This is a genomic window from Variovorax sp. LG9.2 (assembly GCF_035018885.1).
GTDB lineage: Bacteria > Pseudomonadota > Gammaproteobacteria > Burkholderiales > Burkholderiaceae_C > Variovorax.
Window position 1 is genome coordinate 1 of the sequence record NZ_JASJXB010000034.1, and the last position, 49,558, is coordinate 49,558.

The 49,558-nt window shown below is 62.1% G+C and carries 47 protein-coding genes and 4 pseudogenes; 28 read left to right on the top strand and 23 right to left on the bottom strand.

Going from position 1 to position 49,558, the window contains the following annotated elements; translation table 11 throughout:
- Positions 1–88: 88 nt before the first annotated feature.
- Positions 89–541: pseudogene (locus QN413_RS23175) on the bottom strand (IS21 family transposase); the annotation flags it as partial.
- 195 nt (positions 542–736) lie between these two features.
- On the opposite strand from QN413_RS23175, the gene QN413_RS23180 reads away from it, so the two are divergent.
- Positions 737–1,486: a DUF4396 domain-containing protein gene (locus tag QN413_RS23180; protein ID WP_323498995.1), complete on the top strand. Its 750-nt coding sequence runs from the start codon at positions 737–739 to the stop codon at positions 1,484–1,486.
- A 430-nt stretch (positions 1,487–1,916) separates the two neighbouring features.
- Here the strand turns inward: QN413_RS23180 and coxB are convergent, their stop codons facing one another.
- The 7 genes from coxB to QN413_RS23215 form a co-directional block, all read right to left on the bottom strand.
- On the bottom strand, positions 1,917–2,894 hold the full coding sequence (gene coxB / locus QN413_RS23185) for a cytochrome c oxidase subunit II (protein ID WP_323498950.1): 978 nt from the start codon (positions 2,892–2,894) through the stop codon (positions 1,917–1,919).
- Between the two features lie 30 nt (positions 2,895–2,924).
- Complete coding sequence (locus tag QN413_RS23190; RefSeq protein ID WP_323498953.1) at positions 2,925–4,307, bottom strand: cytochrome c; 1,383 nt, start codon at positions 4,305–4,307, stop codon at positions 2,925–2,927.
- Complete coding sequence (locus QN413_RS23195) at positions 4,304–5,161, bottom strand: cytochrome c oxidase assembly protein (protein WP_323498954.1); 858 nt, start codon at positions 5,159–5,161, stop codon at positions 4,304–4,306. Before QN413_RS23195 ends, QN413_RS23190 begins: the two co-directional genes overlap by 4 nt.
- On the bottom strand, positions 5,158–5,604 hold the full coding sequence (locus tag QN413_RS23200) for a hypothetical protein (RefSeq protein ID WP_323498955.1): 447 nt from the start codon (positions 5,602–5,604) through the stop codon (positions 5,158–5,160). Before QN413_RS23200 ends, QN413_RS23195 begins: the two co-directional genes overlap by 4 nt.
- A 25-nt stretch (positions 5,605–5,629) precedes the next feature.
- Positions 5,630–6,229: a cytochrome c oxidase subunit 3 gene (locus QN413_RS23205; protein WP_323498956.1), complete on the bottom strand. Its 600-nt coding sequence runs from the start codon at positions 6,227–6,229 to the stop codon at positions 5,630–5,632.
- On the bottom strand, positions 6,222–8,207 hold the full coding sequence (ctaD, locus tag QN413_RS23210; RefSeq protein ID WP_323498957.1) for a cytochrome c oxidase subunit I: 1,986 nt from the start codon (positions 8,205–8,207) through the stop codon (positions 6,222–6,224). Before ctaD ends, QN413_RS23205 begins: the two co-directional genes overlap by 8 nt.
- 110 nt (positions 8,208–8,317) lie before the next feature.
- On the bottom strand, positions 8,318–8,671 hold the full coding sequence (locus QN413_RS23215) for a hypothetical protein (protein ID WP_323498958.1): 354 nt from the start codon (positions 8,669–8,671) through the stop codon (positions 8,318–8,320).
- Between the two features lie 197 nt (positions 8,672–8,868).
- On the opposite strand from QN413_RS23215, the pseudogene QN413_RS23220 reads away from it, so the two are divergent.
- From QN413_RS23220 to QN413_RS23235, 4 genes and pseudogenes are all read left to right on the top strand, one after another.
- A pseudogene (locus tag QN413_RS23220) lies at positions 8,869–9,631 on the top strand (IS5 family transposase); the annotation flags it as partial.
- Between the two features lie 928 nt (positions 9,632–10,559).
- Positions 10,560–11,243 (top strand): gluconate 2-dehydrogenase subunit 3 family protein, encoded by a 684-nt coding sequence (locus QN413_RS23225; protein WP_323498959.1) that lies wholly within the window; start codon positions 10,560–10,562, stop codon positions 11,241–11,243.
- Positions 11,244–11,247: 4 nt separating this feature from the next.
- Positions 11,248–13,014 carry a GMC family oxidoreductase gene (locus QN413_RS23230; RefSeq protein WP_323498960.1) on the top strand — a complete coding sequence of 589 codons (1,767 nt, stop codon included), beginning with the start codon at positions 11,248–11,250 and terminating at the stop codon, positions 13,012–13,014.
- 11 nt (positions 13,015–13,025) lie between these two features.
- Positions 13,026–14,438: a cytochrome c gene (locus QN413_RS23235; protein ID WP_323498961.1), complete on the top strand. Its 1,413-nt coding sequence runs from the start codon at positions 13,026–13,028 to the stop codon at positions 14,436–14,438.
- An 806-nt stretch (positions 14,439–15,244) separates the two neighbouring features.
- Here the strand turns inward: QN413_RS23235 and QN413_RS23240 are convergent.
- Positions 15,245–15,673, bottom strand: coding sequence for an oleate hydratase (locus QN413_RS23240; RefSeq protein ID WP_323498962.1), 429 nt, complete (start codon positions 15,671–15,673; stop codon positions 15,245–15,247).
- 244 nt (positions 15,674–15,917) lie between these two features.
- Here QN413_RS23240 and QN413_RS23245 point away from each other — a divergent pair, with 244 nt between their 5' ends.
- The 3 genes and pseudogenes from QN413_RS23245 to QN413_RS23255 all read left to right on the top strand — a co-directional run bounded on the left by QN413_RS23245 (position 15,918) and on the right by QN413_RS23255 (position 18,279).
- Complete coding sequence (locus tag QN413_RS23245; protein ID WP_323498963.1) at positions 15,918–16,751, top strand: PRC-barrel domain-containing protein; 834 nt, start codon at positions 15,918–15,920, stop codon at positions 16,749–16,751.
- Positions 16,752–16,883: 132 nt separating this feature from the next.
- A pseudogene (locus QN413_RS23250) lies at positions 16,884–17,168 on the top strand (Crp/Fnr family transcriptional regulator); the annotation flags it as partial.
- Between the two features lie 772 nt (positions 17,169–17,940).
- Positions 17,941–18,279, top strand: a complete 339-nt coding sequence (locus QN413_RS23255; protein ID WP_323498964.1) for a hypothetical protein — start codon at positions 17,941–17,943, stop codon at positions 18,277–18,279.
- 615 nt (positions 18,280–18,894) lie between these two features.
- Here the strand turns inward: QN413_RS23255 and QN413_RS23260 are convergent.
- From QN413_RS23260 to QN413_RS23275, 4 genes are all read right to left on the bottom strand, one after another.
- Positions 18,895–20,211, bottom strand: coding sequence for a sorbosone dehydrogenase family protein (locus tag QN413_RS23260; protein WP_323498996.1), 1,317 nt, complete (start codon positions 20,209–20,211; stop codon positions 18,895–18,897).
- A complete protein-coding gene (locus tag QN413_RS23265; RefSeq protein ID WP_323498965.1) occupies positions 20,204–20,590 on the bottom strand; it encodes a DUF2231 domain-containing protein in 387 nt (128 codons plus the stop codon). Before QN413_RS23265 ends, QN413_RS23260 begins: the two co-directional genes overlap by 8 nt.
- 700 nt (positions 20,591–21,290) lie before the next feature.
- Positions 21,291–21,722, bottom strand: a complete 432-nt coding sequence (locus tag QN413_RS27415; protein ID WP_416352234.1) for a GH39 family glycosyl hydrolase — start codon at positions 21,720–21,722, stop codon at positions 21,291–21,293.
- Positions 21,723–21,743: 21 nt separating this feature from the next.
- Positions 21,744–23,135 (bottom strand): sugar porter family MFS transporter, encoded by a 1,392-nt coding sequence (locus QN413_RS23275; RefSeq protein ID WP_323498968.1) that lies wholly within the window; start codon positions 23,133–23,135, stop codon positions 21,744–21,746.
- Between the two features lie 1,140 nt (positions 23,136–24,275).
- On the opposite strand from QN413_RS23275, the gene QN413_RS23280 reads away from it, so the two are divergent.
- The 4 genes from QN413_RS23280 to QN413_RS23295 all read left to right on the top strand — a co-directional run bounded on the left by QN413_RS23280 (position 24,276) and on the right by QN413_RS23295 (position 25,612).
- Entirely contained in the window at positions 24,276–24,509 is a 234-nt protein-coding gene (locus QN413_RS23280; protein WP_323498969.1) for a hypothetical protein, read from the top strand.
- Between the two features lie 31 nt (positions 24,510–24,540).
- On the top strand, positions 24,541–24,729 hold the full coding sequence (locus QN413_RS23285; RefSeq protein WP_323498970.1) for a hypothetical protein: 189 nt from the start codon (positions 24,541–24,543) through the stop codon (positions 24,727–24,729).
- The gene (locus QN413_RS23290) at positions 24,671–24,922 is read left to right on the top strand and encodes an ABC transporter permease (protein WP_323498971.1); all 252 of its coding nucleotides are present in this window, start codon (positions 24,671–24,673) and stop codon (positions 24,920–24,922) included. The genes QN413_RS23285 and QN413_RS23290 overlap by 59 nt, the downstream gene beginning before the upstream one ends.
- A 525-nt stretch (positions 24,923–25,447) precedes the next feature.
- Entirely contained in the window at positions 25,448–25,612 is a 165-nt protein-coding gene (locus QN413_RS23295; RefSeq protein ID WP_323498972.1) for a hypothetical protein, read from the top strand.
- 177 nt (positions 25,613–25,789) lie between these two features.
- Here the strand turns inward: QN413_RS23295 and istB are convergent, their stop codons facing one another.
- From istB to QN413_RS23320, 5 genes and pseudogenes are all read right to left on the bottom strand, one after another.
- Positions 25,790–26,599: an IS21-like element helper ATPase IstB gene (gene istB / locus QN413_RS23300; RefSeq protein ID WP_323498973.1), complete on the bottom strand. Its 810-nt coding sequence runs from the start codon at positions 26,597–26,599 to the stop codon at positions 25,790–25,792.
- Positions 26,592–26,930, bottom strand: coding sequence for a hypothetical protein (locus QN413_RS23305; protein WP_323498974.1), 339 nt, complete (start codon positions 26,928–26,930; stop codon positions 26,592–26,594). The genes istB and QN413_RS23305 overlap by 8 nt, the downstream gene beginning before the upstream one ends.
- A 20-nt stretch (positions 26,931–26,950) precedes the next feature.
- Positions 26,951–27,937 (bottom strand): IS21 family transposase, encoded by a 987-nt coding sequence (gene istA / locus QN413_RS23310; protein ID WP_323498997.1) that lies wholly within the window; start codon positions 27,935–27,937, stop codon positions 26,951–26,953.
- Positions 27,938–28,056: 119 nt separating this feature from the next.
- Positions 28,057–28,131: pseudogene (locus QN413_RS23315) on the bottom strand (hypothetical protein); the annotation flags it as partial.
- 246 nt (positions 28,132–28,377) lie between these two features.
- Positions 28,378–28,587 (bottom strand): hypothetical protein, encoded by a 210-nt coding sequence (locus QN413_RS23320; RefSeq protein ID WP_323498975.1) that lies wholly within the window; start codon positions 28,585–28,587, stop codon positions 28,378–28,380.
- A gap of 221 nt (positions 28,588–28,808) precedes the next feature.
- On the opposite strand from QN413_RS23320, the gene QN413_RS23325 reads away from it, so the two are divergent.
- The 4 genes from QN413_RS23325 to QN413_RS23340 all read left to right on the top strand — a co-directional run bounded on the left by QN413_RS23325 (position 28,809) and on the right by QN413_RS23340 (position 33,115).
- A complete protein-coding gene (locus QN413_RS23325) occupies positions 28,809–28,940 on the top strand; it encodes a hypothetical protein (protein ID WP_323498976.1) in 132 nt (43 codons plus the stop codon).
- Positions 28,941–29,411: 471 nt separating this feature from the next.
- Positions 29,412–29,939, top strand: coding sequence for a hypothetical protein (locus QN413_RS23330; protein ID WP_323498977.1), 528 nt, complete (start codon positions 29,412–29,414; stop codon positions 29,937–29,939).
- 1,594 nt (positions 29,940–31,533) lie between these two features.
- Positions 31,534–32,184, top strand: a complete 651-nt coding sequence (locus tag QN413_RS23335) for a BON domain-containing protein (RefSeq protein WP_323498978.1) — start codon at positions 31,534–31,536, stop codon at positions 32,182–32,184.
- A gap of 259 nt (positions 32,185–32,443) precedes the next feature.
- Positions 32,444–33,115, top strand: coding sequence for a PRC-barrel domain-containing protein (locus QN413_RS23340; protein WP_323498979.1), 672 nt, complete (start codon positions 32,444–32,446; stop codon positions 33,113–33,115).
- 86 nt (positions 33,116–33,201) lie between these two features.
- Here the strand turns inward: QN413_RS23340 and QN413_RS23345 are convergent, their stop codons facing one another.
- Positions 33,202–34,065: an oxidoreductase gene (locus QN413_RS23345; protein WP_323498980.1), complete on the bottom strand. Its 864-nt coding sequence runs from the start codon at positions 34,063–34,065 to the stop codon at positions 33,202–33,204.
- A gap of 218 nt (positions 34,066–34,283) precedes the next feature.
- Here QN413_RS23345 and QN413_RS23350 point away from each other — a divergent pair, with 218 nt between their 5' ends.
- Complete coding sequence (locus QN413_RS23350) at positions 34,284–35,405, top strand: cation diffusion facilitator family transporter (protein ID WP_323498981.1); 1,122 nt, start codon at positions 34,284–34,286, stop codon at positions 35,403–35,405.
- Positions 35,402–37,771, top strand: coding sequence for an HAD-IC family P-type ATPase (locus tag QN413_RS23355; protein ID WP_323498982.1), 2,370 nt, complete (start codon positions 35,402–35,404; stop codon positions 37,769–37,771). The genes QN413_RS23350 and QN413_RS23355 overlap by 4 nt, the downstream gene beginning before the upstream one ends.
- Positions 37,772–37,961: 190 nt before the next feature.
- Here QN413_RS23355 and QN413_RS23360 read toward each other — a convergent pair whose 3' ends face one another.
- Positions 37,962–38,159 carry a hypothetical protein gene (locus tag QN413_RS23360; protein ID WP_323498983.1) on the bottom strand — a complete coding sequence of 66 codons (198 nt, stop codon included), beginning with the start codon at positions 38,157–38,159 and terminating at the stop codon, positions 37,962–37,964.
- Between QN413_RS23360 and QN413_RS27420 the strand changes: the two genes are divergently transcribed.
- The 7 genes from QN413_RS27420 (at position 38,100) to QN413_RS23380 (ending at position 43,756) form a co-directional block, all read left to right on the top strand.
- Positions 38,100–38,282 (top strand): TraR/DksA family transcriptional regulator, encoded by a 183-nt coding sequence (locus QN413_RS27420; protein WP_416352238.1) that lies wholly within the window; start codon positions 38,100–38,102, stop codon positions 38,280–38,282. The two genes, QN413_RS23360 and QN413_RS27420, sit on opposite strands and share 60 nt — an antisense overlap.
- Positions 38,279–38,659, top strand: coding sequence for a hypothetical protein (locus QN413_RS23365; RefSeq protein WP_323498984.1), 381 nt, complete (start codon positions 38,279–38,281; stop codon positions 38,657–38,659). The genes QN413_RS27420 and QN413_RS23365 overlap by 4 nt, the downstream gene beginning before the upstream one ends.
- Positions 38,660–39,011: 352 nt before the next feature.
- Entirely contained in the window at positions 39,012–40,163 is a 1,152-nt protein-coding gene (locus QN413_RS23370) for an alkene reductase (RefSeq protein WP_323498985.1), read from the top strand.
- 575 nt (positions 40,164–40,738) lie between these two features.
- Entirely contained in the window at positions 40,739–41,875 is a 1,137-nt protein-coding gene (locus QN413_RS27425; protein WP_416352235.1) for an HAD-IC family P-type ATPase, read from the top strand.
- Positions 41,876–41,887: 12 nt separating this feature from the next.
- Positions 41,888–42,412, top strand: a complete 525-nt coding sequence (locus QN413_RS27430) for a hypothetical protein (protein WP_416352236.1) — start codon at positions 41,888–41,890, stop codon at positions 42,410–42,412.
- A gap of 76 nt (positions 42,413–42,488) precedes the next feature.
- Complete coding sequence (locus QN413_RS27435) at positions 42,489–43,022, top strand: cation transporting ATPase C-terminal domain-containing protein (RefSeq protein WP_416352237.1); 534 nt, start codon at positions 42,489–42,491, stop codon at positions 43,020–43,022.
- 383 nt (positions 43,023–43,405) lie between these two features.
- On the top strand, positions 43,406–43,756 hold the full coding sequence (locus QN413_RS23380; protein ID WP_323498986.1) for a hypothetical protein: 351 nt from the start codon (positions 43,406–43,408) through the stop codon (positions 43,754–43,756).
- A gap of 43 nt (positions 43,757–43,799) precedes the next feature.
- On the opposite strand, the gene QN413_RS23385 is transcribed toward QN413_RS23380, so the two are convergent.
- On the bottom strand, positions 43,800–44,462 hold the full coding sequence (locus QN413_RS23385) for a hypothetical protein (RefSeq protein WP_323498988.1): 663 nt from the start codon (positions 44,460–44,462) through the stop codon (positions 43,800–43,802).
- 901 nt (positions 44,463–45,363) lie between these two features.
- Here QN413_RS23385 and QN413_RS23390 point away from each other — a divergent pair.
- From QN413_RS23390 to QN413_RS23400, 3 genes are read left to right on the top strand one after another with little or no spacing between them, the layout of a single operon-like run.
- Positions 45,364–46,152 carry a PRC-barrel domain-containing protein gene (locus QN413_RS23390; RefSeq protein ID WP_323498989.1) on the top strand — a complete coding sequence of 263 codons (789 nt, stop codon included), beginning with the start codon at positions 45,364–45,366 and terminating at the stop codon, positions 46,150–46,152.
- Positions 46,153–46,185: 33 nt separating this feature from the next.
- On the top strand, positions 46,186–46,839 hold the full coding sequence (locus tag QN413_RS23395) for a BON domain-containing protein (RefSeq protein ID WP_323498990.1): 654 nt from the start codon (positions 46,186–46,188) through the stop codon (positions 46,837–46,839).
- A complete protein-coding gene (locus QN413_RS23400; protein WP_323498992.1) occupies positions 46,840–47,256 on the top strand; it encodes a hypothetical protein in 417 nt (138 codons plus the stop codon).
- 273 nt (positions 47,257–47,529) lie between these two features.
- Here the strand turns inward: QN413_RS23400 and QN413_RS23405 are convergent, their stop codons facing one another.
- Both QN413_RS23405 and QN413_RS23410 read right to left on the bottom strand, forming a co-directional pair.
- The gene (locus QN413_RS23405) at positions 47,530–48,165 is read right to left on the bottom strand and encodes a hypothetical protein (protein WP_323498993.1); all 636 of its coding nucleotides are present in this window, start codon (positions 48,163–48,165) and stop codon (positions 47,530–47,532) included.
- Between the two features lie 510 nt (positions 48,166–48,675).
- Positions 48,676–49,167, bottom strand: a complete 492-nt coding sequence (locus tag QN413_RS23410) for a 5' nucleotidase, NT5C type (protein WP_323498994.1) — start codon at positions 49,165–49,167, stop codon at positions 48,676–48,678.
- Between the last annotated feature and the right edge of the window lie 391 nt (positions 49,168–49,558).

A 49,558-nucleotide genomic window follows, 5' to 3' on the forward strand; every position in this document is an offset into this window, starting at 1 on the left:
CCTGTCGGGCTACGCCCGACAGGCTCCCGACCATGCTGAACTTCTCACCTTGATTGACGCGCTCCTCTCATCCAGATTGACGCTAGACAGTGCGCTCACCGCCAATGACGGCCCAGTCCTCGCTCCAGTCGAACTGGAACGCTTCGCCGGCGCCGAAGAGCAGCGGCACGAACGTGCCCCTGCCGGTGGTCTGCTGGACGATCTGCAACTCGGCCTTCCAGCTGCGCGCAAACGCTGCAACGCGGTTGTACGAGCCGCTGTAGCCGAGCACTGCCAAATCGGCATGCATCTGCTTGAACGTGCGCCGCTGCTTGCGCGACTTGGCCGCTTCACTCTTCAGCCAGGATCGGAGCTTCTCGGCGAAGACATCGATCTTGCTCGGGCTGATGCGCTTCGCGTAGCTGGGCGCCGCCTCGCCCTCGCGAAGGTACTTGCGGACGGTGTTGCGAGACAGCCCGGTACGCCGGGCTACCTCGCGGATGGACAGTTGCTCGCGCAAGGCCCAACGTCTGATGACACTTAGTGTCGCCACGTCAATCACTCCTGTGCTCCTGCCGCTAAAAGCAGCAGGTTAGGGTTCTTACGTGGGTCGGTTTTTAGATGGAAATTACCCGGGTAACTGGGTCAGTTCTGGATGGAAATCAACAGTCTGGCTGTGCCACTCGGCGCACTGGCCCTCCTGCCCATTGCGCCGATACTTGCTTTTGTGTTTGAGGCCGAAGCAGCCTAGGTATTCCTGGCCGGCGCGGTGGCCATTGGGATCCTGGCCGATTGGGTCCGTCGCTCGACAGAACATCTGGCGTTGCGTTTTGGTCCTGCAGTCGGCGGCCTGTTCAACGAGAGTTTTGGAAGCTTGGCCGAGCTGATCCTCGCCTTCTTTGTGCTGGTTGCAGGCAACGTCGAGGTGGTACGCGCTCATATCACGGGATCGGTTATCGGCACCGGTCTCTTCGGGCTTGGTCTTGCGGTGATGATCGGAACGATAGGCCGGCCTCACCTGCGCTTCAATCGTGCCAAGGCCGGGCAGATGGCGAGCTTGCTGATCCTGGTGACGATCGCGCTTCTCTTGCCCGCCGTTTTTGACTTCGCGGGTCATCATCTGGCCGACGGTGTTGGCCTCGCGGTAAGCGATGAGCGACTGAGCATCGACGTTTCGATTGTCTTGCTGCTTCTCTATGTGGCAAATCTGATCTACACGCTGGTCACGCACCGGGATGTCTTCGTGGCGGCGCATCCGCGCGAAAAAAATGAACAGGCGTCCACTTGGCCCTTGTGGCTGTCTGTCGGCGTTCTTGTCGCAGCCGCTGCGGCCATTGCGCTGGAAGCCCACCTCGTCTCTGGGGCACTTGAAGACACTGCTCAAACCCTCGGCGGGTTCAAACGTGCATTCGGTGCACAGGCCGCAGTCGACACGCCGGAATTCTGGTTCGCAATGCAGATTGCAATGGTGGCAGGGTTCATGACGGCCTATCCAGTCAACTGGTGATTGATCCGGCGTGGCATCAAGGAGAGGATGTGAGGTGCATCGCCAGAAGTCTCCGGCGATGTCGACGACCACCTGAAGAGTCGCTTCGTCCCCGGGTGCGACTTTCTCGCGCGCGCCCGCGACTCTTGGGACGTACCGGCTTTGCTTTGCTGATCACGCCAACGGGACTTAATGGCTTGCTCATGCAGGGGGGCGTATGTCCACTGGCCAGCGCGGCGGCTCCGCCCGCGACCCATTCATCCAGAGCACCATATTCCACGGCACTGTGGCGTGAAGAGCCGGCGCCTGACCGGCAACTTTCCACGCACATTGGGCGCTTTGCGCATGATCCATGCGGCGTTAGCGCTGAGTGCTGCCACCGATAAAACGCGAGCGCAACGGAACGCATACCCGCCCTGAAGGCCGGCGCGCCACGCGGGATCATCCGGGATCAGCGAAGCGTGGCCAGGTAACCGACGATTGCATTCAGCTCGGACGCGCTGAGTCTGACGACCGGCATCTCGCTGCCGGGTTTGACCGTCTGCGTGCTGGCGATCCACTGTTTCAGGAACGAAGGCCCGTTGGGCAACACGCCCGCCGCAATGGTTTTGCGCGTCATGAGGTGCGTCAGGTCCGGACCGACTGCACCGTGGGCTTCGGTGCCTTGAACCGCGTGGCAGCCGGCACAGCTGTTCATGAATATCCGGGCGCCGGCGAGATCCTGCTGCGCGGGGAGACTTGCCGGCCGGCGCTGCGTGTCGACCCAATGCTCGAAGTCGGCGGCGGAATCGACGTCGACGAAGAACGCCATGTGCGCATGCTGCAAGCCACAGTACTCGCTGCATTGGCCGCGATATCGACCGACCTGACTTCCCTGCAACCAGGTCACGTTGGTCTGGCCGGGTATCGCATCCATCTTTCCGCCGAGGGCGGGCACCCAGAACGAATGGATCACATCACCGCTTGAAAGACGGAATCGCACCGGCTGGCCGACGGGTATGTGGATTTCGTTGGCCGTGGTGAGCAGCACGGTGCCACTGACGTCCAGATAGCGCACCCGCCACCAGAACTGGTAGGCCTGGACTTCGATGACAACGCGCGGCGCGGTGCGGGGCGCAGCGATCGTGCTCAAGGTCACGAGCGTCCAGACAGCACAGCCGAACAAAACCAGGGTGGAGACGCCTGTCCCCACGGCAATCCAGCTCAGCCCGGCATTCTTGTGGGACGGTGCCATGGCGTGCTCATCGGCTCGTTCCGATGCACCGTCGCTGCGATGGCGCTTGCGAAAGATCGCCAGCAGCAGCAGCACGGCGATGATGACCACGACAGCGATCGAGACGATGCCCAGGCCCCAGCCGAGGCGGGTGATCGGATCGGCGGCTGGCCCGGCCGTATGGAAGTAGGCCAGTGGCGCGGCGGATTCAGTCACATCGCGCTCCTCGAATTGGCGGCCGGCCGTTCATGGCTTCTCGGCGCTGATCTGCGCGCGGTCCGTCTTGACGCTGCGCGCGGTGACAGGGGGCGCGTTGTTGCCCCATGCGCCCCGCACAAAGCTGGCGACCTCAGCAATCTCTCGGTCGTCGAACTGATCGGCGAACGCTGGCATCGGCTCGATCGCCGGCATGCCCTGGGGCTGCACAGGCTTGCCACCGCTCAGTATCATGTGAATGACCGAAGATGGATCCGCCGCGCGCACCACGCCACTGCCCGCGAGGGCAGGCGCCTTGGCCGGATCGCCCTGGCCGTTGGCCTGATGGCATTTGGCGCAGAAGTTGTTGAAAAGACCGCCACCCGGCACCCGGACGTCGCCGCTCGCGAGCCAGTCGACGGTGCGGTCGGCCCGGGACTGCGCAAGCGACGAGCCGGTGGGTTGCTCCGGCGCCAGCGACTTGAGGTAGATCGAGACGCTGCGGAGATCGCCCTCGTCGAGGTACCCCGTACTCTCGATGACGACTTGCTTCATGGGTCCGAACGCCATGGCCCGGGCCCCATGACCCGTTTTCAAGAACTGGACGAGCTGGCTCTCGCTCCAGGCCTGCAGCCCGCTTGTTCCGGCGCCTGTGAGGTTCGGCGCCAGCCAGTGATCGTTGACGCCACCCACCAAGTACCGGCTCGATGCCTGCGAATAGCCTTGCTCCTGGTAGGCGAGCCCGCGTGGCGTGTGGCACGAGCCGCAATGGCCGAGACCCTGAACAAGGTAGGCGCCACGATTCCATTGCGCGCTGCGTGCGCTGTCGTCACGGTAGGTGCTTCGCTCAAGGAAAAGCAGGTTCCACGCCGCCAGTCCCCAGCGTTGACTGAAAGGGAAGGGCAGGGAGGTTGCTGGCGGCCTGCGATGGACCGGCGCGACGCCGTTCATGAAGTAAGCGTAGAGCGCCCCTATGTCGTCGTTGGATGTCTTCGCGAACGAGGCATACGGCATCGCCGGATACAGATGATGGCGCGGCGACTCGCCCTGGCGCAGGGCCCGGTCGAAGTCATTCAGTGTGTACGTGCCGATGCCGGTTTCACGGTCGGGCGTGATGTTGGTGGAGTAGATCGTTCCGAGTGGCGACTTCAGTGGCAGGCCGCCGGTGAAGGCAGGCGTGCCAGGCACCGAATGGCAGGCAGCGCAGTCGCCCAGCCGGGCCAGGTAGGCGCCGCGCGCGATCAACGCGGCGCTGTCTGGCTTTTGCGAGGTCGTGGTCTGCGCTTGCACTCTGTCGCAGGCGAGCGTCAGAACGCCTGCGAGCGCGAGATGCAAGACGGCGAGAAGAAGGGCGCCGATAGCGCTGCTGCGGTCCGTTCCGCGCCACCGGCCCGACGACCAAGCCACAGGCGAAAAACCAGCTGCGGTGGTCATGCGCGCTGCGTCCTGAGGTCACTGCTGGCAAGCCAGGCGACAAACAGCAGGCACAGCGCCAGCAGGTCCACCAAGGCAGTGACCGACCACATGAGAATGCCCGCCAGTTGCTGGTCTTCGATCGGCGACCACGGACTCCAGGCCGGGGCCACCGCATGCACGCCATACAAGACCTGCGGCGCAAAGATGAGAATCGCCGCCAGCATCGCGTTTTCCATGGCAAATGTGACAAGGAAAATCATGATCGCACCGATAGATAGGCGACCCGCCAGCGGCCCGCCGATTACGACTCGCCAGAACAGGATCGACGTGAGGAAAAATGACAGGTGTTCGAGCGCGTGTGCGACAGGCTGCGTGAACGCCAACGCATAGGGCTTGGGCAGATGCCAGAACCACAGCGCAACACTGACGAGCAGCCATGCCGCCAACGGCGCGCTGAGAAGTTCGACCATCGGACGCACGGCCGGGCTGCGCTGCCACCAGGCGCCGACCCTGAGTCGAAGCGGTCGCGGCATGGCCCATAGTGCGACGACGACGGGCCGGCCCATGATGAGGAGCGGCGGCGCGACCATCATGAGCATCAGATGCTGTGCCATGTGCGCACAGAAGAGCTGATCGCCCCAGGCATCGAGCGGCGACAGAAGAGCAAGCACCAGCACAGCGATACCCGCCGCGAACGAGAGCGCGCACATCGGAGAGTTCTTGGGCAGCCGACGCTCGTGCCACTGGCGCGCGAGGCCCACGAGGTAAATCGCGCTCACGGCTGACAGCAACATGCAGATGAGCGGCTCAAGTTCCCATTCCCAAGGAAGCGCCGCGTTCTGAGCGGAAGCGACGTCAGTAGCGTTGATCATGCGCCGCAACTTGGCACCCAGAGGATGCCCAAGCTGGTAAACAGCAGCACGATTGCGAACAATCCGCTGACCGTGACGCCGCACAGTGCCATGAAGCGCGGCCGCCCTGAGCCGGACTGGATGGCGGCCCCCGGGCTCACGTTCGCCTGCGGACGAGTCGCCTTCCAATTCCCCCAGGCGATCGCGCATCCTCCGATGAGCACGAGCCAAAGCACGACCGAGGCACCACCCACGATCGCTCGCAGGTTGGCCCAGAGCGGCGCCGCAAGGGCCACATCGACCGGATAACAGGCGTGTGCAGCAAGCGCATAGCCGACAAGCACCTGCAGTGCCCACGCGAATGGGGCGATCACAATGCCCGCAAACAGCCGCACGGTCCCAGGAGCCGACTTGCCTGATCGCGTGGGCGGAATTTCGGGGTCGTCGGACACGTGTGCGGCCATGGTGTGCTCAGCGTGCTCAGCGTGCTCAGCTCAGGCGCGGGCTTAGGTAGAGGGTCGCGTAGACCCCGAGCCATACGAGGTCGACAAAGTGCCAGTACACAATGCCGACCGACACCTCGAGGTGCCATCCCTGGGCAAAACGTCCGATCAAATTCCAGAAAAGTAACGCCGAGAGCATGACGAGCCCGACGATCACGTGCGCGCCATGGAAACCGGTGATGACAAAATAGAGCGAGCTGTAGGAACTCGACGCCAACCCGAACGGCCGGGTCGACCACTCGTAGCCCTGGATCGCAAGGAAGACGATGCCGACCACGATGGTGGCGCCGAGGGCAAACGAAAGTCCACGCTGGTTGCCGCCAGCGATGCAGCGTTCGCCGCACCACGCAAGACCGCTGCTCGACAGCAACAACACGGTTCCGATCGAGGCGTTCACAAGGTCGGGCGGCCCGTTCGGCAGCCACGTGCCGGCACTTTGCGAGGCGAGATAGAAATAGCTGAAGAAAAGATAGGCGAAAAGCGAACCCTCGGTGAGGATCAGGAACGCCATGCCCCACCATGCGGTGGACTCCCAATGGGTGCCGCGTATGGGCAGCGGCCGCTCGATGAGCGCTGCGCTATCCATGCTCGCCTCGCGCATGTGCGTCCCGCTTCACCGGCCACAGCCACACGGCCAGTGTCACCCCCAGTGCGAGCGTCCCTAATGCGGCGATCGTGGCCGAATGCAGCAGCAGGCCAACGAATGCCAGCGCCAGGGTCAGTGCGGTGAAGAGTGGTGTCAGTGAATCTCCCGGCATGTGGAGAATCACGTTCGGCACGGCGTCCAGCATGGTGGATCCCAGGGTCTCCCGCCCGTGGTGCAGCAGTGCGCCCTCGTCGATCGACGAACGCCCTGCGAGCGTATCCAGCCTGCCCTCCCAAAGAGGGTGACGACTGGCGATGACGGGGATGACCGCGAAGTTATAGGGCGGCGGTGGCGACGGCACGGCCCACTCCAGGCTGGCGCCATCCCAGGGGTTGGGTCCAGCCTTCGGCCCTTTGCGATAGCCGATCACGACGTCGATCACGAAAAGAACGACACCGGCGGCGAAGACGAAGGAGCCCACCGACGTGACCATGTTGAGGCTGTTCCAGCCCATGTCGGCCCCATAGGTATAGACACGGCGTGGCATCCCGAGCAAGCCCGAGATGTGCATCGGGAAAAAGCCGAGGTTGAAGCCTATGAACATGGTCCAGAAAACCCAGCGGCCCAGTCGCTCGCTCAGCAGACGGCCGGTGAATTTGGGAAACCAGTAGTAGATGCCTCCCACCACCGGAAAAACATTGATACCGAGGAGCACGTAGTGCAGGTGCGCCACCACGAAGTAAGTGTCGGTGAGCTGCCAGTCGAGAGGTACCGCTGCCGTCATGAATCCAGACACGCCGCCCACGACGAAAAGGAACACAAAGCCGGCGAAGAACAGGAATGGCGTCTTGAACACCGGGCGGCCGTACCAGATCGTCGCAATCCAGGCAAACACTGCCACTGCACTTGGAATAGCGATCACGAAGCTCGCCGAACCGAAAAAAGACAAGGACAGCGGTGGCAAGCCGGTGGCGAACATGTGATGGACCCACACGCCGAAGCCAAGGATCATGGTGGAGATGGTGGACAGCGCGACGGCGGTGTAACCGACCAGTGGGCGACGGCAGAAAGTCGGCAGCCCGTCGGAGACGATGCCCATCGCGGGCAGAACGATCGCGTAGACCCATGGGTGCCCGAACATCCAGAAGAGATGCTGCCAAAGCAGCGGTTTGCCGCCCTGCGTGAAATCGAAGAAGTGGGTGCCGAATTGGCGGTCGAGCCACAGCATCAGGAAAGCGAGTGAAACGGCCGGCACGGCGAGTAGATTGCCGACCGAAGCCGTCAGTGTCCCCCACACAAGAATCGGCACGCGATTGATCGACATGCCCGGCGCGCGCGTGCGAAAGAGCGAAACGATGAAGTTGACCGAACCGACCGTCGTCGAGAGGCCGAGAAAGATCATGCCGAGCGCGTACACGTCGATGTTCGGCCCGGGGTTGTACGTCAGCGATGCATACGGAACATAGTTGAACCAGCCGGCGTTAGGCGCCTCGCCCAGCGGAAAGCTTGCATAAAGGAAAATGCCGGCGAGCAGGAAGATCCAATACGACACTGCATTGAGTCGTGGGAAGGCCATGTCCCGCGAGCCGAGCAGCAGTGGCCAGAGAAAGTTGCTAAATCCGGAGAGCACCGGCAGCGCATACAGAAAGATCATGGTGACGCCATGCATCGTGAACAGCTGGTTGTACTGTTCCGGTGTCAGCAGGGTCTGATTCGGTCGCGCCAGTTGGAGGCGAATTACGAGCGCCTCGACGCCGCCGACGAGCAGGAACAGAAATGCCGTCACGAGATAGCGTTTGCCGATCTCCTTGTGGTCGACAGAACTGAGCCACCCGATCCAGCCGGGGCTGGTTTGCCACAGCTGCCTAAGCGCTTTCTCCTGCTCGGAACCGAGCTCGACTTTTCCAATGACCGGTGTCCGAGTCAACGCACCCGGCGATATCCGTCCGCTCGCATCCAGACTCAAAGGTTGGTTCAAAGACGATACCTCTGATCAATGCGAAATCAATGACTGGGCGATTTCAAGCCTGAAGCGCAACGGGGTTGACCGATTGAATCGTAGGGTTGCTGATTGCGGCTTGACTGTCTTCAGACCTCGAGGCCCGCATTGCGACAAACGCGAACCAGGCTGAACTCATGCCGCTGATGCGCCGTTTTTTTGGTCGAAGTGCGTCGGGCACCCGTCCCCAGTTCTGGTTCGGAGGCCAGCCGATCCTCGAGTTCGTGTACGGGCTCGAAGTTGTGGCTCTTCAACGTCGCATAAGCCGCAAGACGGATGTTGCTCGTGCGCTCGACTACCCGGTCGTCGAAACTGACATTCCCTTTGTTGGGCGCCAGCATCTCAAAATCTTGAACGGGTAGCTCTGCTATCAGCGGAAGACGCGCTTGCAGTGGTGTTGCAGGGGGTTTATTTCCGTTCTGCGCTAGGACATTGCCAACCATAAGATTCTCCTGAGAAGGGTTACCTTAAGCACGAAGAATTAAGCTTGACGTAGGACGGCATCCTCTCAAATGAGCGGCAGTTCGTCCCCCATCCCACCCTTCAAAGTTTCGTTCGTCACTTCGGTCGGAATTCGAGATCTGTTCTGGTCAAGGCAACGCTGATTGAGTTCGGAGTTGGCACGCTGCCTGCATCACGGTACTTCGTGAAGCACTGGTTCAACCTGGCCGATGTGGCTTGTCAGGACGCGCTGCTCGAGCGCAGCGCGCTGCGGCGATGCGTCGGCATCGACCTCGGTCGCGAGCAGGTGCCAGATGCGACGACGCTGTTGAAGTTCCGGCGACTGCTGGACAAGCGCGATCTCGGTGCGGCTCTGTTTGCCAAGGTAGGCGAGGTGCTGCAGGTCAATGGCCTGAAGGTTGGCACCGGAACCATCGTGGATGCGACCATCATCGGTGCACCCAGCTCGACAAAGAATGCACAAGGCAAACGCGACCCGGAGATGCGCTCGACCAGCAAGAACAAGCAATGGTTCTTCGGTATGAAGGTGCGCATCGGCGTGGACAGCAAGACGGGTCTGGCGCACAGCGCAGTGGTGACACCGGCGAACGTGTATGACAAGCATCCTTTGCCGGATCTGATGCATGGCGCGGAGACACATCTGTACGGCGACTGCGCCTACTCCTCGCAGCAGGCATTGATCCACTCGAAGGCGCCCAACGCCCAAGGATTGCACCAATCAACGGGTGATTCCCGGCAGTGCGATCGAGGGCCTGGAGAGGATCGTGAACCGGTTGAAGTCCAAGGTGCGCTCACGCGTGAAGCATGTGTTCGCGGTTGTGAAGCGGCTTTGGGGATTCAGCAAAGTGCGCTACCGGGGCTTGACCAAGAATGCCACGCGCGCGTTCATGGTCAAAGGGTTGGCGAACATCTATCTGGCACGCAGGCATCTCATGGGATGAGTACGCCTGCGGGGCGCACAGCAAGCGCCGCTTGGGTGCTACAAGCGGCGATTCGCTTCAGATTAGTGCGATTCGATGGGCGGCGCAGTCGAATGAAGCGCCAATAGCGAGAGTGCCGTCGAAATTGCTGGCTTGTTCAGCATTGCATCAAACCGCATGCGGGAGACGGCTCCCCAGTGAAGCTGGCGGCCTGATCCATCACGGAGGGATGCGTCAACATCGGCTCAGTAAGGCTGTGTCCGCATGGCACACATATTCTGATCAATCATCGAAGACATTCCCAATAAGCGACGAGCGTGATCGCGCCGCATTCTTGGCCGTAACCGGTGGCCGATTTATCACGAAGCGTTCGATTGATCGCGATAACTCGCGACGCCATATCCCGGGACAAATCCGCCGACAAGGTAAACCGCCAAACGCGTGCTGATCGTCATGTCCGTAGTGCTTCTGAACTGCCCTACGCTGCCTGACTTCAGGTAGCGTGCGATGACGTTACTCGAAGACGCAGTGCATGTTCAAGCGCTCATCGCGTCGGCTCACGTTTGATTGCCTCGAACACACGGTCTCGCTGTCCGCAGGCCGCCCATCGAATACCGAGAGAGTCTTGGACTTACGACATAAAACCAGGCCAAGTTTTTATCCGCATCCCCGTTGGGCCAAAGCTCAACCGGCGCCGACATGCCAAGTGCACAACTTTTGCACAGACATTTCTGGTGACTGGCTCGTTGCAAAAGCGTTTGCGAGGGGCAGCGTCACTATCCTACGACGCGGGAGCGTTTTCTCCTATGAGCAGCAGCTCGAAACGCCCACACCGTACTTCGTGGCCAACAGTGGCCGCAATAGCTCGCAACCCCACGCCAGGAGAGATGAAATGGACAGTCCCCGTTTGAGCCGGCGTCGGCTCCTCACAGGCGGAGCGATCGCAGGCGTGATACCGATCGTTTCAGCGGTGACTCTTTCAGGCTCTACTCCATGGCATGAAGGAAGTGCGGACGCTCCGCATGCCGCACTGGTTGCATTACCGGCAGGCTACTTTTTTTTAACCCCCGCAGAAGCAGCGTTTGTCGAAGCAGCCGTGGCGCGGCTGATTCCGAAAGATGACATGGGCCCCGGCGCGATCGAGGCCGGCGTTCCTGGCTTCATCGACAGCCAGTTGGCCGGCGACTATGGGCAGGCGAGTAGCTGGTACATGCAAGGACCATGGCGTGCTGGGGAAAAAACTCAGGGCTACCAGACCCGGATGACACCGGCCGCCCTGTACCGGTCCGCCATCCGCGAAATTGACCATGAAGTCGGCAAGGCACACGACGGCACGCTGTTCCACACGCTGGCGGTAGAAGATCAGGATGCCTGGCTCGATCGACTTGAAAAAGGCGAGGTCTCGCTTCCCACGACAGACGCCAAGACGTTTTTCACGATGCTGCTGCAAAACACCAAGGAGGGGTTCTGGTCAGACCCGATCTACGGCGGCAATCGCGACATGGTCGGGTGGAAGCTCATCGGTTTTCCCGGTGCACGCTACGACCACCGGGAGTTCGTCTCCCATCACAACGAACGCTATCCACTGCCACCGGTTGGCATCAGTGGTCGGCCGGAATGGAAGAAGGGCTGAAATCATGGCAACTAAACTCCCTTCGGTGGATGCCCTGGTCATCGGGTTCGGATGGACCGGCGCCATCCTGGCGCAGGAGCTGACCGACGCCGGTCTGAACGTCCTGGCGCTGGAACGGGGCGTGTGGCGCGACACCACCACCGATTTCGCCACCACGTTTGCGCAGGACGAATTGCGCTATCGCTATCGCGACGGGCTGTTCCAGCCGCCGGCCCATGAAACGCTGACGGTGCGCAACAACATTGCTCAAACGGCGCTGCCCATGCGAAGGCTCGGTTCGTTTCTGCCCGGCATCAACGTAGGAGGCGCGGGCGTTCACTGGAATGGCCAGACCTGGCGCTTTTTGCCAACCGATTTCAATATTCGCAGTCACACCATCGAACGCTATGGCAAGGATGCTATCCCCGACAGCATGACAATCCAAGATTGGGGGGTCAGCTACGAAGACCTGGAGCAGCACTATGACCGATTCGAGTATCTGTGCGGAATCAGCGGTACGGCGGGCAACCTGAACGGGAAGATTCAGCCAGGAGGAAATCCATTCGAAGGCCCGCGCAAGCGCGAATATCCCAATCCGGCGATGACGATGACATTGCCACCGACTTTGTTTGCAAAAGCGGCTGAAGCTGTGGGCTACCACCCTTTTCCGCAGCCGGCGGCCAACATGTCCAGAGCCTATACCAACCCGCTCGGCGTGCAACTTGGGCCGTGCACCTACTGCGGTTTTTGCGAAAAATACGGTTGCGGCAATTACTCCAAGGCGAGTGCGCAGACCACGATCCTTCCGGTGCTGATGCGCAAGTCCAACTTCACGCTGCGCACCGAATCGGAAGTCATAAAGATCAACCTCGATTCGTCCGGCAAGCGCGCACTCAGCGTGACCTATGTGGATGCTGCGGGTCAGGAGTTCGAGCAACCGGCCGATCTGATTTTGCTCACGGCTTACATCCTGCACAACGTTAGACTTCTGTTGGTATCGGGCATCGGCAGACCCTACGATCCGGCGACGGGCGAGGGCGTGATCGGGAAGAACTACGCTTATCAGATCACGTCTTCGGTCAATGTTTTTCACCATGAGAGCACGATTCTCAACCCGTTCATCGGAGCCGGAGCCCATGGCATGGTGATCGATGATTTCAACGGCGACAACTTCGATCATTCGGGACTTGGCTTTGTCGGCGGCGGCTTTATTGCCACTGTCCAGACGGGAGGCCGCCCTATCGAACAAAGCATTACGCCCGAGGGAGTTCCCAAATGGGGTTCCGCGTGGAAAAAGGCGGTTTCCAAAAACTATCTCTCCGCCCAGTCGGTGACGACGCACGGCGCCGTCATGAGTCATCGCGGCAACTACCTTGATCTCGATCCTACCTATCGCGATGTGTATGGGCGGCCGCTGATGCGCATGACGTTTGATTTCACCGATAACGAACACCGGATGTCGGACTACCTGACGGATCGCGCGCACGACATCGCCAAGGCGATGAGTGCGCGTGAATTGAAGGTCAACCGCCGAACGGGCAGTTGGGATGTCGTGCCCTACCAGACCACGCACAATACCGGCGGCGCCATCATGGGAACCGATCCCGCGACGAGTGCGGTCAACCGCTACTTGCAGAGTTGGGATGTTCCGAACCTCTTCGTGTTCGGTGCCAGTGCATTTCCACAGAACGCGGGCTACAACCCGACAGGAACTGTTGCAGCACTTGCTTACTGGTCAGCTTCCGCCATCACCTCGCGTTACCTCAAGGCGCCTGGCCAGTTGCTTGCCTGAAGGAAACGATCATGCGCACCGTGCACAAATCACTTCTCTGGATGGCCGGTGGGCTCTGCGTGGCCGTGGTTGTCGCGTCTGCTTTCAGCAAACAGACCGCACAAGCGGGGCCACCGCAGGCATCCAGCACGTCCGCCTCAGACACGGCAAGCCGTTCCACCCCCGCCTCGGTAGAGCGCGGAAAGTACCTAGTTGCAATGGGCGACTGCGTGGCCTGCCATACGCATAAAGGTGGCAAACCATTCGCGGGCGGGCGACCACTGCAGACGCCTTTCGGCACCGTCCTTTCAGCCAATCTGACGCCTGACGCTCAGACCGGGATCGGTCGCTATACCGCAGACACCTTCTATCGGGCAATGTCGCAAGGGGTTGACGACGATGAACATCATCTGTATCCGGCGTTTCCCTACAACTACTACACCAAGATAACCCGTGACGATTCGGATGCCATGTTCGCCTATTTGCGGACTCTCCCGCCGGTATCCCATGCGCTCGATCGCAACCGCCTTCCTTTTCCATTCAATATCCGCGCTGTCATGGTGGTGTGGAACTGGATGTTTCTGGACAAAGGTACCTATCAGCCCGACACCACCAAATCCGCCGAGTGGAACCGCGGCGCGTATCTGGTCGAAGGGCTCGCCCACTGCGCCGCGTGCCATACGCCCAAGAACATTCTGGGGGGTAACAAATCAAGCGAACCGTTCTACGGTGGAAGGTTCGGTGAATGGTTTGCGCCGGACATCACGCCCAACCAACGGGTGGGCATAGGCTCATGGAAACCGGACGAATTGTTCGCCTTCCTTCATGAGGGGCACAACGTTCATAGCGCTGCATCGGGCGAAATGGGCGAGGTGGTGGGTTATTCGACATCGCAGATGACGCGAGCCGATCTCGCCGCTGTGATCACTTACCTGGGCGACGTCAAGGCTTCGCCTGTGGAAAAAGTCGCGCCACCCGATACGGCCGTGATGCACCAGGGCGAAGCCATCTGGCGCGACCAATGCATCGCATGCCATGCGGCCAATGCCAAAGGTGTTCCGCTTTATTTCCCGCCCCTGATGGCTAACGCCAACCTGCAGCAGCGCAACCCCACGACGGTCATCCACTACATTTTGGAGGGCGCGAGCAAGATCGCAACCGACCAGGCTCCGACCCAGCTCGCCATGCCCGCATTCAACTGGAAACTTGACGATCAACAGGTTGCTGCTGTCGCAACGTATGCCCGCAACAGCTTCGGCAATACCGCGTCTGCGGTGACCGCTATGCAGGTTGCGGATCTGCGGAAAAAGCTCAAACCGATTGCGAATACGACCGGGGCGACAACGCCAGCGCTAATCACACACCCCGGCCCGGGCACCCTCACTTCCGCAGGCACCAGCAGTACCGATAACGGAACCCCGCAGGCTGGACGTGAGGTGAAATAAGCGCGCCTGAAAAGGCAACATGGGCGGCTGCGAGACCTTCGTTGGTGTCGCCATCCACCGCCACGTTTCATTGCAGGTGTCTACGACGCCAAACGGTTTCACTCGGCGCTTGGTTATCTTCCTCCCAACGAACTCGAAACTCATTTTCTCGGAAGGCGGCTTCGTTCGCATGAACCACGGGGGTCCAGCCGCAGGGGTCCACGCCAACGGCGGCTCAGGAGTACTTCGCCACGGACCCACGGCGAGCCTTCCAGTCAGATCGACAACCAGACGTACCTCCATGAGCCAGCGACACTTCTTTTGCCTTGGTCGATCACCTGCCGGCTGTGTGCGATGTAGTGGAAGCCAAAGCGTCTGTGGTCTACACCCTGACGGGAGCGTTCGACTCCGCCCATGCTCCATCGATCTTTGGAGGGAGATCGATCCCAATCGCAAGCCTTGCGGCGGCAAGTGCAACGAGCGGCTGTCCGACCTATCTTGTGCTCAACAACGCGACCGTAAGAGTACGTGCAGTCCCCAGCGATGCTGGCGCGACACGTTACGCTGTCGATCAGCTTGTAAATCCGGAGAGCACTACGCTGACGCCTGGTGGATTCTAGGCAGACAACTTTTTGATCGCAGGTCGCGTGGCGACGGCGTCGGATTCCCCGGTCGCGAAGCAGCTGCATGTCGTCTACTCCACCGCCATCGGAAAAACGTTCAAGCGAGTCAACGCTTTTTGGGTGGGCCCCAAGGCGATGGAGCATTTGAAACGTGGGGGCCGCCTGACGTTCGGCGCAGCGGCGGCGCCGGAGTTTGACCTCCAGTCACCAGCAGCGTAGCGTCCGCCTCAGATTCGCCTCCCGGTTCGGGTCAGAAGCGGCGAGACAGGAACTTCGGAGGGCTTCCTCAAACGGCTCAGTTCTACTGCGGCGCGGACACCAGGTACATTCGTAGTTGTCGGTGGTCAGTATCTTTCCACCGCGCATCGAATGGCCGCGATCGGCGTTGCCCGAGCCGTCGAGTCTGCCGACCATCACCCTCCCGGCTTCCATGACCGAAATTCGAGCGCCGGCCATGCCGCCATCCCGAATCAAAAAGGCGGACGCAGCAAGCGAACCGATGCCTCCGCCAATGAAGTAAGCCTTGCTTGTCAAATTCATTGTGACGAAGTCCTGGGGTGCGTTGTTGTCGAGCCAATTGTGGGCGTCGAACGCATGCGAATCCCGCGGTGCCGTCCGTGCGGTGGGCGACATTCGGCGCACTGGCCCGCCGCATGGACTGCTCACGGCAGAACGCACGGCCAACAAATCGTGCGTGCCTGTCCGCCAGCGCCCATACATGACGCTGCGCGAGGCGCATTATTTTTCGACTCGCACTCTGCGAGTGCGCCACCGAACAGACAACGCATTCCACCGCCGCGACATTGGCGCAGGCCGTCCAATCCGCAATGAGGCATTCCGCTGATGGACTGCTTCGACCCATGAAAGGATTCAAGCGATGCTGCGCAACACACAACAGATCACGACCTGCGCGATCGATGCGATCGATGGCGCGATTGGACACGTTAAGGACTTATATTTCGACGACGATGCCTGGGTCATCCGCTACTTCGTTGTGGACACCGGCGCTTGGCTTTCGGGTCGTGAGGTGTTGATCTCGCCCATCTCGATCCAGCAGTCAAAGTGGGCGCGAGACACCTTGCCAGTGTCGATTACGAGGGATCAAGTCAGGAACAGCCCTGGCACCGACGCCGACAAGCCTGTGTCCCGACAGAACGAAGAGCAGCACGCCGGCTACTACGGTCATCCTCCTTACTGGGGCGGCTCGGGGCTTTGGGGTAAAGACGACTATCCGGGCTTGCTGGTAACTGATTGGGGACTCGGCGATGACAAACGCCCCTGGACGACAAAAAAAGAAGACCGGGTTTCAAGCAGAGGACGGTCTGTCAGTCAGGAAGACGCTCATCTGCGAAGTTGCAGGGCGGTGACTGGCTACCACATCCATGCGACCGACGGCGATGTCGGTCGTGTCCAGGAACTGATCTTCGACGACGAGGCATGGGCTGTGCGCTACCTTGTCGTGGAAACGAGCAACTGGTGGCTGAGTCATCGCGTCCTGATTGCACCCCAATGGATCCGGGACGTCCAGTGGCTTGATAAGAGCGTGGCGGTCGACTTGACTCGGGCAGCAGTCAAGGGGTCACCGCCCTTCATCTCCACCGCAGAACTTAGCCGCGAGGAGGAGCAGGGGCTCTACGAGCACTACGACCGCAAGGGCTACTGGCTGCGCGCGGCACCCGGGAGGCCCGAGCCAAACGCCTGCTGCGCGTGAGAACTGACGCCGAGAAGTTCTTGCTGCTGGCCGCCCTCAACCTCGTGGAATGCGTTGCCTACGTCGGAGCACGCCTGCAATTCGAGTGACCCGCGTGCGGCCGGTCAAGGTGGGATGACTGGACGCTCACCACAGATGGCGCAAACGGCCGTGTGTAATCGCCACCATACTCTGGACCAGCAACTGTGCCGATGGTTGCTGCTGAGTCTGGACCGCTTGGATGGCACCGAACTGGTCATGACCCAGGAATTGATTGCCAATATGCTCGGCGTTCGCCGCGAGGGCGTCACCGAAGCTGCCCTCAACCTGCAAAAGCTCGGACAAATCCGCTATTCCCGAGGCCGAATCGAAATGCTCGACCGGCGCGGTATCGAAAATCGCTCTTGCGAATGCTATGCGGTGGTCAAAAAGGAGTAAGAGCGGTTGCTGCCGGATCGGTTGGCGACGTAGGGACTGCTCATTGATGTGCGCCACCGCACGGACGCAATGTTTGGCGCGCCCTATAACCCTCTACCGTCCAACGTATCCGGCCCCCTGCTGGTATGGACAGAAGAGGTTCTTACGATGCCCACGCAGACTGCGTCACACAATTTTGAGTACCAAGGTTGGAACGTCACCCTGCTACTTGACCGGATCAACTACGAAGGTATCGTGAGCGGTCATGCCGAGCTTCGCGCCAATGATGCGAACGTATGCCGACTTTCGCTTGCGACCCCGCGCCACGATGGGGCGTCAGCGCTCATTGACCTCGCGAAGCGAGCGAGGGCATTCATCGACAATTGGACGGAACACGCCGACGCGGGCGTCCATACGGGGTAGCAAATGGCCCAGGTATTTTTCAGGCGCATTCATAATGGGCAACTGCCAACGCACCTCTTCGTGCGGGTGGGTGTCGACCAACCTCGAAGCCTGAGGGACGCGAGTTTACTCAAGGTCAGCTTCGGCCCATCACACGCGACCATCGGACTTCCGTTACGTTGACGGAGATCATCCCGACAGGAAATGCGGCGATTCGCTAACCCGAGTATGCGGTTGAAACGCAGCAATGAAGGACTGACCAATGACCAGCAGTCCGTTCTGTCGAGATTGGGCTTCTTGGGAGCATCGCACTGCCTAACTCGACCCATTACCAATTCGAGAAATTCTGCAAAATGCATCCGAAGGCATTCAATTGAAAAGAAGGACTCAGGTGGAACCAATTGTCGACCGCAGTGAGACCCAAGCGGATGTGCTTCTATCGTTTTTCATGCCGCACGCGATGCTTGAAATTCCCAGGCCCACCGACACACGGGCGACTCGCCGTGACAAGACGGCCCGAAACAAGGCCTGGTTGATGCGCTGGCTTCCGGTCTATATGTTGCGTTGGTCTTTGCTCTTTGCCGGAACGGTCGTTGTCAATTGGATGGCTGCAGAGCTAGGGATGCCAAGTTTCATTACATGGGCTGGTGATTTGATTCAATGCGCCTGTGCTGGCATGGCGACGTTTTGCATAGGGCTGTATTTGCACATTCGCTTCGGAAGCAAATAGTCATCGCGCTTCTCGCGTTTCCGCACCGTTGATAAAATATCGGGGCAGGTAAAAAGCTTCAACGCTTGCACACACTACGCGTTTCAAGGATCAAACGAGTCTGGCCCCAATGTTTCCTGCTTAGATCCATCTTTTTTTGATTGCGGTTCTCGCACTTGGAGTCGTTCGCATACTCGCGATCCTAATCGGCGTCGTGCGTCGTCCGCAAAGCATGGGCGTCATGAACGTAGTTTGGCCCGTGACCGCGATTCGCGTGCCCTCCAATGGCTTTAAACACCAACGGCCGGGCAGCAGCACGGTAATCAATGGGATGGACGCACCCACCCATGACGGCACCGACCTGCCAAAGTGCCGACGTTGATCAACCACTTGAAATGAGAAGGGCGTCCACCATGAAGCTTTCGAGTGTTGGTCTGACCAAGCTCGCTGCTAGGGGCTCCTTTCGGATGCCCAGTTTTATAGGGCGTACGTCAGCAACGTGACGGCAGTGATCCGTCGAGCAGGAGAGGGGCACTCATTTGATCCGGCCGGAACGGCGTTTCGAGGTCGGTCGGAAGGTGCGTCCCCATAGAGCCGACGCGATCCCCGCACACAGTGCGGGCCGAGCGGCCGCCCTTAACGTGCGACGGCTGTAATACGCCAGACCGAATTTCCGACATCGTCTGCAATCAGCAGCGCGCCTTCCTTATCCTGCACCAGGCCGACCGGCGCGCCGTACAGTTGCGATTCGTCGGGCGAATGAAAGCCCGTCACCACAGGCTGCGGCTTTCCCACGGGCTGGCCTTGCTGGAAGGCGACGAAGACGACCTCGTAGCCGCTCAGGGGCGAGCGGTCCCAGCTGCCGTGTTCACTGACGAAAGCGCCGTTGTGGTATTGGGCTGGCAGGGCATTGGTCCCGGACATCAGAAGCCCCAGCGGCGCCACGTGCGAGCCGAGTGCATAGTCCGGCTTGATCGCCTTGGCCACAAGGTCGGGCCGCTGCGGCATGACGCGGCGGTCCACATGCTGCCCGTAGTAGCTGTAGGGCCAGCCGTAGAAGGCGCCCTCCTTGACCGACGTCAGGTAGTCGGGCACGAGGTCGGAGCCGATCTCGTCGCGTTCATTGGCGATGGCCCAGAGCTTGCCGTTTTGTGGGTCCCACCCCAGCCCGGTTGGATTGCGCAGTCCCGATGCATATATGCGGCTGCCGCCCGTGGCCACGTCCACTTCCAGCACATTCGCGCGGCGGTACTCCACCTCTATCCCGTTCTCGGTGATGTTGCTGTTGGAGCCCACCCCTACGTACAGCTTGCTGCCGTCGGCATTGGCCAGCAGGGCCTTGGTCCAGTGGTGGTTGACGGCGCCTGGAAGATCCGCCCAGGCCGCGCCGGGTGCGTTGATCTGGGTCTGCCCCGCCACATACGGGAACTTCACTATGGCGTCCGTGTTGGCGACATAGAGAAAATCGCCAATCAATTGCAAACCAAATGGCGAATTCAGGCCCGCGATGAAAACGTGCTTTTCCCAGAGTCCAGCGGCGCCGACTTTGCGCAGCAGGGTGATCTGGTTGCCACCCTTGGCGCCTTTGCCCATCTTGCTCGTGACCATGCCGGCGATCAGTTGCTTGGGCGTGGTCGTGGCCTCGGTGCCCGGGCTGTTGGACTCGACCACCAGCACATCGCCATTGGGAAGCATCAAAAGCTGGCGCGGGTGCTGAAGGCCGTCGGCAATCCGTTCGACCTGCAATCCGGCCGCGACCTGCGGCGTCTGACCCTCCTTCCAACCGACTCTGCCCGGAACCTTGATGGGCGGTACCAGGAAGTTTTGTGCCGCAGGCAAGGGGGGGGCGCTGCCCGACTGCTGCGACGAATCGAAAGCTGCCTTGTCGCCGCATCCACCCAGCAGGGCGAGCAGGGCCAGCACCGCTGCGCCTTGAATAGAATTCTTATGCATAAAGCCCCCCCGCCGATCTGGCGCCTTGAACCGCGACAACGACGTTTGCTGTGCACAGCAGGATCACTGTGCAGGCGGACAGCCACAAGCCGGCCGGAACCACCGCATAGGCGTCGCGGCTATGCACCAGGGAATTAATGATGGCCGCAAAAATGGCCAGCAGGTTGAGCCAAAAGTCCAGCTTGTCAGACGCCAGCGCGGCTCGGCGGGATGTGATCCAGACTTGCACCAGATTGATTAGGCGAGGGACCACCGCAAAGAGCAGACCGATGGCGATCAGCCAGGCAGCGCTGTTGTCCCACAGGATCTCGCCCGTGCGCGCATAGACGGCATCAAATATCAGCCCGGCCACGAAGAAGCCGAACGGGATTGGGTTCAACAGGCCATAGACGGCGTCTGCAGCGACTGAGCGAGAGGGCAATGTTACAGAGTTCATGGTTGAGGCCTTCCGAAGGTGACGTTGTCGAGTCCGATACGCGCTTTACCATGCCTTCACGCTTCCAATCAGTCTGTGCGCCAGCAAACACAAAACTCGGCATGGCCTCGAGGGCGAGGCAAGTCCGACCAGCCATTCGAGGCATCGTGGTCCGTAATGCACAGATGAAATGAGATGGCGGCTTACCTTTCGTTCAAGTGAATCCGTGGGGCAACCGCAAGGACGTGACCAAGCGGTCGCTGGCACATCCAAACATCCGCATCGGCGAGTTGCTGCCCCAGCCGCAAAAAAAGATTCAATACTGCTCCTGCGCGCCGTTTTCCTCCGACTGCACGTTTCGAGTCACACATTTACCCTCGCAAAAAGAGAAGTGAATTAGTGACTTCGCAACTGCACTAAGCAATTTAGGATCCTCCGCACTTTGTGTGACGTCCAGTTCATGGGTTTGACTGGCTGCACGACGAACCTAATCTCGGGCGATGGCTGGTGCTCTTGATGTAATCGATCGCGTTCTCGCTCAGATGGGCAAGCGCGTCACCAGCTGCACCAAACAACAACAGACTTTGGTAGTGCACGCTTGCAGTCGCGTGCGCGCTGCTCCGTGTCCAACCTGCCGATGCTGGAGCGATCTTCTGCACGGCAGCTATCTGCGCCCTCTGGTCGAACGACCTGTACTGAACGAGCAGATCATGCTCTCTGTCGAAACGCGGCGCTTCAAATGCCAGAACGAAACCTGTCCGGTCTTGCCGCCATTCGCCAGGGTCGAAGGCATGAAGCTCAGTTCGACAAGGGGCTTTATCCCGATCGACAGCAGGAAGTCGCAGATCTGGTCGGCGTTGAAGAACGAGTAGAGCAGTTCGTTGCGCTCGCACATGAGCGTGCCAATTTCATCACACCGCAGCCCGTGAAAGCGGGTGTGCCGAAAGCCGAGCAGCATTCGGCGCGCGCGCAACTGTTGTTGCCAGTCTCCGCGCAGGGCCAGAGGCGCGTGGCCGCTGCCGAAGGTGTGCTCCCAGAAGTGGGGCAGTGACACAGCCTCGTCCCACAGGGAACAGGCGATCTGAAGATGTTTCATTGGCCACCCGGGCCTCCGGCTTCAAAGTTGGCGTGGGGATTTTCCAGCGCGCCAGTGCGCCTCGATCTGCTCCAGGCTCTTGCCCTTCGTCTCCGGCACCAGTCGATAGAAGAAGATCCAGGCGCCGATCGCAACCACGCCGTACAGCCAGAACGTGCCGGCATGCCCGAGCCATGACACCAATGTCAGGAAGGTCACGGCCACCAGCAGGTTCATGGCCCAGTTGGTGACGGTGGCAGCGCTCATCGCGACGCTCCGGTTCTTCAGCGGATAGATCTCGGAGATAAGCAGCCAGAAGATCGGCCCGAGCCCGAAGGCGAAGCACGCGACGTAGATCAGCAGGCCGCCGATTGCCACCTCGCTCTTGAAGCTCGCCAGTTGCGGAAACGGGAAGGCCGCGCCGAGGATTTCCAGACCGACGATCTGGCCGGCCACCCCGGTCAACAACAAGGGCCGCCGGCCGACGCGGTCGAGCAGGAAGATCGCCAGCACGTGAAAGCACCACATGACCGCAGTCAATCCGGCTCCCGCCAGGATGGCCGGACCAACGGCGCTGATGCCGGTGAACTTGAAGATGGTCGGCGCGTAGTAGATGACCGTGTTGATGCCAGTGATCCGCTGGAACGTGGCCGGGCCGAGGCCGACGATCAGCGGCATCCGCAGCGACGGCTGCAAGAGCCAGGCCATCCCGCCTTTGCCCTGCTGGGTCATGCTCTGCTGGATGTCCTTGATCTCCGGGTCGACGTCGGCTGTCGTCCGCGCGCGCTTCAGGATCTTCCTCGCTTCGTCGACTCGCGACCCGCTGATCAGCCAGCGCGGGCTGTCGGGTAGCCACCACATGCCGATGACCAGACCGATGGCGGGCAATGCCGCCAAGCCGAACATATAGCGCCATGCGTGGCTCGACGAAAACGCGTAGTCCACCAGATAGGCAACGACGATCCCGGTGGTGATGGCCAGCATGTTGACCGCCAGCAGCGAGCCGCGCACCTTGGCTGGGACGAGCTCGGCGATGTACATCGGCGAGATGAACGAGGAGATGCCGATGCCGATGCCGCTCGCCACGCGGGCGCAGATCAGCCAGCCGACCGTCGGCGCAAGAGCTGTGCTAATCGCACTGGCTACGAAGACGATGCCGGCAAGGATGATCGCCCAGCGACGCCCGAAGCGACCGGTCAGCGCACCTCCGGCAGCGGCGCCGACCACGGCACCGATCAGGACTGCGCTGACGACCAACTCTTCCATCCCCGACGACAGCGAAAACTCGCCCTTGACGAAGAGGATGGCCCCGGAAATGACGCCGGTGTCGTAGCCGAAAAGCAGCCCGCCCAGCGCAGCGATGGCCACGGCGATGTAGACGAACCGGTCGATGTGCGTCGGGTCATCGGCAGCCGCCGCGGCTGGTTTGTCCACGGCACGCGCGGACGGTTAAGTTGCCGTGTGTATGGTCATCGAAGTGCGGGTATGCGCTTGTGTTCGAAGAATCCTTCATTGTCTTGACCCTTGCGCGACCAGCCTGTTCGGTGGAGCACATAACTCGCCGCTTCCTTGTTTTAGAGGGCGCCACCAGATTCATTCCGGCGCCATTCTTGCGGCGGTCCTTCGCCCTACAACGAGGCGGACTGCGCGCGCCCGCGTCGCGTCGAGCGTGTCCGGGATGGTGCTGGTACAGTGACCCGGCACAAGGCCTTCGGCAACTGGTGAACGGCATCATGTCCGCTGTCCAGTCGTTCGCGACGGCCCCGCGCTGCTTTGACGCGCCACTTCCCTACACTCCCAAGTCGGCAGCTTGAAAGGCGCCGCGCGCCAACTGTCCTCGGACTATCAAACCGTGCGTAATTTCAGAGCAAAGCAATCGCGAGTTCTTCGAACATATGGCTATCGGCGTTACATCGAGAAGCGCCTTTCCCGAGGCTGTTATAGATTGGGATCGACGACGAGCCCAAACATTTCAACCACGAGCGTTTATCCATGCGCTGTGTGCGTACGAGAACGTGGTCACCAAGGTTCGCCGTCTTGCACGGGAGTTCGTCGGACTAATCCGCCGGCGTGGTTGCCGTGGAGCGATGGCCAGACAGACGTCCACGTCAATTAACTGACGTCCCTCCGCTAACTCTGACCGGCGCATCGCGTATGCGCGCCGCAATTGCTTGGATGAGCTCCACCCCTATGTTCGAGGCGTGCATGGGATGTCGGCTCTTTGACTTGGCGACAGATCCCGATGCGGCTACGGGAAAGACCTCGAGTAGCCTGATGGCACTGCGCGCTTTCTTGCAACCGCTGGATTTCAGAAAGCTTCAGCAGAATGGCTTGGGGGTCGATTGGCAAACCTTGTGTCGCGGCTGAAACTACTTGATGGTGCTGGTCGGCCTATGCCTTCCAAGCGTCAAGTACGGCACGAATGCTCGCGCAATTGATGTCCACATCGTTCTCCTTGCTATCAACAGTCGATTTGATTGACAGGAGCCTAGTAAAGCTGAATTGTTCCGTCAGTGCGATACCGAACATAGATGAATGGTCGGCACGAAGTTCTCATCAGAGTACGCTGTGTCGATGGCCGATCTCATTATCGAACGCAGACATCTCAGCCAAGCGAATCGCTTGATCGCAGAAGGCACGGCGAGGATTTTGAACTTCAAGGCGCGCCTGCAAATGGGCGGTGCGCGAACGCCAGATGCCAGCTCCCTGAGCACGCTTGCACTGCTCAGAATCAGCCTCGAAACGTTTGAGGCACATCGGCGGCAAATATTGATCGCAATTGCGGATCTGAAGACAGGTCGCGTTTGAAGTCCAACTGTTTCAATTGCAAAGGATTGACATGACGCAAGAGATCACGACTTTGCAGGAACGCGTGAAGGACGCGGTGCATGAGCTGCTGGCTGCCACCGGCGCTGCTTCCTTTTGCCTTACGCTCGAAGCGGGGCCGCCAGCCATCTTAATTGCAGCGGGTGAACCGACGCAGATTTGGCGGCTCGTCGGCGAGCCGCCGGCTGCAGCAGCACAGTAACCGCCGCATCGACCTTGCTGTCGTTGGCATCTCGAGCGTGGCAACCGTGGTGCCGGCGTTGATGACCGCTATCCTGCCGGAGCCCTGGTACGGCCCGCGCTACGTGATTCCGTTGATGGACATCGCGCTGAATTCGGCAACCCTCGGGCTCGACAGCTTCTTCGAAGGCGTCGTGAACCGCCGGCAAGCGTAGAAGAAAGTAAATCAGATACCGTTGCTGCGCGCCCGTTTGTCTCTGGCAGCACGTTCCGAAGTCACACATTTACCCTCGCAAAAGCAAAGGTAAATCTCTGACTTTGCAACCACGCAAAGCAATTTAGGGACTTCGCGAATCTAATATCGCCAGGCCCGCGTGAGGCGTTGAATCATGAGGAGTTTGGCACCTCGTTTTCTTACGCCGCTGGACAGTGCACGTCCGCGCGGAGCTTCGCCGCTCGAGGGATTCAGCCCGAAACTCGGTCGGCGGATCCGGGTGTTCGATCGCGCCAACTTCGATCAATGGATTCGACTGGAAGCCGATCCAGCGGTGCCCCTGCTCTGCGAGCGCCCTCTTCGGCTAAGCCCCAACGTCGGCTCTCGCGTCGTTGACTTCTGGGTTTAGCGCGAGGACGGCGAACAACTGCTTTTGCTCGGTGATGGGGAGACGGAACTCTTGGCGCCCACGGTGAGCGACATTCCGCTCCGACGCGTAGCGGCCGCTGACCGCGCAGCTGCGGCTATGTGGATCGCGAACTGGCAGTGGATGCTGCCAACAATCATCTCGACCCAGGCCTGGCGTCCCAACAAACGTGCGGACGTGATCGCTGCATACGTCGGCGAGCCGATGTCCCTGTCCCGCCTTGAGCGAGCATTTGCCATGGGTGACCTGTCCGCGCCGAAGTAGAAGTGAGCCACCGCGCCAATTGAATCGTGAGCCAGGGGTGGAAGCCGACGCTGTGATGGTCGGCTGTGGATAAGTGTGTGTCTTGCCTCGGTCTTTGACCTCCTCATCTTGATGGTGGTGTCGCGTAATAAGGCGCGAAGGGCGTAGCCCGAAGCGCCTTATTACGCGCGGCGCCCGTTAATCAGTGGCGTCCGTTGGGTCGGCTTTGGCGCTGCCCTTGCGGGCCTGCTCCCTGGCCTTGATTCGCTTCTTGGCCGTGGCACTGCTTTGCAGGAAGCGATGGCTCTTGTTGCCTGTCTCCACGATGTGGCAGTGGTGCGTGAGGCGGTCGAGCAAGGCGGCGGTCATCTTCGCGTCGCCGAACACCGTCGACCATTCGGCGAAATCCAGGTTGGTGGTGATCACCACGCTGGTGTGTTCGTACAGCTTTGAGAGCAGATGGAACAGCAGCGCTCCGCCGGCTTGGCTGAACGGCAGGTAGCCCAGCTCGTCCAGAATCACCAAGTCCATGCGCAGCAGGCCACTGGCTATGCGTCCGGCCTTGCCTTGAGCCTTCTCCTGCTCCAGCGCATTGACCAGGTCGACCGTCGAGTAGAACCGCACACGCTTGCCTTGGCGCGTGATGCCCGACACGCCCAGTGCCGTCGCCAGATGGGTTTTACCCGTGCCCGGTCCGCCGACCAGCACTGCGTTGTGCGCGGCCTCGGTGAACTCCAGCGTCGCGAGCTGTTGGAGCAGCTTGTGATCCACCACCGAGGCATCGAAGTCGAAGCCCGCCAGATCGCGGTGCACGGGGAAGCGTGCCGATGTCATCTGGTATTGGATCGAGCGCATCGCCCGATCTGTGGCCTCGGCCTGCAGCAGATGCTCGACCAGCCAACGCGAGGCATCCAGACCCGAGGCCGGGCCCTGTTCCTGCAGGTCGCACCACGCGCCCGCCATGCCGTGCAGGCGCAATGCCTTGAGCTCAACGATCACGTCACGCATGACCTACCTCCTGGCCGCGCAGACTGTCGTAACGCGCCGTGTTGGCCAGCGGTGGCGTCACGACCTGCAGTGCCGTCTCGGCACTGAGCGGCGCTGCCGGCGCGTTGAGCCGGCAGCGCACATTGACGACGTGCTCCACGCTGACACGCCCGGATGGAGGGCTGCCCTCCATGGCCAATTCGACCGCCACGATCACCGCCTCCAATCCCGCCGTCGGAACGATGGACAGCACTTGGGCCATCACACGGTCCCCGCCGGCCTGGCGCAACAGACCACGGCGCAGGCGCTGTAGCGCCTCGGGCAAGTCGGCGAAGGGTGCGCCGTTGCGCAACGCGCCAGGCTTGCGCTGTATCAGCGGGATGTAGTGCTGCCCAGGCCACGAAGGTGGCCCCTGCGGTGCCACGGGTAGCGGGTGCCGCCCGCGTCACTCAGGCGCTCGTGGCGCGCGACCACCGCATCATCGGCCACGACCACGACGCCACCCGGGTAGAGCCTCGTGCTGACCATCTGCCCGGCCAGCTCGCACGGCACCGAGTAACGGTTGCGTGCCACCGACACCAGGCAGGTGCTCGACACCCGCGCCGGCTTCTCCACGTAGCCATCGAAGGGCTCCGGCATAGGCATCAAGTGGGGCCTCTCGAGCTCCAGCATCTCGGCAACGCTGAACTGTTGATGCTCGGGATGCCGGATCTCGTTCCAGAGGGGGCGGCAGCGATCGCTCAGCCAGGCATTGAGCTCGACGAAGGAGCTGAAGCGATGCCGGGCTGCGTCGATCCAGATGCGCCGACGACTGTCCTGCACGTTCTTCTCCACACGCCCCTTCTCCCAGCCTGAGGCGACGTTGCAGAAGTCAGGGTCGTACAGGTAGTGCGCGCACATCACCGAGAAGCGCGCGTTGACGGTGCGGCCCTTGCCCTTGTGGACCTTGTCGACGGCGGTGCGCATGTTGTCGTAGATGCCGCGGCGTGCCACGCCGCCCAGCGCTGCGAACGATCTCGTGTGGGCGTCGAACAGCATCTCGTGGCCCTGGCTTGGGTAGGCCACCAACCAGAACGCGCGGCTTGCGCACAGCTTCAGGTGCGACACCTGCATGCGGTAGTAGATGCCGCCGACGACCAGACCTTCTTCGCTCCAATCGAATTGGAAGGCCTCGCCGAGCTCGAAGGTCAGGGGAACGAACGCCGCGACGTTGGCTGCATGGCCCTCACCTTCGCGCCATGCTCGAACGAAGTCGGCGACGCTAGAGTACCCGCCGGCGTAGCCGGCGGCCTTGATCTCAGTGTGCAGCGCACGCGCCGTGCGTCGTCGTGCTTGGGCTGTCGCGCATCGGCCGTCAATGCCTGCGTGAGCGTCGCCTGGAACGCGCTGAGTTTGTTCGGTCGTGGTTCGCGCCGGTACTTCGGCGCCCTGTTAACCGATGCCTGCAGCCACTTCGAAACCGTGTTGCGCGACAGCCCTGTCATGCGCGCTATCTCGCGCTCCGACAGCTTGTCTCTCACGTGCAGCCGCCGGATCCTGCCAATCATGTCCATGGTGATCACTCCTCGAACCCCGCTGCTTAAATAAACAGCAGGGTAGGTTGAACACCTGGCTCACTTTTACTTCGGCGCTACCCGCATAAATGGCTCATTTTCCGGTCGGCGCCAACACCCCTAGTCATCTGCGCGAGGCGGATGGTTTCTTGCAGGCCGCGGCGTGCCGTTGCGCTGTCGTCCAGAGGCACCAGGATGCGTTCGCACATCAAATCTCTTGGGGTTATGGAAACCCGGCGGCGCAGGTTAAGTCGTTCGCTTAAGAGCTTGCGCATTGCTGCCGATGCGGTCGTTCGTCACGTAATCCGACACCCACCGGAAGAGCGTTTCCCGGGCCGAGTGGATCGCGGCCTTATGGGTTCCGAACGGCCTGGCCAGCCAGACCCGGCAGATGACGCCGCCGGTGCACGCTATCTCTGCCCGGCCGAAGCAGGCGTCCTTCGATGCGGCGTTCATGTCGATGCTTGTCGTCCAGTCGGATGGCAATCGCGGGCTGTCTGTCGGTGTGGTCGACGCAGACGGACAGCCAGACTGACGGCACGGCGCTTTTCGGCCGCACCCACGGCGTGGGATGAAGGCGATCCATGGGGTGGCACGGGAAGCAGCGAGGCAGCCATCGTCAAGGAAAGGATGGGAGGGTCGATTGCCTGTTCACAGACATGGGCCGCACGCAAGCCATGAAGCGCCAACCGTGCGGTGCGGCAACGCACATCGGCAAACTCAATACATGTCGTCATGGGCAGCGCAATCACACGCCGCTGCGCCAGGTGCTGCGCAATTCGCCCCTTGCCGGCAGCCTCGCGGCTTGATGCGTCAGCGGAAGACAGACGACAGACCAGGGGTGAGGCAGCGGTTCTAGTCGGTTGCAGCCCTGTCCCGCACGCCGGAAAGTGCACGCAAGTCTGCAGGCTGCAGGGTGGCCGAGAGCTTGTTACTGGAACGGCCGCTGCCGCGACCGCGAACCGATGTGGGAAGCGCTGGCCGGCTTGAAGGCGATGCGGCAGCCGGCGTGTGCGGTGCAGCGGAAGTCAATGGTCGCGAGCCCGATGTAGGGAGACGTCCGCTCGCTGACGCTCAAGTCGCGGCCATGACGCCTCGGCGTGGGTCCGGTCGCGCGACTGTGCGGCGACCCCATCCCGGAGTGAACTACGCCGGTCTGCGCATGCCTCTGGGCGCAATGAATGAAAGACCAATGGCAGCGTGAGGGTTCGCCAGCGCACAGACAGGCATCTGGCAGCGCCTGAACATTGCGCTGTGACGAGCACTTTGGAGATCTCTCTATGACTGCAGTACAGCCCACGCGCTTCGTTCACGGCCCGTCGCTGGTCGCCGTGATGCGGGCACCGGCATACAAGCCCGATGCCGCAAAGCCAGGCGAACTGGCCAAGGCAGAACCGAGCACGCGCGCCTTCCTCGGCCTGCTCAAAGCGTTCCGCGCCACGGGCGGCGCGGCGCCGGGTGATGTCCTAGGGGACATGCTGCAGGGCCATCAGTGCGGCGGGCTGGTAACCCTGGCGCGGTCCATCGTGGCGCGTCGGGTCTTCGCCTTTGATTGGCGCGGCGGACTCTGGGTGCCGATGTTCCAGTTTGAACCGGACGACCTTTCATTGGCGGTGGCGCCGCAAGAGGTTCGGGCTGAACTGCCAGCGATACTGCACGGCTGGGCGCTGGCGTGCTGGTTTGCGCAGCCGCACGCCGCACTGAGGGGCCAGGCGCCGGTTGACATGCTGCGCTGCGACCTACCTGCCGTGCTAGAGGTTGCCCGCGGCGCGCGCTTGCGTCAAGCGGGTGGCGCAATGTTTGGCTAGGCGGCCCCGGGGGCTGTAGCGCAAGCGCAGATCGCGCAGCGGCGCTGATGGACAATGCATGCCGCGTTTGTCACCTCCACCCCCGTTGACAGGTGGGCAGCCTGCCCCGGCCGCTGGTGCCTCTTGAAACGGGCACAGCACCTTTGATCCGGCCGGACCGCAAGGTGCGCACGCCAGCGCAGGCCGGGGCTGTTGCCCCGTCTGCGGCCGCATCGTTGGAGGACGCTTCATGCAAGGCGACTCGATCAGGACGGTCGAGGCGCCGTGAACTTCGGTGGGCAACTGTCGCGCCGGAATGGGGCTACCTCTGCGTCTGGAACCAGTGTGCATTCTTGCCCGGCACCGGTTGTGACAAGTTCAGGGCGCGCCTTTGTGGTCTTTCTGGCAGGCATTCTTGTGACGGCCTTCGGCTTCGGTGGATTCGGCCCTCTCCCTTTGTCGGCTTGCATCAATCTGCGGGAGGGGAGGCGGCGGCTTGACTTGGGTGACGGGCCCTTTGGGTGCTGCGGATTCATGGCGTTTATTACAGATGTGGACGATGCGACGGACGATTCCGGCGCGCTCAGAGTTCAATTTACGCAGTCGCCGTCCTCCGGTCTGCGCGTTGGCCTGCGCTGCAGCGCCGCGCGATGCAGCCGCTTTTTCGCTGCCTCCTCACCCATCCATTTTTTCAATCTCACGTGCGCACGTGGGCAGACTCAGTGCCAGCGAGGTACCTCCCCATGGTTGCACTGCCAGTTCTGCGTGACCACCGGAGCGTTCGGCGAATTCGACGACTTCGGCCAGTCCAGTATTCGTAAACCCGCATGTCGCGGCCCCGGAAAAGAAGGGAGTTGCCACCATTGGGCCATAGGCGCCTCTCGTGATTTTTGCAGTCCCGAACACCTCAAGCAAAGTGCCACCGGCGGGCTCGACCGTGGCCTGCAGGACCAGCCTCCCGCCGTGGATGGCAGCCCAGTGCGACGTCTGCGTCAGGCGTTCAAACGCGCTTGCGAACGTTCGCCAATCAACCACCCATGCAAGGCAGGTCCGATCCACTAAAAACATCAATCAAGATGCGCGTGTCCATCGAGTGGCGCAGCGTATAGGCCAGTGAGCACAGAAAAGGCAGGACTTCCAGACGGGCGGGTACCAGAGGCCACCGTGTGACAGCCGCAGGGTGGCGGGCGACTGGTGCGTCGCCGGGGCAGGGCGGGACGTAGCGAAGTCAGGAAAACAATCTTCAGATTCCATCAGAAAGTCCTCTGTTGCACTGGAAAGAGGTCGAAGGCCGCGGGCTCACTGAGGCGAACAAGTGCACCGCGCAGGGCGCGTGGCGTCAGCGCCCGCCATGTGGCTATCCGCGCCGAAAAAATTTTTTACATCGAGCAGACCACTGGGTCTGTACGCTGCCACATCAGTGCGAGAGCGATCGTGTCGAAGTGGTCGCCTTCGATGCTTTGCGGGGAAATGGCAAGAACCTGCGAGCGCGTTCGTGGCGCCCAAACCGAGAGGGCTAAGGCAGACCAGGGCGCGTTTCTTCTGCGTGACAGCGCACAGAACAAATTCCATGAGACCTTCAGACTGGCTTTCCCTACACACACGAAAGCTCTGGATGAAAACCGATATGCAAATCAAGGACGATGTTCTTGCCGAACTCAAGTGGGATCCGGCCGTCAATGCGGCGACCATTGGAGTGGAAGTCAAGGATGGCGTCGTGACCCTGGCGGGCCATGTGTCCACCTATGCAGAAAAGTACGCTGCCGAGCGGGTGGCGCAGCGCGTCTTCGGTGTGAAGGCCCTGGCTGTCGAGATGGACGTGAAGATGGACGGACACGCCAAGCGAACCGATGCAGACATTGCGAAATCCGCCGAGAGCGCATTGCAATGGACCACCTTCCTCACCAAGAGTCCGGTCATGATCAAGGTCGAGAAAGGTTGGCTCACGCTGACCGGTGAAGTGGAGTGGGAGTACCAGCGCAAGGCGGCCGAATTGGCGGTGCGCTATCTGCTTGGCGTCACGGGCGTGAGCAACCAGATCACGATCAAGCCCAGCACGTCCGTTGCAGTCGTCAAATCCGACATCGAAGCTGCCCTGAAACGGCGCGCCAACGCCGATGCGGCGAGCATCGCCGTCACCGTCAACGGCACGAAGGTGACCTTGAGCGGGACGGCTCGCAGTTGGTCCGACCGCGAATTGGCCGTGGCCGCGGCCTGGGCTGCACCGGGCGTGTACAACGTCCAGGACGACATCGCGGTGGTCTGACGACGCCATGTAGAGAGGGCGCTCGCGTCCTCAGAAAAATCGACGACGGGGAACAGCGGCGCAGGCCGCCCCTCGCGTCACGCGGGCGGCGACTGTCCCCTGCGGCGCTCAACCCTTGCAGTTTCAGCCGACCCCTTCGTGCTGACCGCACTGTGACTTGGCAAGCCTCGCCAGCCGCAGCTTGAATGTGCGGCCCCGCACAGATCCGGCAACGGCAATGGGGAAAAAACGATGTACACCATTCACTCGGTAAGAAACGATGAAAAAAACGCTTTCAAGGGGGCTGCTTGCCATGGCCGCTGCGTGCATGACGGCCGGTGCCGCCGCTCAGGTCGCAGGCAGGTCAGACCTGGGGACCGCCGCGTCACAAGGTCAAAGGATTGTCGCGGGGCGCAGCGCGAGACACAGCATCCTCGGCAAAACCGTCTACAACGAAAGCGGCGAGGCGGTCGCGACGATTCAGGACCTGATCGTCGATCCGGACAACAAGGTGTCATACCTGATCCTCAGCGGCGGCGGCCTGTTCGGCACCGAGGCGCACAGTGTGGCCCTCCCCGCAGATCAGATGCGCGAGGAAGGGGGCAGGATCGTCTTTCCGGGCGCGACGCGGCGCGCAGTGCGCGCCATGCCCGCGTTCCGGTACGCGGCCAGCAGCGCAAACCATGATCGGCTGGTCGTCGACGTGAGGGCGCAGCTGGAGCGCTCCAAGGCCAGGGTCTTTGTGCTGGAAAAGCAAGCTGCTGCGCTGACGGGCGCTCGGAAACTTCGCGTCGATCAACAGGTGGCCGACATCGCGAACGGCCAGGCGGCGGTGGAAGCGAAGCTGGGCAAGATGGAAGCGGCCGGCACCACCGAGTGGTGGCAATTCGAAGACGAACTGCGCAGCGCCACCACGCGCTTGCGCAAAACCATTGCCCGCGCGATCGGCTGACCGAAGGAGTGAAACGGTGCAACGCCCTCTGGCGGTGCGCAGACGGTTTAGAGGGCCACCTGGGCGAGTCAGCAGCCTGGTTCTACCTAGAATTTCGGGAAATCGGCACCCCGCGCCACCGCTTCCACGCTGCGCAATTCCTCGCCCAGTGACCTGAGCTTGTCCATGGCGCCGTCGTAGGCATCATTGCCAAGCAGCAGGCGGTGCGGCGGATGGGGCGACGTCACCGCTTGCAAGATGGCACGCGCCGCGCGAACGGGGTCGCCGGACTGCTTGCCCGAGGCGGCCCGGACCTGGGTCCGTCCTGCCCCGGCGGTCGCAACATAGTCGTCGATGCTCACTTTGCTTTCATTGGCAGATCGCCCTGCCCAATCGGTGCGAAAGCCGCTGGGTTCGACCAGCATCACCCGAATGCCAAGCGGTTCGACCTCCTGCCACAGCGCTTCTGACAAACCTTCGACTGCGAATTTCGTAGCGTTGTAGTAACCGATCGCCGGGAAGGATCGAAGGCCCCCGATCGACGACAGGTTGACGATGAAGCCGCTGCGGCGCTTTCGCATGCCGGGCAGCACGGCACGGATCATGTGGCCCATGCCGAAAACGTTGACCTCGAACATCCTGCGGATTTCAGCGTCTTCGCCTTCTTCAATGGCCGAAAAATAGCCGATGCCGGCATTGTTGACGAGCACGTCGATCCCACCGAACCGGGCCTGCGCAGCGCGCAGGGCCGCATCGACCTGATCCGGCTTGGTCACATCCAGCGTGAGAATCAACACGTTTTCGGCGGCGGCGTAGGCCTCGAGTGTCGACGCATCGCGCGCGGTCACCACGGTGCGGTGGCCACGCTCGATGGCCTGGCGCGCAAGCTCGCGCCCGAAGCCCGTGGAGCAGCCGGTGATGAACCACACCGGCGGCTCGGTCACCAGTGCATTGCTGTGTTGGACTGCCATGAAATTCCTTGATGCGGACAGCACCGAGCCGGGTGACTGACCTGTTGAGCGCCATCGGCTCGGGTTGTTGGGACTGACCATGGGCAGCAGGCTTTGACGTTGCCACGCGGGGCTTGCGGCCTGTTGCAACCATGCGCGCCTGGTGCGCCGGAGTCTGTACGTTGGCCCACAGATTTGGGTCGTGAGCACCTGCCCCGGGCGCTCTTGCTGCCGCGTAAATGCGCGTTGCCGCACAGACCCCATGCGCGGTGATCGGCAAGGATCGAGTCATGCGAATAGCGTCGAATTTCCGGCATGGGCTCCTGCATCCCGGCTTGAGACGAAGCACCGGGTCACAGCGCGTTCTCTACGTCGCCGTGGCCGGTGACCTGGTCATCGCTGTCAGCAAGTTTGTGGCCGCGGCCCTGACGGGCAGCTCGGCCATGTGGGTCGAGGGACTGCACTCGCTGATCGATACGGGCAATGAAGTGCTGCTGCTGTTCGGCCTGAAACGCAGCCGACACGCACTGGACGAATGGCATCCGTTTGGCTACGGCCGGGCGACGTACATCTGGGCCTTGGTCGTTGCGCTGCTGGTTTTTTCGGTGGGTGGCGGCGTGTCGATCTACGAGGGCATCGTCAGGATGGTCGACGTGCCGGTCCTGGGCGATCCCAAGTGGAACTACGTCGTGCTGGCCGTGGCGGCGGTATTCGAGGGCTTCAGCTGGCGCGTCTCGCGACAGGAACTCAGTCGCCACCGGCGTCCGGGGGACAGCCTCTGGCGGACGGCGCACCGCAGCATGGACGTTCTTGTCTTCACGGTGTTCATCGAAGATTCGGCCGCGTTGATCGGCATGGTGATCGCCGCCGCGGGCATCGCGTTGAGCCATGCAACCGGCAATCCCTATTTCGATCCGGCCGCGTCGGTGGTGATCGGCATGGTACTGGTGAGCGCAGCCGCGCTGCTCGCACTCAAGAGCGTCCGGCTTCTGATCGGAACAGGCCTTGATGCGCAGGAGATTTTCCAGCTGCGCACCATCATTGCCGGGGACCCCGCCGTTGAAAGCGTGCACCATCTGCTCACGATGCAGCTCGGTGCGGATGACGTGCTGCTGACGGCCGCCGTGCGGTTCCACCGTGAGCTCAGTCTCGATCAGGTCGAACAGGCAATCGACCGACTCGAGCATTCGATCCGTTCGCAGAATCCCTGCATCAGGCATCTTTTCCTGGAGTCAGGCGCGCTCAAAGCGGTCGTGCGATCGGCCGTGGCGAATCCCGGCTTGGCGCTGGCGGACAATGTCTTGCAGGCGCGACATGGCACGGACCAAGGCGCCGATCCGGGACCTGCTGGCGGGCCATGAAGCAACCGGACGCGACGCCGCGCGCACCCGAGGGTGCGGCGGCCAGTGAACCGGGAAGCCTGTCGCGCACAGAAGCCCGCCTGAGGCTCGCGTCGACCGGCCCGAACCGGCTGCCTGACAACGCCCCGCCACCCTGGCGCGCGGCGCTCGGGCAGCTTTGGGCGCCGGTGCCGTGGATGCTGGAGGGAGCCATCGTCTTGCAGGTGGCGCTGGGTCAGTTTCCAGAGGCCGCGCTTGTCGCCGTGCTGCTGGTGTTCAACGCAGCTTTGGGGCTGTTCCAGCAAAGCCGGGCGCACGCCACCCTTGTGGCACTTCGATCGGGCCTGGCCCTGACAGCGTCGGTCAGACGCGATGGTGCCTGGCTGAAGGTGCCGGCCGTCGACGTCGTGCCCGGTGACACCGTCAAGCTTTCGCTCGGCGCCGTGGTGCCGGCCGATGCTCGCCTGACAGCTGGCGGCGTGCTGCTCGACCAGTCCATGCTGACGGGGGAATCGGTCCCGATCGAGGCGGGCCCCGGGGTGCAGACCTATGCGGGCGCCCTGGTGCGTCGCGGCGAGGCCGTCGCCGTCGTCACTTCCACCGGAGAGCGCACCCGGTTCGGTCGCAGCGCTGCGCTGATCCGGGATGCGCACGTTGTCAGCTCACAGCAGCAGGCCGTCCTGCGTGTGGTGAGTAGCCTGGCGCTGTTCAACGGCACCGTCATCGTGGGCATGGTGCTCTATGCCTGGCACGTCGACATGGCCTGGGTCGCGATCGTGCCGTTGGTGCTCACCGCGGTGCTAGCCTCGATCCCGGTGGCGCTGCCTGCCACCTTCACGCTGGCCGCGGCGCTCGGCGCGCGGGCACTGGCCAGACGCGGCGTGTTGCCGACCCGGCTTTCAGCCGTGGACGAAGCGGCTTCGATGGACATCCTGTGCGTGGACAAGACGGGGACGCTGACGCTCGACGCGCTGTCGGTGAGCACGGTCTTCGCGCTGCCGGGCTTTGATGAGGCGCAAGTGCTTGCGCTGGGCGCGCTGGCCAGCGCGGAGGGCGGACTAGACCTGGTGGACGCTGCAGTGTGCAAGGCGGCGGCGGCGCCGCCGCCCGTGGGACCGCAGGCCAGTGCAACCCGCCGCACGACATTCACGCCGTTCGATCCCGCGACAAAGATGTCGCAGGCCACCTTCGAAGCGACCGGCGGCGTGCCGCACCGCGCGATCAAGGGCGCGCCGTCCACGCTCTTCGCACTCGTTGCGCCCTCCGCCGGGGCATCCGCCGCCGCCGCTGCGCTGGAAGGCAGGGGCCTGCGCGTGCTGGCGGTTGCATCGGGAGCCGGCCATGCGCTGGAACTGGCCGGGTTCATCGCGCTCAGCGATCCCCCGAGGCCGGATGCTGCCGATCTCGTGACGCAATTGCGCAGGCTGGGCGTGCGCACGCTGATGGTGACCGGAGACGCCCCGCTGACGGCCGCGACAGTGGCGCGCGCGGTTGGCCTGGAGGGCGGGCTGTGCCCGCCCGGACCGATTCCTGCAACCCTTATGCCCGAAAGCTACGGCGTGTTCGCGGGCGTGCTGCCCGAGGACAAGTACAGGCTCGTACAAGCGTTGCAGAAAAGCGGACACATCGTGGGCATGTGCGGCGACGGTGCCAACGACGCGCCGGCCCTGCGTCAGGCGCAGATCGGCATCGCGGTGTCGACCGCCACCGATGTTGCCAAGTCGGCTGCGGGCATGGTCCTGACCGGTCCAGGCCTTGCCGGCATCCTTGCCGCGATCCAGGAGGGACGGATCTCGTTCCAGCGCATCCAGACCTACACGCTCAACTCGATGACCAGCAAGATTCTTCAGGTGACGCTGCTTACGCTGTGCCTGCTGGTCACCGGCGAGGCGATTCTGACGCCACTGTTGATGGTGATCATCATGGTCACCGGCGACTTTCTGGGCATGGCGCTGACAACCGACAACGTCGAGCCCACGCCCACGCCCAACGCCTGGCGCATCGGCCGGCTGGCCCTGGCCGGCGTAATCATCGGCTTATGCTCGATGGCCTTCTGCGCGGTCGTGCTCGCCTTCGGGAGCTACCGGCTCGGGTATGACATCGACAGGCTGAGAACGCTGGCCTTCGTGGCCATCGTCTTTGTCAAGCAGGCCACGACCTATACCAACCGCGAACGCCGCTCACTCTGGTCATCGCGCCCGAGCCGCTGGCTGGTGGCCTCGTCCGCGGCGGACATCGCCATCGCATCGACGCTGGCCTTCGCCGGCATCGCGATGCCGGCGCTGCCAATCTGGCTTGTGGCGGCGACGCTGTGCAGTGCACTGGGATTCGCCTTTGTGCTAGATGCAGTCAAGGTGCCGCTGTTCAGGCGCCTGGGCATCCGGTAGAGCGATGCCGTGAACGCGCCATCCCGCGGCGCGACAGCGCAGCGACTCCCGTCGTGTGTTGGCTGGCGCACAGACCTTGCTGCAGGCCATGCCTAGGATTTGACCTCACGGCTTTGCAAAGTACGTCTCGATGTCATCTTTCTTCCCACTCCCGCGCGCTCAGCGCAACCCGCTCGAGGGGCTCCTTCAATCACAGCTGCAAGCGCTCGAACGCCAGACCGCTTCCCATCTGGAGGGTTTGTCGCAGGTCGATCATGCGCAGCTTGCGCTGCAGCAGGACGCTGACGATGCCAGCCAGCGGGCGGGTGACCACGAATTCGAGTCTGCGGTGTCCGATCACCACAACCGGACGTTCGACGAAGTCACGCGCGCGCTGCACCGAATCCACGGCGCTGATTATGGCTTTGCAGCGACTGGCAACGCCATTGCTTTCAGCCGTCTGAGCGCCCAGCCTCAGGTGACACGCTGTGTCAGCTGCCAATCCATCGAAGAACGGAAACCTTTCCAATGAGTCTCTTTCACGCCGTCGCTTTCGTCGACCACCAGTCCGCACCGGTCATGCAGTTCGGATCCGAGCATGTAGTGGAGCGCAAAGTCCACGCGCATTTGCATGTCACACGCCAGCACCACAGCGTCGTGCGTTCCGAGCACGAATTCTTCGGCGAGGTCTGCGATGCGCTCGACGGCATTGCGGAAGTGCTGATGGCGGGTGGACACACCAGACTTGCCGACTTTCGGCATTACGTTGAAAAACACCGGCCCCTGACTGCAGCGCGCATCGCCGGGTGGGAGGTGGTGGACCGCCCCACCGAGGGCGAACTGGTAGCGCTGGCGCGCAAGCACTTCGCCCGTTACGACCAGATGGTTGGGATACGCGTTCCGACCTGAGACAAGGTGGTGTGCCGCCTCGGGCGGCGGAAGGATGGCACCGCGGTCTCCACGACGGCCTGATGCCTGACGCGAGGCCAGGCAAAACCTCAGTCTCATTCGAGGTGCCGTACCTCGTCTGATCACAGTCGCTGCGGGCCGCGGGCATTCGCATTGGCACGCCGCAACCAGACCGCACGGCACCAACCGGATGCTGCAGCCATCGCCAACGGATGACGCACGCGAGCTGTCTCCGGGCCGCTGCCTTTTGAACGCCAAGTGCGCTGGCGCACAGACCTGGCGGGGCACAACAAGCAAATTGGAGAACGCAGCGGCCCCGTATGCCGAAGAATTCCAGATCACGAGGTGCACCTTGGCAAACTTGTTCGACCCGATTCGCTTTGGCGACATTGCCGCGGTCAACCGCATAGTGATGGCGCCGCTGACGCGGGACCGTGCGGGCCCGGGGCAGGTGCCCACGCCGCTGATGGCGACGTACTACGCCCAGCGCGCCACTGCCGGCCTGATCGTTGCAGAGGCCGCGCAGATCTCGCCGGCGGCCCAGGGCTACCTCGACACGCCGGGCATCTACAGTGCCGCGCAGGTGCAGGGATGGCGCGGAGTGACCGCCGCGGCGCACGCCGTGGGCGCGAGGATCGTGCTGCAGTTGTGGCATGTCGGGCGGATTTCGCACACCTCGCTGCAGCCGGACGGACAGCCGCCCGAATCCAGCACGGCGCGCCGCGCGAACGTCCAGACCTTCACGGCCCAGGGCTTCGAGCAGGTCTCGACACCCCGGGCCCTGCGTCTGGATGAACTGCCGGGCATCGTCGCCGCGTACCGCCAGGCCGCACGAAACGCCATCGACGCCGGCTTCGATGGCGTGGAGGTGCATTGCGCCAACGGCTATCTGCTCGAGCAGTTCCTGCGCGACGCCATCAACGATCGCACGGACGCCTACGGCGGTCCGAAGGAGAACCGTATACGCCTGCCACTCGAAGTCATGAGCGCCGTGGCTGCGGAGATCGGAGGCGCTCGCACCGGGCTTCGGCTGTCGCCCGTCACGCCCGTTAACGACGCCGGGCAGGACAGCGATGCCCAAGGACTTTATGGCCACCTAGTTCAACAGCTGGCGCCGCTGAAGCTTGCGTTTGTCCACATGATCGAAGGCGCGACCGGCGGACCGCGCGATTTCCTGCCTTTTGACTACGCGGCGCTGCGCGACGCGTTCAAACAGGGCAGCGCACATGGGGCCTGGATCGTCAACAACGGCTACACGCGTGCGATGGCCATCGCCGCAGTGGGCAGTGGAGCGGCCGACATGGTTGCCTTCGGCCGCCCGTTCATCAGTGACCCGGATCTGGTCAACCGGCTGCGCCTCGATGCACCTTGGGCCGTCGTGCATCCTGACACACTCTACGGCGGCGGTGCGGTCGGCTACACCGACTATCCACCGCTGGATCTGGTGCAGGTACAAAAATTGATTGCGGTCAGCCCGGCGGAGGGTGGTCAGCCCACCACCTGACGGAATGGCGACGCGCCACCTGCAGGGTCTGGCGCTGTTGACCGTCGCGGGTGACGATGCGTAAGACACTCACTCAGGGCTTCAGCACCTTTCTTCGTCGCCATCGGGCGCAAGCCCACTTCGAGCGTCGGCCCTTGCTGGATGCGTTGGCGGCGATGCCGCCGCCGGCCGGCCCCGCGCACGACGATCACGCGCTGGCGCATGACTTGCTGGCCATCGCCCGGCAAACTCCAGCCGTCGCGCTGCTGGCCCTGCGGTCGCAAGCTGACGGCCTGGACGCCGAAGAGGCAGCTCGGCGCCTGCAGCAGATGGGCCCAACGAGGTGTAGCACGAGAAGCCGCTGCCGGGTTGGCTGCACTTGTGGCGCTGCTACCTGAACCTGTTCAATCTGCTGCTCATTGCCTTAGCTGTGATGTCGTTTCTGAGCGCGGATGCGAAGGCCACCACGGTGATCGGCGTCATGGTGATGCTGAGTACGGTCATCCGTTTTGTCCAGGAAAGGCGATCCCACCGGGCTGCGCCGCCCGGCCGGCGCAGGCACCCGTTTGGCGCCGCTGGCGTCCCATGAGATTGCGGTGCGCGAACTCGTAGCGGGGGACTTCGTGGCCCTCTCGGCAGGCGACATGATCCCTGCCGACTGTCGACTGTCGACTGTCGACTGCCGTGTGCTCAGCGCGCGGGACCTGTTCGTCGCGCAGGCCGCGATGACGGGAGAGTCGTTGCCGGTGGAGAAATTCGTGCAGAACGCATCGCCGGAGGCGGCCGGCGCGCCGAGTCCCGACGCGCTCGAGCAGCGCAACATCATCTTCATGGGGACCAACGTGGTCTCGGGCACGGTCACGGCGCTGGTCGTGGCCACCGGCGGGCGCAGCTACTTCGGCACGCTGGCCGCGCACGTCAGAGCCGTTGAGACCACACTCAACGCGTTCCAGGCAAGCGTCAACAGTGTGAGCTGGCTGCTCATCCGCTTTGCGGCCGTGATGTTGCCCGTTATCTTCCTCCTCAATGGCTTCACGAAGGGGGATTGGCTGCAGGCCTTCTTGTTTGCACTGTCGGTCGCCGTAGGCCTCACGCCCGAGATGCTGCCGATGATCCTGACCAGCATCCTGGTCAAGGGCGCGGTGCTGCTGTCGCGCAAGAAGGTGGTGGTCAAGCGGCTGGACGCGATCCAGAACTTCGGCGCGATGAACATTCTGTGCACCGACAAGACGGGCACGCTGACACAGGACCGCATCGCTCTCGCGCGCCACACCGACGCCTATGGCAACGACGCCGGGGACGTGTTGGACTTTGCCTTCCTCAATAGCTACTACCAGACCGGACTCAAGAATCTCCTCGACCGTGCGGTGCCGGCCCATGTCGAAAAACCCGCAGAGTTGAAGTTGAAGTTGAAGGAGGCTTACCGCAAAGTCGACGAGATTCCTTTCGACTTCGAGCGCAGGCGCATGTCAGTGGTGGTGGCGACCGTGCTGGCCGGCAAGGATCAGGCGCACCAACTCAGCTGCAAGGGCGTTGTGGAAGAAGTATCAGCTGCCTGCACGCAGGTGCGGGTACAGGAGCCCAATGAGGGCCGCGGGCAGTGCGAAGGTCCTTTACCCAGCCTGCCGTTCGATGCGGCACTGCTCGCCCGCACGCAGGCCGTCACTGCTGGGCTCAATGCGGCAGGGCTGCGTGTGGTGGCCGTTGCCAGCAAGACATTGCCGCCGAGCTAGACGCCTTACTCGGTGGCAGACGAATGCGGGCTGACGCTCATTGGCTATATCGCTTTCCTCGATCCGCGCAAGGAGTCGGCTGCACCGGCGCTGAAAAAGCTGGAGGAGCATGGCATCACAGTCAAGGTGCTGACGGGCGACAACGAGCTGGTCATGGCGCAGGTTTGCCGTCAGGTCGGCTTGGTCACCGTCACCGTCATGCTGGGCTCGCAGATCGAATTGCTCAGCGACGAAGCACTCAAGATCGCATCACAGCAACACCGCGTCTTCGCCAAACGCCCCTTCACAAGGAGTGCATCGGGCTTGCCTTGCGCGTCGGAGGCCACGTTGTCGGCTTCATGGGCGATGGCATCAACGATGCGCCAGCCCTGCGCGGCAGACATCGGCATTTCGGTCGACAGTGCGGTCGATATCGTCAAGGAAGCCGCCGACATCATCTTGTTGGAAAAAAGCCTCATGGTGCTCGACGACGGTGTGGTCGAAGGCCGAACCACGTTCTGCAACATGCAGAAGTACATCCGCATGACGGCAAGCTAAAACTTCGGCAATGTGGAGTGTTCTGGTGGCGAGCGCATTCCTTCCATTACTGCCGATGTTGCCGCTGCAATTGCTGGTGCAGGACCTGCTGTCCGACATCGGCCAGACCGGGATTTCATTCGACAACTTCGACCTGGAGCTGGTCAGCAAGCCGCTCAAGTGGAACCCTGCTGAAATCGGCCGATTCATGCTCTGCTTCGGTCCCGTCAGTTCGTTGTTCGACATCGTCACCTTCAGCGTCATGTGGTGGGTCTTCGATGCGAACAGCGTGGCCCGACAGGCGTTGCTCCAGTCCGGATTGTTCGTCGTGGGCCTGCTGACACAGACCTTGGTAGTGCATATGGCGCGTACGCCGAAGCTTCCCTTCGTACAAAGCCGCGTAGCGGTTCCATTGACGGTGATGACACTGACCATCATCGCGATCGGGCTGTGGCTTCCGCTCGGGCCGCTGGGCAGTTACTTCAAACTGCAGCCGCTGCCGCTCGTTTACTACAGTTGGCTGGTGGGAATTCTGCTGAGCCAATGCGCGCTTACGACGCTTACGACGCTTTCGACGCTTCTATATCCGGCGTTATGGCAGGCAATGAGTTCGCCCGCTCTTCGCCCGTGATCGACCCCAAGTGGATGCCGCTGGTCCGCATCAAAGAAAAGAGTTGCCTGCGTGCGTTAGCGAACGGAGCGCCGCTGGCACGCAGACTCATACTGGCGCTATGAACCATCAGCCATCTCCCTGGATGTCGCGCCCTTACGCTTTGTCTGCCTGGCGAGTCGACGGTCGCCAGCGTACCGTCGCTTCGTGGGCGGCCGCTTTGCCCGCGGCCATCCGACAGGCGCTGGCGTTGCGGCACGGACCCGGCCCGCTGTCGCCACTGGCATCGTCAGCGGGGGACGAAACGGCCATGCATGCGTCCTGTCTTTGAATGGCCGTGACGGTTGCGGGATCAGCAACAGCCGGTCTCTTTTTTTGTCTTTTTTCCCCAAGAAACTTTTGCCATGACCTACCAGGGTGAACGTGCCCGCCCGAGCGCCACGGAGCGCGGGCGTTTTTTTGCAGTCTCCAGTGTCCGCCTCGGCGGATCAGGACACGTCATGGATGTGTGCTGGCGTGAAGTCAATGCAGCTTCGGATCTGGATGTTGGCGCCAGCGTCGTCGCATCCGCGGCCGATGTGGTGGACGCCATCCACGATGGTGCACAGGTCGCTGCCATGTTTTCCGGGCGCAGCGCAGACCTGCCGCAGCGCCTGTTCATCGTTATCGAGCATCAGGATGGCACGGAAGCTCTCGCACTTGACGGGCCGTCATCGCCGGGGCGCAATCTGGCCGATATTGCCGTCTTCACATGACTGACGCGAGCGACCGATTCCGGGCCCTGGCAGCCGCCTGCCGTCATCTAATGTCGCCTAGCGCAACTCTGAACTCCTCCAGCTTTGCCTCGTAGGCATCTGCTTCGCCGTAGTCCAGAAATCGGTTGTAGCGCGCGTGGGTCCCGAGGATTTTGTGGGCGTGCTTGATCGGACAGAAGTACTGCTCCGTGCGCGCCAGGATCTCGGTCACGTACGCCATCAGGCCATTGCCATACTCACAGTAGGTGCAGTGGAACTTCTCGATGAAGTTCAGGTAGCCCAGGTGGCGCCGGTCGAAGACCAGGTAGTCGCTGCGTCGCACCTTGGCAATGCTATAGATCGGGAAACAGGCCCATTGATAGAAGCTCACACATGCATCCAGCAGAAGCAACGGGATCACCATGGCGTAGATGAGCGGGCCGGTGATGAGATTTTGCGGACGGTCTGCCACCAGCCAGCGCAAGAAATTCGTCTTGAGCTTGCGGTGCGCGTCGCTCACCGAGCGCTCGAACTCGACGCGCCTGCCGTTGATCCGGAAAAACATGCGGCTCTCTTGGTCATTGACAGCGCTGCGCAGGTCCGCCTCGAGTGTCGCCATCTGCGCCAGGATCTGATTGATTCGGTCGTTCATGCCGTCAAGCTTAGACCTGAACACGTCGCTGCTACCCCTTCTTGTGGCGCTGGCGCAGGCGGCGCGCGCTGTCACACGGACGGGGCGATCGAACCTCGGTAGAACCGGGGCCTGCTTGCAACGGCCAGCCGGCCGCGTCATCACACTGGAGTGGACCCATGACAACAAATGCCCTCGCAACGGTAGGGCTCGCGCGCATGCTCGCACCGCCCGTGCGGCGCACTGATGGCGACTGACGGCTGGCGATACCGCGCGGTGGCCGGATGCTTGACTCTGCAATGGCAAGGTCTGCTGGTGATGTTGGGCCTGCAGGTGGCTCGGTGGCTCAGTCGCTTGCCACGTTGTGGCTGCCCCATCTGAGCGTCGATGTCGTCAACCTGGGCGTGGGACGCGACGATCGCGCCTAAGTCATCCACACAGGCACGGTGATGCTGTCGCTCTCCGTGCTGCAGGTGATCCTGGCCGTTGGCGCCTCGGTGGTCGGTGCGCGGCTGGCTATGCGCTACGGGTGCGACCTGCGACCTGCGGGCTCGGGTCTTTGCGCATGTGCAGGCCTTTTCTTTGCACGAGATGAACCGCTTCGGCATGCCGTCGCTGATCACGCGAAGCACCAACGATGTCTTGCAGTTGCAGACGGCGCTGCGGGCTGGCCGCGCCAAAGCCGTTTCGCAGAACTGCAGGCGATGCCAATGCCAGTCTGACACTGCGAGTCTGAGCGGCCTGGGCCGCGCCATGCGTTCGCGTGACCGCACAAGGACTGTCGTGAAGACCGGCACTGGTTGATAAAAAAGCATGCGCTGCGTTTGGGACTTGCAAGCCCACACCCTCCTAAAAGCTTCCTGCGCGGCCGCCCCCGGGCAACAAGCGGGGCGTTGATCGCATCGGCCGCCAGCCTGTTGCGGGGAGGCGCTTCCAGGCGGCCCGAGCATTGCTGTGCAATCCGCAATCCGTCACCTGCTGATCGTCATCGTGTGTCGTGGCTTCGCGGGTCGTCCCCTGCGTTCGTTCGCGCACAGACGCACCGCAGCCCGATGCTTATAACCAACGAGAGTCCCTTCGTCCCGAACAATCTCGAAAGAAAAAATTCATGGAAAAGACTCTATTGATCGCAGCGTTGACTGGTGCGAGCCTGCTTGGCGTCGTGGGCGCGTCCCACGGGCAAGTCGCGGGTTCCAGCACGACCACCGGCGTCACTGTCACAGAAAACACGCAGATCGCTATGGGCTGGAGCGTCAAGAAGACCGTCCTGGGCAAGACGGTCTACAACGACACCGGCACGAAAATTGGCAATGTCGAAGACCTGATCATTTCGCCGCAGCGCAAGCTGTCCTACGCAATCATCGGCGCTGGCGGCTTTGTCGGTATGGGCCGGCATGACGTCGCTGTCCCGGTCTCGCAACTCGAAAACCGATCGGGCAAATTGGTGATGGTGGGCGCTTCCAAAGAGGCCCTCAAGTCACTGCCTGCCTTTGCCTACGCACCGGACACCACGCAACGGGACCAGTTCATCGCCAGGACGGACCGGGATATCGCGACGGGCCGGCAGGACCTGACGGCATGGGAGAAGAAGGCGTCCTTGGAGTCCAAGGAAGTGAAGGCCGGCATGGACAAGAACATAGCCGCTGCACACGTCGATCTGAAATTGGCCGAAACAAAGCTCGGCGAAATGAAAGATGCCACCGCCAATCGTTGGAAGACTTTTGAAGCCGGCGTGACTGCGGCCACCGAGCGGATGCACCGTTCGCTTGAAAAAGCCAAAGCCTGAATGCCCGCTCCCTCCAACGCACAGAAAGCCCCCATGAAAACCGATTCGCAATTGCAGCAGGACGTCCAGGCCGAACTCCAGTGGGAACCCGCCGTCGACGCCACCCATATTGGTGTTGAAGTGACAGATGGCATCGTCACGCTGGCCGGCCATGTCAACAGCTACGCCAAGAAATGGGATGCGGAAAGCGCCGCCCAGCGCGTCGCAGGCGTCAAAGGTCTCGCAGTTGAAATGGAAGTGAGGCTGCCCGGCACAAGCCAGCGCGTGGACGCTGACATTGCCCGTTCAGCGGACAACGTATTGGCGTGGTCGTCCTTCATACCCAAGGACAGTGTCAAAGTCATGGTCGAGAAAGGCTGGGTCACGCTGACAGGCAAGGTGCGCTGGGATTTCGAGCGGCGCGGTGCCGCATCCAGCATTCGCCAGTTGCTGGGCGTGACGGGCGTCAGCGACCAGATCAGCATAGAGCAGGCGGCGTCTTCGACCGTGGTGAAGGCAGACATCGAAGCCGCCCTCAAGCGACGTGCCCGAAACGACGCGGAGCTCATTTCCGTACACGTCCGAGGCGCTGATGTGACGCTTTCCGGGACCGTTCACAGCTGGGCAGAGCGCGACTTGGCGAGTCACGCTGCTTGGAGCGCGCCGGGCGTGAACAACGTTGTCGACAACCTCACCGTGACGTTCTGAATGGCCCGCACAGCTTTGCGCAACCTCGCGGGGCGTTTGGGAATGATCCTGAAAAAAATGCCGATCCTGTCGGCCGCCGCTGTAGTGATCCATTTGCTTTTCCCTGTGGCTTCGTCCGCGTTCGCGCAGGGGCGGGGAGAAGCAGACCCCACGCAGGCCAAAGCACCGCCGATGGCGCGGACGACCGCTGCGGAGCGCCGCGCAGCGCGAGACTTGCGCAAGAAGAACGGTGAACGCGCAGCCAGGGGTGCCCAGATGGGCGAGGGGCAAAGCGAGCCTGTCGTACGGCCCTTCGTTCCCCTGAACGAACGCATGGACGCGTCGCATCGTCGCGCCGAAGCAAACCGTGCAGCCAATCAGGCCGGCGCATTCCCCAGGGGCGGCAGCGGAGACGCACCAGAAAAGCAAAAGCGCTGATCGGCTGCAGGCCTGGAGGAAAGCGACCGCAGTCTCGCCAGACGACGGCGCGCGCTCGCGCGGCATGCCCGCCGAACCGTTGCACCCGGCGAGGAAAGCCGCGCGCAGTATCAACGGCGCCGGGCGTATGAGGCTACCTGCAGGCCGCGTGCCGAGGCACGTCGGCACCAGATTGTCCAGGGCAATGGAGTTGGCCAGCCGGCGGGTTGATGCGGACGCGATTGCGAAAGCGGATGCCTTTGCGATCGAACCGTTGAAGCCGGACGCCCGTCTTCAAGCGCTGACGCGCGTCGCTGGCTGAAAAGCGGAGGGTCCAGTGCAGGAGTGCTCGGCGTATCCGGACACTGGTTCGTTGCATTTTCGGGAAAGCGATCTTGTGACAGTGTGGCCAAGTCTATGAAACAGTGACAGCCCCGGCGCGATCGGCCGGTCTTGCAAGCCAAAAGTATCTGCAGGACTTCCCGGGTACTGCAGCACCTTGCCTTCATGCGCAAGCGTCCAGTTGGCTGCTTCGTCAGTGCGAAGACTTGCGCGGTGAAGGGGGCTTCGGAATTTTGGCACGTGTTTGCTCAGGTCGAGCGGCCTGTACGGCCTGATCATGTAATCGTTGGCACCGGCCGCCAGAGCGGCGGCGACATCGGACGCGTCAGCGCGATCGCTTAGCACGATGACCGGGATGTGCGACTGCCGTACTACGCGCAGCCAACGCAGAAGGTCCACGGCCAGCCGACCCTGAGCTGTGAGCGCAAGGATCAGCAGTTCGGACGTCTCGCCGCTCAGAGCGGACCGCAATGCCACGCCGTCGCTGGATGGCGTGTAGAAAATCGGCTCGTCGCCGCGCGACGCCTTCAGCGCCGCCACCAAAAGCTGCGCTTCTTCTTGGTCTTCATCGAGCAGTGCTATGCGCATTTGTCGGCCTCGCGAGTTGACGGCTCCGACGTCGGGCTGGACAGTGCGGAGCTGAGTCGCAGCAATCCTGGGGCGTGGCGCCGAGGTCGTGCGCTCATGGTGGGACTGGGTTAGGGGGCGTCCGTCCACCAGCGGACTTGCCTCTGGAGTGCAGGTCTGGTCTGTGCCGTGGGGATCATGCTGATGAAAGGGACAGGGGGCAAGCGCAGCCCCATCGCGGACACAACGGGCACCGCATTGCGTGTGTCGTGTGATTGCGCATCGCAGGCAGCCGCCGAGTGAGCCACCCCGATGCCAGCCGACGCTTGGCTGTGGACCTGCGCCTGCGCAGGCGCACGGCCCGCGCTGTGCGTCAATGCCGGTGCGTGCTGCGCACAGTGGGAATCAGTCGGGACCGTGGGCAGTGCAGTGAGCCCACAATTCAACACACGAGAAGTGTCAGCGCCTGCTGGCGCGGTAGGACGTCTCATTCGAGAGCCCCGGCGCCGGGAGGGCACCGAAGGCCCTGTCTCAACAGAGCGATTTGGAGGCTGGTGGCGGCATTGGCTTTTGCAACGCACCGAAGACCGCGACGAGCGTCGATCGCCAGTTGCCCGTGAAGCGGACCACCGTGCCACGAAAGTGATCCACGTTGGCCCACTCCAGATGGTCATCGATCAACACGTCTCGCCTTTCACCAACGCATCCCTTGTCCGGTGTGATGATCACGCGATCAACGAACTGTGGAAAGTAATCGCGTATCCAGAGCAACTTCTCTGTCGCGGCGCAGGGATTCGAGGGCGGAATCTTCGTGACGACAAACATCTCGATGCCTTCCGTTTCCAGAAAGGCAACTGCATTGCAGGCACCTTCCGAGGGCAGCAGCGTGCGGTATGCCCCCGGCAGGCGCTTGAACTGGCTGGGCGTCATGGCGCAGCTGGCGCACGCGGCGTCGAAGTCGGCAATGACGCCGTCCATGTCGAGGTAGACCCGGGCCTTGTCCGGGTAAGAGCGTTGTCCCACTTTGTTCGTCTTTCAGCCTCGGAGCGAGTGCGCGCAGCGCCTGCGACAGCGCGATCCGGGGTTTCGACGTTTTCGTTCCCGGTCCCCGGATTCTGACGGTGCGGTAAAGAAAATTCTGTGCGTTGGCACACGCAGGCGCGCAAAGACGAAGTTCAAGCGCCATCTGCGTTCCCTGGCCATGGTGTGCTGTCGCACAGACGGCACACTTTCTCTCGAAATATGGTGGAGTCTGTCATGCCACCAGGCGGCGTGCAAAGAACCGTATCCGCGGGTCGGCCGCAACGCGAATTTTCTGTGTTGCCACAGTCGCGGCCGGTTATCCACAAGTTCACACCACCCCATTTTTCAGAACTCAGGAGCAAATTCAACATGGCCAAAATCATCGGCATCG

Excerpts from the sequence above, each read along its gene's own strand:
- QN413_RS23365 (WP_323498984.1), top strand. The coding sequence starts at position 38,279 with ATGAGTCTCTTTCACGCCGTCGCTTTCGTCGACCACCAGTCCGCACCG.
- QN413_RS23215 (WP_323498958.1), bottom strand. The coding sequence starts at position 8,671 with ATGGTTGGCAATGTCCTAGCGCAGAACGGAAATAAACCCCCTGCAACA.
- QN413_RS23285 (WP_323498970.1), top strand. The coding sequence starts at position 24,541 with ATGACGCAAGAGATCACGACTTTGCAGGAACGCGTGAAGGACGCGGTG.
- QN413_RS23335 (WP_323498978.1), top strand. The coding sequence starts at position 31,534 with ATGAAAACCGATATGCAAATCAAGGACGATGTTCTTGCCGAACTCAAG.
- QN413_RS23320 (WP_323498975.1), bottom strand. The coding sequence starts at position 28,587 with ATGAACGCCGCATCGAAGGACGCCTGCTTCGGCCGGGCAGAGATAGCG.
- QN413_RS23195 (WP_323498954.1), bottom strand. The coding sequence starts at position 5,161 with ATGATCAACGCTACTGACGTCGCTTCCGCTCAGAACGCGGCGCTTCCT.
- QN413_RS23330 (WP_323498977.1), top strand. The coding sequence starts at position 29,412 with ATGACTGCAGTACAGCCCACGCGCTTCGTTCACGGCCCGTCGCTGGTC.
- QN413_RS23345 (WP_323498980.1), bottom strand. The coding sequence starts at position 34,065 with ATGGCAGTCCAACACAGCAATGCACTGGTGACCGAGCCGCCGGTGTGG.
- QN413_RS23325 (WP_323498976.1), top strand. The coding sequence starts at position 28,809 with ATGAAGCGCCAACCGTGCGGTGCGGCAACGCACATCGGCAAACTCAAT.
- QN413_RS23350 (WP_323498981.1), top strand. The coding sequence starts at position 34,284 with ATGCGCGTTGCCGCACAGACCCCATGCGCGGTGATCGGCAAGGATCGA.
- QN413_RS23355 (WP_323498982.1), top strand. The coding sequence starts at position 35,402 with ATGAAGCAACCGGACGCGACGCCGCGCGCACCCGAGGGTGCGGCGGCC.
- QN413_RS23280 (WP_323498969.1), top strand. The coding sequence starts at position 24,276 with ATGGCCGATCTCATTATCGAACGCAGACATCTCAGCCAAGCGAATCGC.
- istB (WP_323498973.1), bottom strand. The coding sequence starts at position 26,599 with ATGCGTGACGTGATCGTTGAGCTCAAGGCATTGCGCCTGCACGGCATG.
- QN413_RS23380 (WP_323498986.1), top strand. The coding sequence starts at position 43,406 with ATGACCTACCAGGGTGAACGTGCCCGCCCGAGCGCCACGGAGCGCGGG.
- QN413_RS23205 (WP_323498956.1), bottom strand. The coding sequence starts at position 6,229 with ATGGATAGCGCAGCGCTCATCGAGCGGCCGCTGCCCATACGCGGCACC.
- QN413_RS23295 (WP_323498972.1), top strand. The coding sequence starts at position 25,448 with ATGTGGATCGCGAACTGGCAGTGGATGCTGCCAACAATCATCTCGACC.
- QN413_RS23245 (WP_323498963.1), top strand. The coding sequence starts at position 15,918 with ATGCTGCGCAACACACAACAGATCACGACCTGCGCGATCGATGCGATC.
- QN413_RS23395 (WP_323498990.1), top strand. The coding sequence starts at position 46,186 with ATGAAAACCGATTCGCAATTGCAGCAGGACGTCCAGGCCGAACTCCAG.
- QN413_RS23200 (WP_323498955.1), bottom strand. The coding sequence starts at position 5,604 with ATGGCCGCACACGTGTCCGACGACCCCGAAATTCCGCCCACGCGATCA.
- QN413_RS27415 (WP_416352234.1), bottom strand. The coding sequence starts at position 21,722 with ATGAAACATCTTCAGATCGCCTGTTCCCTGTGGGACGAGGCTGTGTCA.
- QN413_RS23190 (WP_323498953.1), bottom strand. The coding sequence starts at position 4,307 with ATGACCACCGCAGCTGGTTTTTCGCCTGTGGCTTGGTCGTCGGGCCGG.
- QN413_RS23260 (WP_323498996.1), bottom strand. The coding sequence starts at position 20,211 with ATGCATAAGAATTCTATTCAAGGCGCAGCGGTGCTGGCCCTGCTCGCC.
- QN413_RS23340 (WP_323498979.1), top strand. The coding sequence starts at position 32,444 with ATGAAAAAAACGCTTTCAAGGGGGCTGCTTGCCATGGCCGCTGCGTGC.
- QN413_RS23405 (WP_323498993.1), bottom strand. The coding sequence starts at position 48,165 with ATGCGCATAGCACTGCTCGATGAAGACCAAGAAGAAGCGCAGCTTTTG.
- QN413_RS23400 (WP_323498992.1), top strand. The coding sequence starts at position 46,840 with ATGGCCCGCACAGCTTTGCGCAACCTCGCGGGGCGTTTGGGAATGATC.
- QN413_RS23230 (WP_323498960.1), top strand. The coding sequence starts at position 11,248 with ATGGCAACTAAACTCCCTTCGGTGGATGCCCTGGTCATCGGGTTCGGA.
- QN413_RS23235 (WP_323498961.1), top strand. The coding sequence starts at position 13,026 with ATGCGCACCGTGCACAAATCACTTCTCTGGATGGCCGGTGGGCTCTGC.
- QN413_RS23240 (WP_323498962.1), bottom strand. The coding sequence starts at position 15,673 with ATGTCGCCCACCGCACGGACGGCACCGCGGGATTCGCATGCGTTCGAC.